Source organism: Mesorhizobium sp. 113-3-3 (genome assembly GCF_016756495.1).
Taxonomy (GTDB): domain Bacteria; phylum Pseudomonadota; class Alphaproteobacteria; order Rhizobiales; family Rhizobiaceae; genus Mesorhizobium.
Window position 1 is genome coordinate 2,590,972 of the sequence record NZ_AP023243.1, and the last position, 57,450, is coordinate 2,648,421.

Here is a 57,450-nt window from a genome sequence, read left to right on the forward strand (position 1 = left end):
CCGCTTGCATGCGCTCCTCGGCTTCGAGCGTCAGCCGCTGGAGCGCGTCCGCCAATTCCGATGTGCGTTCTGCCACCCGCTGCTCCAGCGATTCGTTGAGGCGTCGAAGGCTCTCTTCAAGTTGTTTCTGCCCCCTCAGATCGCGGCTGACGGTCGCCATGTTCATAGGGCGACCCGTGCGCAAGTCGTCGATGCGGAACCAATCGACGAGGAACGGAATGTCTTCTCCAGTTTTGAAGTGTCGCAGATTGAGCTCGCCGAGCCAGCGTCCGGTCCCCATTACCAGTGGGATCAACTCGCGATGCGCCCGGGTCCGCTCATCGGGAGCCAGGAAATCGACGATGTTAAGCCGCTCCACCTCCTCAATGCCGGAAAGCCCTAGTAGCTCGCAGCCAGCCTTGTTGAGATATTGCGGCGTGCCGTCTAATCGGGCGAAACCAACGAGCTCGGACGAGCGCTCTATCAGGCTCACCAGACGCCGGTGCTGGGCCTCCGCGTGCCAGCGTTGCATGGCGAGCGTTGCGTGGCTCGCCGCAATTCCAAGAACCAGTCGATGCGTCTCGCTTGGAAATTTCGGGTTGACGGAACCTGCGATAATTCCGGCGTCGCCGCCAAAGCCCATTGGTACGGCAGCGATCTGTAACGCTCCCTTCCCAAACGGGTTGTCGATCGCGAATGTCTGCTCGCGGCTATCGAGCCACGCAGCACGAATGATGCGTTCGATGCGACCAGGGGATCCAGCGGATACCGCCTGGCTCGTGCGCATCACGTCGACCGCAGCTTCGTCTGGCACCCTCGGTGCAGACACGTAAATGACGTCTGCATTGAGCATCGAAATCAATCCTGCCGCCACACTGTCGGCGATTTGCCACAAATTGTAGTCTTTCCAGATTGCTGGCAGCGTCGAAAGCGCGACAAGATCGCGGATGCAGTGCCTGAGCTCTTGCGGCTCAGAAAGCTCATCGACCCAAGGCATGTCGCCTGATCCAATACATAACGTACATCGGATCTTCAGCGCTTGTCCTCAACGCCGAAGCAGCGGATCTTCGCAGTTGCCGCGCGGCGACGACCGTTTGCGACCACGTAGCAGCCGCATCCCGAGCAAAACCTTACACTACCTATGCCAATTGCCTAGCGGATTGATTCAAACGTTTGGAACCCTCGATTTCGGGGCAGCGATAATGCCGTCCAAGATCGGATTTCCGATCCGATCAATCCGATCTGGCGCCCAGGAACCATATCAGGCACGGGCTAATGGCTTATCAGATGTCTTCAGTTGCCAGCGAGTGCTCCTTGCAGGGGGCACAGCCACGTCGCGCAAATGCATTCACTGCAGTCACGTGTTGCCGGCTGGCGTGACGAAAAAGTCGATTGCGTAAAATTCCGTAATCCGCCCGCCAGCAATCTCCCATTATAATTTCAGCTATCGCTCGGCCGCGACAATTTTGGCGTGTTACGGCGCGCTGGGGCACATCGATGGCAAAACTCACAGAACCGCTCGACGCCACAACTGGGCAACAAATTGACGCTATCCTGCTGGGGCTAAGAGATTCCCCGGATGTCGGCGCGGGCCTGCTGCAGGCTCTCGATATCGCGATCGACATGATCGGCGCGGACATGGGCACGCTGCAGCGCTTCGACGCAAGAACCGACTGCCTGACAATTGTTGCCAGCCGCGGGTTCTCAAGCGAAGCCCTGAGCTTTTTCGGCACCGTGCGTCGCGATACCAACACCACTTGTGCTGTCGCGCTGATGCGGCGCATGCGTGTGTTCGTCGAAGATGTGACGACGAGCTACCTCTTTGTGGGCACGCGCGAGCTCGATATGTTGCGTGCCGGCGGCATTGCGGCGGCACAGTCGACGCCGCTGATCAGCAGCCACGGCCGCCTCTGGGGAGTATTAACAACGCACTTTCGCAAACCGCAGACAAAGCGCGAGTTCGATCATGCTCCGCTGGACAGGCTCGCCGCCCAGATCGCGGACAGCCTGGAGCAACGAGAGGGCCTGGTGTCGAGCCGGCGCTTTCACGGCAGGCAATTCCCAAAGGACTCTCAACCGCGAGACTGACTATGGCTGCAACACCGGAACGCAATCGAGGGCCTTTTGCGCTGAATGACGAATGGACTCCTAAAAGAAATGAGCGGACAATCGCCTGAGATAACGAAAGCAGAGAAGATCGGATCTGGGGACTGACATGAAATCAACGACCCAGCCTATTCCTTTTGGCGGATCCATGTTGCGTGAGCACAGGCATGTCTGCGCATTCTTCAATTCGGCGGCGGAGGAGTACGACACGTTGCTGCCGTTCATCTGCGACGGCATCAACTGCGGCCAGCGCGCCTATCATGTCCTCCCTGATAGGCACAAGGAGGATCACTTCCAGAGGTTGCGCAACGCCGGCATCGACGTCGAGAAGGCGATGAAAAGCCGCCAACTCGAAGTCGCGTTACCGGAGGACACCTATCTCGAGACCGGACGCTTCAACAAGGACGCGATGCTCGTCCTCATCCAAGAGGGCTTGAAGGCCGGCTCCGAGCTCGGCTTCCCTTTGACGCGGATGATCGCGCATGCCGAAGCGGCCGTAGACGACTGGAAGAGCAGCAATGAATGGGTTGAATACGAGATGCGACTCAATAGCGTGCTGCCGAACTACGACGACCCGGTAATTTGCACCTTCGACGCCAATCTGCTCACGGCGCCGCATGCCATCGATATTCTTCGCACGCATCCGATGGTCATCATCGGGGGCGTTCTGGTCGAGAATAGCTTCTTTACGCGCCCGCAGGACTTCATCCGCGAGGTGCAGTCGCGAACCGAACCAAGGCGATCCTATATGGGATAGCCCTTCGAAGCTCCAAGCCCATTAAATGCCGGCGCGACATCAGAATCTGTCTGCAGGCTGAAGGTGTCGGGCGCGTTCCAGAGAAAGGTAGCGGCGGTCACGCGAACGGGCTCAGATGAATTTTTGCCGAGGTCGGCCTTTGGCGACGCTCTAACCTAACAGCAAATTGACGGGCATCAATTGATGCGGATCGCATCGCCCCCAATGTTTCTGCCTGCCCGGCCGTGAGCGGCACAGGGCAGCCCGTACGATCCCGGCGCTGGGTGGATCGCTGGACAAATCGATAGCGATCATTGTGGTCGCGACGGCGCTCTGCCGCAATGGGTTCTACCTGGCCGGTCTAAGCACATGCTGGAAATCAACAAGCCTCCATTTCAAGCAGCGGCAGAAGAGCGTCCGCACGGCTTCGTCCGCGTGCGTGGAGCACGCGAGCATAATTTGAAGAACATCGATCTCGTCATTCCCCGCGATGCCCTTGTGGTGTTTACCGGCGTCTCCGGCTCTGGAAAGTCGTCGCTGGCCTTCGGCACGCTCTACGCGGAGGCGCAGCGGCGCTATCTCGAATCTGTGTCGCCCTATGCGCGGCGCTTGTTTCATCAGATGGCGGTTCCCGAGGTCGACGAAATCGATGGTCTGCCGCCGGCCGTGGCCTTGCAGCAGCAGCGCGGCTCGCCTTCTACGCGCTCTTCCGTCGGCAGCGTGACGACGCTGTCCAACCTCCTTCGGATGCTGTACTCGCGCGCCGGCGACTATCCACGGCACCAAGCGCATCTCGATGCCGAGGCCTTCTCGCCCAACACGCCGGCGGGAGCCTGTCCCCAATGCCATGGGCTCGGTCGGGTCTACGAGGCGACCGAACGCTCGATGGTGCCGGATGATTCCAAAAGCATTCGCGAGCGCGCCATTGCCGCCTGGCCGCCTGCTTGGCATGGCGGCAACCTGCGCGACATGCTGACTAGTCTAGGCTACGACGTCGATCGCCCCTGGCGAGAGCTGCCGAAAGAAGCCCGCGACTGGATCCTGTACACCGACGAGCAGCCGGTGGTCCCGGTCTATATCGGGTATGACCGGGACGAGGCGCGACGCGCGATCAGGCGCAAGGAGGAGCCGAGTTACCGCGGCAATTTCTCCAGCGCCAGGCGATATGTGCTGAACACCTTTGCCACCACTGAAAGCGCGTCGATCAAGAAGCGGGTGGCACGCTACATGGTGAGCACCGAGTGCCCGCTCTGTGACGGCAAGCGGCTTCGCCGCGAAGCGCTGTCCGTCAAGTTCGCCGGTTTCGATATTGCCGATATATCGGGGATCCCGCTGGCAAGGCTCGCTGATCTCTTGCGCCCCTATGCGGAAGCCACCGCTGCCACCTTGACCAAGCTTAAGACGCGGCATCCGGAGAAGGCGTTGGTAGTGCAGCGGATCGCCGAGGACCTCAGCGGCCGGCTGACGGTTCTGCTCGACCTCGGGCTTGGCTATCTTTCACTGGAGCGAAGCACCCCGACGCTGTCACCGGGGGAACTTCAGCGCCTGCGACTTGCAACCCAAGTGCGTTCCAATCTGTTCGGCGTCGTCTATGTGCTAGATGAGCCCTCCGCCGGACTTCATCCTGCGGATACGGAGGCGCTGTTGACGGCGCTCGACCGATTGAAACTCTCAGGCAATTCGCTGTTTGTGGTCGAACACGATATCGATGTGATCCGCCATGCGGATTGGATCGTCGACGTCGGCCCAGGTGCCGGCGATCTAGGCGGCCATGTGCTCTACAGCGGTCCGCTGCAAGGGTTCGAGCAGGCAGAGCAATCGCAGACCCGCCGGTACCTGTTCGGCGACACGATCGTGTCAGATCGAACGCCGCGCCCGCCCAAGGGCTGGTTGCGGCTGCGCGGGGTCAGCCGGAATAACATCCATGGGCTTGATGTCGATTTTCCGCTGGGAGGATTTACCACCGTGACTGGCGTTTCCGGTTCGGGCAAGTCGAGCTTGGTGAGCCAGGTCCTGGTGGAATTGATTGCAAAGCAGCTCGGCCATCCCATCCCCTCGATCGATGATGAGGGCGACGAACTCGAGCGGACCGTAGTGACGACACGGGGCGGTCGGATCGCGGGCGGGGCGCAGGACGTCAAGCGCCTGGTGGTCGTCGACCAGAAAGCGATCGGACGCACACCACGGTCCAATCTCGCCACGTATACGGGGCTGTTCGACCACGTTCGCAAAATTTTCGCGGCCACCAAGTCGGCGCGCGCCCGCCACTATAACGCTGGACGCTTTTCCTTCAATGTTGCCAAGGGCCGCTGCGAGACCTGTGAGGGCGAAGGCTTTGTTTGCGTCGAACTGCTGTTCCTGCCCAGCGTCTATGCGCCATGTCCAAGTTGTCATGGCGCGCGCTTCAATCCGCAAACCCTGGAGATAGAATACCGCAACAAGAACATCGCCGCGGTCCTGGGAATGACGGTCGATGACGCCTTCGCCTTTTTTACCGAGGAGCCGAAGGTGCGCCGATCCCTCGAAGTGCTGCGGCAGGTTGGCCTCGGCTATCTGCGGCTTGGCCAGCCGGCGACGGAGCTTTCCGGCGGTGAGGCCCAGCGGATCAAGCTTGCCTCCGAGCTCCAGCGGCCGCAGCGCGGCGATACGCTCTACATCCTTGACGAGCCCACCACGGGACTACACCCGGCTGACGTCGAGAGGCTCATCGCGCAACTCGATGGGCTTGTCGAATCCGGCAATACCGTCATCGTGGTGGAGCACGACATGCGTGTCGCCGCCGGCAGCGACTGGGTCATGGACATTGGCCCTGGGGCAGGTGACGAAGGCGGTCGTGTGGTCGCGTTCGGCAGGCCAGCCGAGGTCGCGGGATCGTCCATAAGCCGCACGGCGCCATATCTGTCGCGGTTCAGGGCTCGGCTCGCGCCCAATCGCCTTGAAGCACTTCGGTAGAATCGCGGGGATCCGCTCAAGCGCTCGGCTGTCAACATGAGCAGCACACGGACGGCGTGCACGACACATACCAGAGGCTCGACGTTGGCGATCGCGCAATTGCCGAGTTGACGGTCGTCAATGACAAGGCTCAGCGGGCGCTTAATGGTGGGCTTCCACTATGCTCGCGACAAGGCGCTCTCACGGCAGACAAGTTCGCGAAATGCTTGTCGCACAGAGGTCGCGCGATCGAGGCCGTGAGAAGAACCCGTGAGGATATCTGATGCCGAAGATCGATCCGAGCAATGAGAGGATGTTTCCGAAATTCTCGGCGGCGGAAATCGATCGGCTTTGTCGCTTCGGCCACCACCAGCGTTACAGCAAGGGCCAGCCGCTATTCGTGACGGGAGAGATCGCGCCTGGTATGTTTGTGCTCAAGAGCGGTCGCGCCCAGGTCACGCGGCGCGACCTGCTGGGACATCTCACTCCGATCGTGGAAGTGACTGCAGGCGATTTCGTCGCCGAAGTGGAACAGCTTTCCGGTCGGCCGGCGCTGGTCGACGTTCACGCGGTCGACGATATCGAGGCCATTCTCATTCGGGCTGAGGACCTGCGCAGGGTCATGATCGCGGAGCCCGAGATTGGCGACCGCATCATGCGCGCGTTGATTCTGCGACGCATCTCCCTGATTGAAGCGGGCGCCGGCGGACCGGTGCTTATCGGGCCCGAGGACGCTCCCGATGTCGTGCGGCTGCAAGGCTTCCTCGCCCGGAACGCCTATCCATTTGAGGTGCTCGATCCTGCGAGTGATCGCGATGCCGCGGATCTCGTCAACAAATATGCGCCGGATGCGAGCGACCTTCCCCTGGCGGTGTGTCCCAAGGGCACCATTTTGAAGAATCCCAGTGAGTCAGACCTGGCACGCGCCCTTGGAATGGTGCGGAGGGACGGTCGAGATCGGACGTACGATGTCGCCATCGTGGGGGCCGGCCCCGCGGGTCTTGCCACCGCGGTCTATGCGGCGTCCGAGGGGCTTTCGATCGTGGTCTTCGACGCACACGCGTTCGGAGGACAGGCCGGCGCGAGCGCGCGGATCGAGAACTACCTCGGATTCCCAACCGGCATATCTGGCCGCGACCTCACCGGGCGTGCCTATGTGCAGGCGCAGAAATTCGGCGCAGAAATGGCGATTCCGTCCGGCATCGCGCGCCTGGACTGCGGTCAAAATCCGCTGATGCTGGAACTCGCTGACGGAGATCGCACCAAGGTTTCGTCCGTTGTCATTGCGTCCGGCGCACGCTACCGTCGGCTTGACGTCCCCAATCTTAGCGAGTTCGAAGGGCGAGGCGTGTGGTATTGGGCCTCGCCCATCGAGGCGCGGCTTTGCCAGCGCGAGGAAATCGTCCTTGTCGGAGGCGGCAACTCCGCGGGACAGGCTGCCGTGTTCTTGCGAGACTACGCCGCCAAGATCTGGCTGGTCGTGCGTGGGCCAAGCCTGTCCGAAAGCATGTCACAATATCTCATTGACCGGATCTATGCGACCAGCACCATCGAAGTGGTGACCAATACGGAGGTGGTTGCGCTGTCCGGCTCACCGCAAGGACAGCTTCAGCGCATCCGGTGGCGCAACCGGGTTTCAGGCGAGGAAACGGACAGGTCGACTCGGCATCTGTTTTTGTTCATCGGAGCCGAGCCGGAGTCTGGGTGGCTGCACGGCTGCGTTTCTCTCGACGCCAAAGGCTTCGTGCAGACGGGTGCGAGCGTGCCGCAGGCGACACGCTCCGCCATCGACGGGGCAGAACCGCTGTCACTGCAATCCAGCATCCCTGGCGTCTTTGCGGTCGGGGACGTGCGCTCCGGTTCCGTCAAACGCGTCGGCGCTGCGATCGGCGAAGGAGCCGAAGTGGTGGCCCAGCTACATACTTATCTCGCCAGCATAGCAAAGGGCGCCGCCGTTCACGCCCCGTCCGCCACCGAGCTTCCGCCTGTCTCTTCGCCTTCAACAAGGTGATGTTCGGCCTTGTCGCGGCCTTACGCATCAAGGCAAGGTAACGCCCGTTCGTTTCTTCGACTGGCAATACGATCTGGCAATGGGTCTCAACGAGACGGAAGCGAGTACCCGCAGTGGCATCGCAGACATCCCGGCATGAGCGCAACCAACGACTGATGTAAGCGCCAGAGCGGCAGCACCTATCCGACGCGAGCGTTAGGTATAGAATTGGACCGATGCTGATCTCGTTATTCATGCGGTTCTAGCTTTTGGCGCTCGGCTTCAGCGGCATGCCAATCTCGATCGATCGAACCTTCCGCTGCCTTATGGAAATACTGAGAACAGACGAGCCATCCTTTAAGAGGTCGGAGCAACACTATGCATGCCCCGATGGTCAGAGGCAGGCTTGTGAGAATGTGAATCCAGAAAGGTGGCTCAAACCGCAACTGCAACCAAAGAGCAAACGCAAGGGCTGGGAACGCAACAATCGACATTGAGAAGAATGCAGGCCCGTCAGCGGGATCGGCGAAAGAAAAATCGAGTCCACAGACATCACAACTTGGAGCAAGTTTCAGGTAGCCTGCGAACAAGTGTCCCTGCTGACATCGGGGGCACTGACCCTTGAAACCGGTTAGGATCGGATTCGTGGTTTCGTTATATTCAGTCATGACCGGACCCCATGGCGCAATCAAAATCCTCAGAAGATACTGTCGCGGCGGGCCTTGTGCCGTTCCTCGATTAGGGGGCGGCAGGTCTGCTCGACTGCCTTTACTGCAAGGTCAAGCCGCTTCCTCAGAGCGTCTCCCTCCGTTCCTCCCCAACCGATCGCGGCCTCCCAGTGATCGCGTTCCTGTTCTCGTCCGGCTGACTCATCGCCGTGGGTCCGGACCAAATTGCGGGCTGAATCGACAATTTCGTTGTGAATTGCCTTTATCTCATCGAACGGGCGTGCAGCCTCTTCCCCGAAGTAAGCCATGAAGCGGTAACGGCTCGCGCGGAGCTCGGAGAACACCTGGCTTTCCTTCGTCAAGCGGTCCACGGGGGCGATGATCTCGCTCTTTTCGGGCCCATCATCGTCCTGGCCGATTTCGGGCCGAACAGTTTCACCTTGATCGGCATCCGAGGCGGGAAACCGCGCCCATGTCAAAATATCCCTGGTCCGATAAAACCCAGCCAAAACCTCTTCTGCAAGTTCGGCCTTCCGCCTGCCGACCGTTTCGGCCCGCCATGCATTGAGCCCGCGCATCCCGGCCCAGCCAGCCAGAAGGGCCGCCATGCCGGTCATTAGATTGGCCCAAGCGGAAACCCATTCAGGTGACACGACCGACCTTCCGTGCGTACGCCCCGTTTCCCGCCTGTTGGAGTTTACTGATTGACAGGCGCACTACGGAGACGACGCTTCGATCTCATTTGCGCATTCGTCCACCAGGACGACATCGTCGCCTCGGTGGCAATTCCATCAAGAGTTCAGCCTTGGCCTTGGCAATACCGTGTAGACGCGAGTGATAAATGCCTGGAATTCCGCCATGTAGCTGCGAAGGAAATCGGCCGTCGTCTCGTCAGTAACTTCGCCTTCATCGGTGATGAGGCCAGGCTTGAACTGGATGTAGGCTTCCGGTGCATTCATCTGCGGTGAATTGCAGAAGCTAAGTACGCTGCGCAGGCTTTGCTGGGCCACTGCAGTGCCGATCGCGCCCGGCGACGTCCCGATTACTGCTGACGGTTTGCGCGCGAACGAGTTGGTCCCGTAGGGACGACTTGCCCAGTCGATGGCGTTTTTCAGACCGCCGGGGATCGACCGGTTGTACTCCGGTGTCACGAACAGCACCGCATCGACCACTGCGATGGCATGCTTGAAGGCTTTGGCAGGTGGGGGAAAATTGGCGTCGTAGTCGTAGCTGTAGAGCGGTAGGTCCCTGAAGGAAATTTCCTCCATTTCGAGTTCCGGCGGAGCGAGAGCCACCAGTGCCCGGGCTAGCTTGCGATTGATGGAGGCCGAAGCCAGGCTTCCTATAAAGTAGCCAACCTTATATGCGGTCATGGGACACCTCTTTCCTGGACGTTCATCCGATATGCCGATCTGGCGAAGACCGCGAAAGGCAAAGACACCGCCTGCGAAGTCCAACGGCCGCGGCGTCGCCTGCGTCGCCCCGGAGGCTGCGCGGTGGAAGCAAAAGGCGTCATTGGCGTGCTGCGAACGCGGTTCTCTCGCAACGTTGCTCTCTTCTTGGCTGGTCCCGGCGCCGCTGATGTCAACGCCGAACTCCTTGATGCGGCTTTCATGCTGAGACCGAGCGCGAGGATGCTATCGTGACGATGCTTTTGATGCTCATGCCTTGCTCCTTGGGGGGAAAATCCCAGGACGGGAGTTCTTCTTAGAGGACTCTGTTTACATCGTGCCGCCGGCACCGCGTTGACGGTGGTCAATTTCCGTTCTCAAAGTCCCGGGGCGTGTTGTCGGGACCGCCTTCGGGGCCTTTCCTGTTACAAATCCTTAATTTTGCTTTCGCACCCAGCACCAACTATGTTTCCGTTCAAAACCAAATCGTCCCAGAAGGAAACGCTGCCGATGAGCTCTCTTCCTCGTGTGACCGAATGGACCCGAGAGTTTGTATCAAGGCAATTTGATGATCTCGGGCCGGAGGCATGCCTGGCGGAAATCACCGAGTGCCTGACGCGCGAGAACCCGGAGCTCCTTGACATGGCGCGCAAGTGCGCTGCCGATGTCGACAACGGCCCGAAAGTCATGGTTGGCTTTGGCATGTTCTATCAGCTCATGGTTTCGGCGTCGTCCGACACAAACCAGAAGCAAATCTTGCATCCATTGCCCCGCGTGACGGCGAAAACGCGCGATTCGCTCGTGCGCGAAATCGACGAAGAGGGCTCCGAACGGTTCACAATGCGGACCGTCGAAGACCTGGAGCGCTCCAATCCAGAGCTTATGCAGATGGCGCATGGCTTCGCCTCTCAACATCCGGATTACTTGCGTGTGATGCAGGGCTTTGCCTTGCTTTACAGATCCCTCGTCGTTCAGTCGGGGGCTGACCGGAAGTATCTGCACTGAGAACCAAGATAAGTGTCATCGCCGCGCAGCGTGAATAGCTCCGCCTCTTGAGTCCTCGATCGGGTTCTTCCTGGGAGCCCGGCCAGGTGGGACGGCGTGCTATGGGCGGCGCAGGCTCCTAACAAGAGGTTCATCTGCTATCGGCTTCTGCAAGATCGCCGCTACCTTTCCGCGCGCTAGCGGTGCGTCGGCGTAGCCTGTTAATACTACAGTGTGAATGCCTGTATCGTGCAGCCGATCGATGAGGGCATAGGACTGCTCACCATTTCGTAGATTGATGTCCACCAACGCAGCATCGATGGCGTGCTCGGAAATCAAACGCAGACCCTCGGCAACAGTGGCCGCTGGTCCGATCGTTTCCGCCCCGTAAGCCTGAAGGAGCCTCTTCAAGCTTATGCCGACATCCCACGAATCTTCGACGATGAGGACACACAAGCCACTTAGGCCCAAGGTGCCTGCTTCAGGCAATCCATCAGCATCCAACGAAGTCATGGGCAACACGCGGCTCGCTATTTTTGAGAATGTCCTCGGTTAGCGATTGGTGCCATCGACCGAACACTCAATTCTGCAGCTTACGCCATCTGTTCCGAACGCCAGATCTACCTCGCCTCCGAGCTCGAAGGGGATCAGATTGCGGATGAGATCGGTGCCGTATCCGACCCGCTTTCCAACTACCACAGTTGGGCCATCCAACTCGCGCCATACGAATTCCAAGTTCGCCGCATCACCGTTCGACCCGCGGTTCCATGTGGCCGAGACCCGGCCATTCGGCACCGACAGAGCTCCATACTTCGCGGCATTGGTCGCGAGCTCGTGAAGCACCCTTGCCACGGCCTGAGTTTCGGCCGCGCCCAGGATGATATCCGGTCCACTGATGATAATATTCGTGCCGTTCACGTATGGCGCAAGCTGGTTGCGAACCAACACATCAAGGCCGACCCCCTTCCAACCGCCTTGGCTCAGCAGCGTATGCGCGGCTGCCATACATTGGATGCGCCCATCGAGCGATTGAAGGAAGGTGTCAGCGGTAAGGCTTCCTTGGTGCGATGACTTTGCGACAGCTGCAACTTGAGCGAGGATGTTCTTTACGCGGTGGTCGAGCTCGGCGAGCAAAAGCTGTTGGCGCATCTCGATACGCTTGCGCTCGGAAATGTCGCGGCAAATGCTTGACGCCCCAATGATCCTGCCGTTCGGATCAATTATCGGGGAAATCGTCGACGAAACATCGACCCGGCCCCCGTTCTTGTCTTGCCGAACCGTTTCAAAATTCTCGATGCCGTCGCCGTATGGGAGACGTTTGAGATTTGCCACTTCATCGGTTGGCTGATCTGCCGGAAATAGGATCGCGACCGGCTTGCCGATAACTTCCTCGGCCATGTAGCCGAACATTCGGCCCGCGCCCTTGTTCCAACTGATTATCATGCCATTCAAGTCTTCGCCGAAGATTGCGTCGTGACCGGACTCGACGATGGAGGCGACCCGCTGCACCGCGTTCAGATTGAGCCAAGTCTGATAGGCGGTCGCTGCGAAGGCACTCAAGCTGGTCATCACGCGCAAGTCTTCCGCATCGAAGCGGCGACTGGTGTCATGCGCGACGACCCAGATTGTGCCGACTGCTTCAGCCTTGATGTAGAAGGGAATCAGAAGTCCTTCCTCAAGAACAGGCCTGATGGGTTCCCAATAGGGGAAATCGACTTCGGGATGAGAGCATATCATGGCGACGCCCTGGTCAAGGACCGTGCCGCATGGACCAAAGTTGCGCGGTGTTCCACCGTTTAAGTGAGGAGCCCACTGCCCGGCGATGGCGCGCCAATGAAAATTACTCTTCCCGTCACCTTCTTCCAGGATGCTGAGCCCGGCGGAGTGCGCGCGACATAGGCCTAAAGCGGTATCGGCGAGCTTCCGCAAGATGCCTTCGGGCGAGCTCGCCAATTCATGCGCCAAAGTGATCAGAGCTTGGTTCTCTGCAGCGTAATTGGACGCGCGCGACGGACGCCGCCGCAATTCCTCCGCGGAGATCATGGAACGGACGTTAGGTTTGAGCTGCGGCCAACCGTCGTGGTGCGCTGCTTCGCCGACTGCCTCGCATGCTCGGCTTGCACTTAATCCACCTAACGCCGCGACCTGAGCGATAAGTCACATCTCGCGCGGCTTGCCTATCCTAACTTAGATCATTCAGGATGTCATCATTTACGGATGCTATCATGCGCGGTCGAATGTGGAGAGAATCGATCGAAGCCGGGCTCGGGATACGCGCCGTGCCGAATGTTATGAGACCGCGCCTCAGTCCCCGCATTCCCCGAAAGTGACCTGCCGAACTAACACGCCCTGCTGCGATAGCAGGGCGTGGAGGAGGGTGATTACGGCGGTTATTTTTGTTGGTATTTGAACTCCGGCATCTTCTGGAGTTCTTCCTTGCTTCCTTGGGCGAGCACGATATTCGAGCCATCGGAGCTGATATCCAAGGCGTTGTAGGGGATGGCGACGAGGTAGCCGCCGAGACCGAGGAAGCCGCCGACCTGGAGGACGGCAAACAGCACCTTCTCGCGATCGACGATGAGGTCGTCGATCTTGCCGATCTTCTCGCCTTTCTGGTTTTGGACCTTGGCGCCGACGAGTTCGGAGGCGCGGTAACCTTTCGCCACAGCCTTTACATCGACGTCCAACACAACGACGTTCTGTGAGAACGCCGGCCGTGTCGCTGAGGGTAGGAAGATGGCGCTGGTGAGGAGCGTGCTTGCGCCGACCGCAAGCACAAGGTGAAGGCTGAAATACTTGTCGGAGGCGCTTTTCTTGTTCATGACGGATCTCTCTGAGCTTGGGGAAGCGACGCTGGGGATCGAGGCGACGTGCCCTTCACCTCAGCTTCGCAGGCTCGGTGATCATCAATTGAAGGTGGTTTTTGCGCCTTGACGCCTATCAGTTTCGCGACTTCCTTGCTGGTCAAGGCACCAGGGGAGTCGCCGCAGAATCTTCACTTCGCCGGCTTGTCAGCGATGATAACCAATTTATGAATTTCGGGTGGCTCTGCGAACATGTCGCCTGCCTTGATCTTCTCCATCAATGCGGCCGCAACCTTTCCGTTGAGATGCGCGTCACGTCCGGCTTCGTCGTCGAATGTATCGAATATGGCGAAAGAGGCAGGTCCTCCCTGGATGGCATACCATGAGATGGTGCCTGGTTCGGCGTTGACCAGCGGAACCGCCGATCGCAGGAAGTTCGCAACCTCTTCCTCCTTGCCGGGCTTGGCTACAATCGGAACGTACAGCGCAAACTTTGTCATTGTGGTCTCCTGTTGGAATCTTCGCAGATGATTTGGGTTGCTCGGCCTCGCAAGCTCCGTGATCGTCGATTGCCGTTGGTCTCGGCGCGTTGACGCCCATCAGTTTCGCGCCATATGTTTCCGATCAACGCACCGGGGCAAGAGCATCCATCACAGTCTGGATCGATGCCGAGAGTTCTGGTGCGCTGTAGCCGCCATTGTAGCGCAACCCGTTGACAAAGAAGGTCGGGGTCCCGTTGACGCCGCTGCGGACGCCGCCGATAAAGTCGGCCTGTATTTTGTCGCGGTGGAGCGACCGTGCAATCGAATCTCGAAGCCCCATTTGCGGCAGTTTCAGGGACCCGGCCAAGGTGAACAGGAACCGGACGCTGAGCTGATGCTGGTTTGCAAAAATGGCGTCGTGCATTTCCCAGAACAGACCATGATCGGCGGCATATTCCGCGGCTTCCGCCGCGATCGGAGCGACAGGATGAATTTCCGCCAGGGGAAAGTGCCGGAAGACAATGCGCAGCGCCTGGCCGTACCGGCCCTCCAGGAAATGCATCACCGGATTGGCGGCAGCGCAATGAGGGCATTGATAGTCGCCATATTCCACAAGGGTAACGATGGCATTCTGCGCGCCGCGCGCGTGGTCACGCTGATTGACGGGCGCTCTTAGGGTCGACATTTTTCTTCTCCAGACTTGGCATTTGATCCAGGGCGTCCAAAATGCCGTCAGCCCCGGGATTGACTGCGATCGGCGAGAGATAACTCCAGGCGATGGCGCCCTTTTCGTCGACGATAAAAAGTGCGCGGGCGCTCTCACCGACCTCGTCGCGATAGACTCCATAGGCGCGTGAGATTTCTCCCTTGGGATGGAAATCCGCCAGCAAAGGAAAATGGATGTTTCGGTCTCTTGCGAAGGCTTGGTGGCACCATGCTCCGTCCACGGAGATCCCCACTAACTCGGCACCCCTTTTGCGGAATTCGGAAAGCACGTGGTTGTAAAGCGTCATCTGATCGCCGCAGACTGGGCTCCAGTCGGCCGGATAGAACGCCAGGATCACGCGCCTGCCCGCGAATTCTGACAGCGATAGGGTCTGGTCGGGCGTCACATGAAGATTGAAGTCTGGTGCCTTCGTTGCAGGTGCTAGGATTGATGGCATGGTTCGCTCCTTCGAAGATTGCTCTAAGCGGCATTGGCGGCAGCCAGATTGCTAGGGCGGGAGGTGCGTTGGGAACGCAATTTGTAGGCCAGCATCAGCAGCGTCACGCCCAGAACCAGAGCATGAGCTCCGACCCAGAAGGTGAGGACCAGCGCACCGACAAACGGCGAGATTGTGAGTACTAATCCGAGAAGTATGCTTGCGATGCCGGCGATTGCCAACCAGACGCGGCCATGATCGATCTTGAGCCGGAACACAGAAATCAGCATGAATACACCTGAGACAAGCGCCCAGGCCGCGACAAGAAAGACGAAGGCGAGCACTGTGATGCCCGGCCATAGGATGGCCACGGCGCAGGCTGCGATGCCAAGGATGCCGTTGAGGAGCAGCCAAACCCAATGCTCTCCCTTGCGTGCCCCGCGCACTGCCATGATGATCCCGAAGACGCCGTCGATCAAACTGAAGGCGGCAAAGACCACGACCAGCGATAGCATTGTGACAACAGGCATCGCGAAAGCAGCGATGCCAAAAAGAATCGCGACGACGCCACGTAGCGCGACAGCCCACCAATTGTTGGCGAGTATGTCGTTCATCGCCTCAGTCCTCGCATTGTCGTACGATGAGATGGTCATTGTGCTCTCCATTCGGACTTGAGATTGCTGGCCTTCGCTGGTGATGCGACTGTCGACCTTTGTGACCTCGGGTGCGCTTAGGCAGGGGAGCCTCCCGGTGATTGGCCCTGCCGCATACGCCGGCCAAGCGCTCTATCGCCGACTCCACTTCCCATTTCTCGCACTGCCGAAGACCAGTTCCTGCGTCAGGTTCCGCAGCCTTCGGAGCATTTCGCGGTGAACGCTAGAAGACCTTCGCTACCCCGGCGTTGATGACCATCAGTTTTGCGGACATGGCTGTCCGATAGGATCGCAACGATCCGCTAGCGCAGCAGGGGAAAAAGGTTTCATGCCCACGACCATCCTCCGGACAACGCGATTACAAACCGGCGAAGAGGTTCCGGTTCTCGGCCAGGGGACCTGGGGCATGGGAGAGAAGCCGAACCGTCGCGCCGACGAAGTCTCAGCGCTCAGGCTCGGCCTCGACCTCGGCATGTCGCTTATCGACACCGCCGAGATGTACGGCGATGGCGGCGCGGAGGAGATTGTCGGTGAGGTCGTCGCCGGACGGCGCGACGAAGTTTTTATCGTCAGCAAAGTTTTGCCAACCCATGCCTCGCGCCTCGGCGTGGCGACCGCGTGCGCCAACAGCCTGAAACGGTTGCGCACCGACCGGATCGACCTTTACCTCCTGCATTGGCGTCTCGGGACGCCACTTGCAGAGACGGTCGCGGGTTTCGAGTTGCTCAAAGCTGCGGGAAAAATCCGGCATTGGGGCGTCAGCAATTTTGATATTGCAGATATGGTCGAACTCGCTGGCGTTGCTGACGGAAAGAGCGCGCAGACGAACCAAGTGCTCTACAACCTGATGAGGCGCGGCATCGAGTACGATCTTCTGCCTTGGTGTCGTCAGCGCGGAATTCCGATCATGGCCTATTCGCCAGTGGAACAGGGCGTCCTGGCGGACGACGGGCGTCTCGCCAAGGTCGCCGAGCGGTACGGCGTGAGCCGGTCGCAGATCGCGCTTGCCTGGGTACTGCGCCAAGAGGGCGTCATTGCCGTTGCGAAAGCGAGCAAGCTGGATCATGTCCGGGAAAATCGCGCCGCGCATGATATCCGAATCATGCCCGAGGACTTGCATAACCTTGATCGCGCCTTCCCGCCGCCAACCGGGAAGCGCCCGCTCGAGATACTGTAGAGCATATGTGGGTTTAGCTTGGCCGCAAACCACGTGAGGATCAAGGTTTGGGCGAGCAGGACATCGTTCATTCTTATCGCGCCTGTCAGCGACGAGCACGGCTTGGCGTGTCGGAATCAAGCGTCAGGCCAGGGCTTGCCGAGGCGTTGGTCGGCGAATCAGCTTTCCGGGAAGCGCACCTTGCGGGCATTCCTTTGGTTGCATGTGTGCCCGGCCGGCCGAGACGCACCGAAACCCACGAGGGCGGATCACTCGCTGGGAAGGACTCCATGCCGGCCAACGCCACCAAGTCAACATCCCTGGCTTCTGGCTGACCTCGATCCTGCCTCGTCTTCCGGTCCAAGCTGCGTTCTCCTTCGTCGAGAGCCGGCCGGACCGTAGTACAGTCCGGCCGCCCGCGACGGCTTCTCCGGGTCACGGAGAAATGGTGATCCGGTTTTCAACCTTGGTAACGCCGGGCGCCCGCCATGCGGCGCGCTCGGCTTCCTGTCGTTCCGCCCAGGAACGCACCGTGCCGGTCAGGACCACCTCGCCGCCGCTCGCGGAAACGGTAACGCGACCCGCGTCGACTTGCGCCATCCGCTCCAGTGCATCCTCGATCTTGGCCTTGATCTCGGAAGGAGTGACGCGCGGTTTCAGGACCACCAGGTTCGAGATACCCGTGACGCCCTTGATCTTTCGTACGGCCGCCTCGGCTCGAGTGCGCTGGTATTCCCACTCGGCATTGCCTTCGAGTGTGAGCCAGCCGTTCTTCACAACGACCTTGATATTCTCGTGGGAATAGGGAAGCTCGTCCTTGATAGCCTCGACCGCGGCGCGGGCTATCTCCGGATCGGTCCGCCCGTTGCCGGAAGGCAGCCGAACCTCGATGTCATTGGCAACGCCGAGCACGCCCTTGACGCGCTTGGTTGCCTTTTCGGCTTGGTATTTCTGGCTGTAGCTGCGGACAAATCCACTCAGCGTGACAACGCCACTTTTTACTGCGACGCCGATATCGGAGGCGTCGAGGTCGGGATCCCATTTGAGTTCACTTTCCACATCATGCTTGATGTCGCTATCCAGTCTCATGTCGCAATCCTCCGTTCTGAGCTCATGGGCTGTCTGCGTGAAGCAAATCCGCTTGGCGCAGTTCGGCTAGAATATTTCAGGTGCAGGTGAGTGCGTTGACGGCTGTCAGTTTCATTGGTTTGTGGCATTGGGCGTCCAGGAAGAAAAAGCTCGCCGCTGTAGGAAGCGGCGGGCAGTGGCCGTTAAGGAGGGGATAGAGGGATCAACCCGCCCGGACAGGAATTCGCTTCATGTCAGCCTGCGTTGGCAGATCTTCGATGCCGACACAGCAATGTTCTATTGATGACGTATCCACATGCTGTGAGCGCATTGATGACCGTCAGTTTGAGGTCGACGGAATTCGGCTAATTCCTGTTGGCGTTCCGATGCAATCGGATGGCCTTCACCTCCGGGGCGCTCGCAAAAAAGGGGGGGCCGGCGGAAATCCCAATGAGTGGCGGCGATCCCTACGAACTCCTTGGCGTCAAACGCGATGCCTCGCAGAAGGAAATCCAGGCGGCCTATCGTCGTCGGGCAAAGAAGTCCCACCCTGATCTCAATCCCGGTAACAAGCAGGCGGAACAGGATTTCAAGGACCTATCCGCGGCCTACGAAATTCTGCGCGATGAGGAAAAACGCGACCGTTTCGATCGCGGCGAGATAGACGCGACGGGTGCGGAAAAGCCCCAGCGCCGCTATTATCGGGACTTTGCTGATGCCGGAACAGGCCAGGGAGCTTACGAAAACGGCGCGGGCTTCGCGGATCTCGGCGCCGACGATATCTTCTCGCAATTCTTCTCCCGGCGCGGGCGACAAGGTTCCCGCGCGCGTGGCGCCGACATCCAGTATTCGATGGAGATCGACTTCCTCGACGCGGTCAACGGCGGCACGCGCCAGGTGACGCTACCTGACGGCAAGACGCTGGACATCCGCATTCCACCTGGAGTGCGCGACGGACAGAGGCTCAGGATGCGAGGGAAGGGCAGCGCCGGCGAAGGCGGCGCGGAGACCGGCGACGCTCTTATCGAGATCCATGTGCGCGCTCATCCCTTCTACCGGCGCGAGGGTGACGACATCCGGTTCGACCTGCCTATCTCGCTTTCCGAGGCGGTGCTTGGCGGCAAGCTCAGGGTACCGACCCCCGCCGGTCCGGTGGTCGCGAAAGTGCCCGAGAATTCGTCGAGCGGGAGGACGCTGCGCCTGAAGGGAAAGGGGGTGGCCCGGCGAAACGGCGGCCGCGGTGACGTCTATGCCACCCTAAAGATCGTCCTTCCGGAAAAGCCGGACCTTGACCTGAAGGCATTTGTTGCCGGCTGGACGGTCGGCAAGTCATACAATCCACGGCAAGCGATGGGGGTATAAATGCTCGGCTATCGAAAGTTTGCCCGACATGCTCATATCGAAACAAAAAGGCTGCGGTTTTTCATCGACCGGGGCTGGATATCGCCGCAGGTGATCGACGGCCATCCGGTGTTCCGCGACGTCGACATGGCGCGCGCCAACCTGGTAGCCGATCTCACCAACGAACTGGGCATCAATGATGAAGGCGTCGACGTTGTGCTGGAGTTGCTCGACCAACTCTACGGCCTGCGCCTTGCCTTCGGCACCTTGATCGACGCGTTGGAGGTTCAGCCGCAGCGGATAAAGCGCCATGTCGTGAATGACGCGCAGAAGCTGAAGGCATTGACTTACCGGAGATCGCGCGGTGGTGGCGCTGCCCTATGATGATGAAGGGCGGGTGAAGACCCTTCTTGCCTGCAAGAAATCTCCGCTTAGGCGACTTCTCTTCCTGTCTTGATCGTTGGAGATCAGAAGAGCCAATTCATCGTGCGGCCAGACCACGTATTGTGCTATCCGGGAACTGCGACGCCGACCATCGCCGGCCGTAGAAGTCGCCCGTGGAGCATGTAACCCGGCTGCAGCACCTCGATGACAGTGCCTTCCGCGGCTGTTGCGTCGGGGCGCTGGAAAATCGCGTGATGGTGATGCGGGTCGAACGCCGAGCCGGACGGGTCGATCTTTTGCACGCCATGCCGGGCAAGCGTTTCCAGGAGATTGCGCTCGGTCGCTTCCACGCCGGCCAAAAGCGGCTTCACCACTGTGTGGTCCGAAGCTTCCACCGGGACGCTCTCGATTGCACGGCGCAAATTGTCGAGCGTGTCGAGCAGATCTTCGGCCAGCCGCGCGCTGGCAAATCTCACGGCTTCGTCACGCTCGCGCTGCATCTGCCGCCGGATATTCTGTTGCTCGGCTAGTGCACGCAGCAGCTTTTCCGTAGTGTCCGCGAGTTCCGCTTCCACGCGCCTCCGGGGCTGATCGCTCGTCGTGGCTTCAACGGCCGGGGCACCCGCATCGGGTTTGGCTCCCGTGGGCTCGGTCCCGGCCGCGTTCCGATCTCCCGCATCACCCATGGCGCTGTCCGTCCTGGTCATCGATCTCCTCGAACTCCGCGTCGACGACATCGTCGCCGGACGAAGCATGTGACGGTTCTTGCGCCGCTGACGAGGCCGCGCCGGCGGTCGCTTCATGCACCTTGGCGCCAAAGTTCACTGAAGCGATCTGCAGCGCCTTCGTCTTTGCTTCGATCTCGTCCAACGATTCCCCGGCCATTGCCGACTTGAGATCCCCGATAGCCTTTTCGACGGGAGTCTTGTCTACGGTCGCAGCCTTGTCCTTCGCCTCGTCGATCGCCCTCTGGCTGGTGCCAATCTGCGCATCCGCCTGGTTGCGTGCTTCAACCAAGGCGCGTCTTTTCTTGTCGGCCTCCGCATTTGCCTCGGCTTCCTTCACCATTCGATCGATATCCGACTGCGACAGTCCGCCGGACGCCTGGATCTTGATCTGTTGCTCCTTGCCGGTCGCCATATCCTTGGCGGTGACGTTGACGATGCCGTTCGCATCGATATCAAAGGTTACCTCGATCTGCGGTACGCCGCGTGGCGCCGATGGGATGCCGACGAGGTCAAATTGGCCGAGCAGCTTGTTGTCGGCAGCCATTTCGCGCTCGCCCTGGAAAACGCGGATGGTGACGGCGCTCTGGTTGTCCTCGGCCGTCGAGAACGTCTGGCTCTTTTTAGCGGGAATGGTCGTGTTGCGCTCGATCAACCGGGTGAACACGCCGCCGAGCGTCTCAATGCCGAGCGACAACGGCGTCACGTCAAGCAGCAGCACATCCTTGACGTCGCCCTGCAGCACGCCGGCCTGGATGGCAGCGCCGATCGCGACCACTTCGTCCGGGTTGACGCTCTTGTTCGGCTCCTTGCCGAAGATTTCGGCGACGGTCTCCTGCACCTTGGGCATGCGCGTCATGCCGCCAACGACAATCGCCTCGTCGATGTTATCCGGCTTGACCTTGGCGTCCTTCATTGCGTCCTTGCAGGGTTTCTCCGTCCGACGGATCAGATCGTCGACCAGATCCTCCAGCTTGGCGCGCCTCAACTTGATCTCAAGATGCTTCGGTCCGTTCTGGTCGGCCGTGATGAAGGGCAGGCTGACGGTCGTTTCGAGTGATGAGGAAAGCTCGATCTTGGCTTTTTCGGCGGCCTCACGAAGGCGCTGAACTGCAAGCCGGTCGTTGCGAAGATCGATGCCCTGCTCCTTCTTGAATTCCTCGGCCAGCCAGTCGACGATCCGCTTGTCGAAATCCTCTCCACCAAGAAACGTGTCACCGTTGGTCGCCTTGACCTCGAAGACGCCATCGCCGATATCGAGGAGCGAGATGTCGAAGGTGCCGCCGCCGAGATCGTAGACCGCGATCGTTCCAGCCTTTTTCTTTTCGAGACCGTAGGCGAGGGCAGCGGCTGTAGGCTCGTTTATGATGCGCAGCACGTCGAGCCCCGCAATCTTCCCGGCGTCCTTTGTCGCCTGCCGCTGGCTGTCGTTGAAATAGGCCGGCACGGTGATAACTGCCTGGCTGACCGTCTCGCCGAGATAGGCTTCTGCCGTCTCCTTCATCTTCACCAGCACATAGGAGCTGATCTGGCCCGGACTGTACTTCTTGCCAGCAACCTCAACCCAGGCGTCGCCATTGTCGCCCTTGACGATCTTGTAGGGGACGAGCTTCTTGTCCTTCTCCACGACCGGATCGTCGTAGCGGCGGCCGATCAGACGCTTGATGGCGAAGAGCGTATTTTCGGGATTGGTCACGGCCTGGCGCTTGGCAGGCTGACCGACCAGGATTTCCCCGCTCTTGGTGAACGCCACGACGGAGGGGGTTGTGCGCCCGCCTTCAGCGTTCTCGATGACCTTGGCCTGCGTGCCTTCCATTACCGCGACGCAGGAGTTGGTCGTTCCAAGATCGATACCGATCACTTTGCCTGCCATCTCAGCCTCCGTCTAGATTTGTCGTCCGGCACCAGCGTGACTGCCGCGCCTTCATCCAGATTCTTGCCAGTCGTGTCGGATGTCGGCCTTGACGATCGTCAGTTTCGGATGCGGTTTTGCTCGGTGTGCGCCAACGGTTCGCCGCCGAGCCACGGGTCGGGTTTGAATTTCGAGAGCGGCAGGTCGTCCAGCCGCTTGTCGATTTCAATTTCGTGCACGCGGATTCCCTCGCCACCGAACTTTGCCAGTATGTCCTGTGCTTCGGTCTCTCTTTCGGGGTTGCGCACGCGCACCCACAGGACGATGCCGCCTGACATAAGCTGCAGTTCCAAGTCTTCGGCCTGCTTCCTTCCAAGCAGGTGTATGGCCGTCGCGCCGAATCCCGCGCCGACGGTCCCGGCTGCGACTGCTGCAGCGGCGACGAGCGCCAGGCTGCCCCCCGAGGCGATCACGCTCATAGCGGCGCTTGCAGCGCCCAGATAGAACAGAATGCCGGCGACGCCGGCGGTCGCGGTCGTGATATCGTCGCGGGCGATATAGGCGCGCCGCGGCGTTCCTGGAACGTCGGCGATTTCGTCAGACGGCACATAAACTGAGCCCAGTCGCTTCCGAACGGTTTCGATATCGCCCATGACGTCGATATCACCGCGGTCGAACCCGGCTTGGAGCAATGCCTCGATTGCGTTTTCCAGTGTTTCCTGGCTCTGGAAGACCGCTGCCACCTCCCGGACCTTGTGTTGTGCGATGACATTGTCGTTTGGATCCATGGCGGCGTCTCCCAATCAATCGGCGGACTGCCGAGTAAAACTAGCGAACGAGATTCCGGCAGCAGCGCGCGGCGCGCTTTGACGGTCGTCATTTTGCTTATGGAAAATTGTCCCAAATCTATCGAGGGACTCCTGGGACTTCGGCGATAAGCGGAAAACCTTCGGATGGACGGTCGCCGGTCCACCGGGGTTGCTCTGTTCGCGGCTACGCGGAGCGGCCGATGCAAAGATTGGCAAATAGCGAGATGGGAAAGGCTTCGGCGCAGATCGCAGCGCTGAGCCCGCGCGAGCGCGACGTTCGAACAGCCGCTTGCCACCGCCATCCCAAAACGGATCGCCTAAGACCTCGTATCAGCGTGCGTATGGTCGAAGTCCACCGCTCACATGATGCGCCGGCTGCGCGTGCGTAGTCTGGCCGCAGGCAGTGACCCTTCTGGTGCTGGCCCGGTTCCGAGGCGAAGAATAGCGTTAACATACCGTTTTATCGGCAGCAGAACAACTGATCACCGATCGACGCGCCGGGTCAGTCTCACCCGCCTCGGGCCTTGCAAGGAAATGGCACCACGCTGCTGTAGCTCCGTAAAAACACGACACACCGTTTCGACGGAGATTCCAAGCAGATCCGCCATGTCGTAGCGCGAGATCGGAAGCGCAACCCCTTCGTTCTGGGCCTTGGAAATCCGTTCGCAGAAATAGATGAGAAAGGCGCGCACCTTTTCCTTGGCGGTCATCGTGCCGACGATCAGCATCTGCTCCTGGAGCCTCTCGATTGCTTCGAAGCTGCGCATCCGAAGCTCACGCGCTAGAGCGGGATTCGCATCGGCAAGCGCCTCGAGACGCTGGCGCGGATAGCACTCTATTGATGTTCCGTCGATTACGGACTGGACCCCGAACCGATGACGGTTGTGGGGGGTGAAGCCGAAGAAGTCGCCCGGCAGGTGGATCTCGACGATTTGCCTGCGCCCGTTGGCGTGTATGATATATTTTCGGGCCGCTCCAGACACGATGCGGTACCAGGTGTCGCTCCTATCTTCCTGACTGTAGATTTCCTGCTCGCGCCCAAATCTCCGTACGCGGGCGATGGAAGGAAGCGCCTCCGGCTCGCCAGCGTCGCTCTGCTGCTGGTCCCGCCAAGCGAGTGACTGTCCAGTGTATTCCGAATTGTGGTGCTCAAGCATTACGCGAGTCCCTTTTTGCTTGGCCCTGCGACCCTCAAAGAAGCATCACGATCGGCAATAATCTTTACAAAGGAAATTCGGGGACTTCCCGTATCGTAATATCCCTTAATCCGAGGCGAGCGCCCCGCTGTCCTCCGGCACGAACGCCGGTCAAGGACTCCTCGCGATTGGTCCCTCAGATAACAACATGCTCCTTCGCGGCACATTTCGCGAAAGGGCAGTTTCGTCGGCAAGGCGACGTCGCAGCGCATTTTGAAACATCAGCGACCGTCGCCGGCTTGCTGGGCTCGGCATCGATTAGTATCAGGCTATCGATGGCAGGGCCCCGGAAGCGCAGTACCCCAGTCGAAGCACGTCCAATGGCAAGGAAGTCCGGCATGCCATCAGCGTCGCGTGGTCACCCTCGACCGCAAGATGATCGGCTTTGGCCATCTGTGGCGCGGTGCAGCGTAGGCCGGCACCGAGCTGGTGCTGAAGTGGGGCAAGGACGGCATGGCGATCGACGTTGCGGCCCAAGCAATTGCACTACCGTTCCTTTCGCTGGAACGCGCCGCCGCTTCTTGGCAGCCACAAACTGGCAGGCCCCCTACCTGACGATCGGTCCCAACGCTGCCGGTCCGCTTACGGCCCCGACGCCTCCAAACCGCAATGCGCCTCAAGTCGGTCATAGTCAGGACGATCTGCCCAATCCCGAACCGGACATAGTGATCTGGGCTTCTGAAGATTGAAAGCCGGTGGAGGCCAGTTCGTTCTTACAGCATGGCGCTGATTGACCGTGATGCGCAGGGCACTCATCACAATCTTGTCCAGACGCCTCCTGCAATCGACGAACGAATAGCGGCGTCGATGAAAGCCAGGCCCTTGACGCCATCGTCGACGGTTGGGAACAGCGTTTCGGGCGCAAGCGACCTGCCCGGGCGCATGGCGACGATCGCCTCGGCGACTTCACGATACAAGGTGGCGAAAGCTTCAAGGTAACCTTCAGGATGGCCAGCCGGAACGCGCGAGGCACGTCTGTTTGATTCATCTGCGCCGGCGCCGTTGCGGGTAATGATTTGCCGGTTCTGGTCGAGCGATGACCAGACCAGCTGGTTCGCGTCGCGCTGCGTCCATTCCAACGATCCCTTCGAGCCATAGACGCGAAGACTGACCTCATTCTCGTTGCCGATGGCGACCTGGCTGCACCAGAGACTGCCACGCGCGCCGTTTTCATAGCGCAGCATTATCTGGGCGTTGTCGTCAAGCCGCCGTCCCGCCACGAAGGTGGTAAGCTCGGCACATAATGCGTCAGGCTCGAGCCCGGTAACGAAACCTGCAAGATTGAAAGCATGGGTGCCAACGTCGCCAATTGAGCCGCCCGCGCCCGAGCGTGCTGGATCCGAGCGCCACTCGGCCTGCTTGTTGCCGCCGTCCTCGAGTTTCGTCGCCAGCCAGTCCTGCGCGTATTCGACCTGGACGATGCGGATCTCGCCCAGGTCGCCGTTGCGGACCATGGCACGGGCCTGCCGGAGCATCGGATAACCGGTATAGGTATGGGTCAGCGCCACGACCAGCCCAGAAACCCGCGCGGCCTCCCGTAGCGACAGTGCCTCGGCCAGCGTCGTCGTCAGCGGCTTGTCACAAATGACATGGATGCCGGCGTCCAGAAAGGCGCGGATGGCCGGCGCGTGCATGTGGTTCGGGGTGACAATGGAAACCGCTTCGATGCCGTCGGGGCGGACGGTTTCGCTGCGCGCCATGTCAGTGAAATCGGCATAGCTGCGGGCCGGGTCGAGGCCGAGTAGTGCTGCGGACCGCGCCGCCCGTGCCGGTTCAGAGGACAACGCGCCCGCGACCAGGTCGTAGCGGTCGTCGAGGCGGGCGGCGATGCGGTGCACCGCGCCGATGAAGGCTCCTTCTCCGCCGCCTACCATCCCTAGACGGATGCGGCCACGCCTTCGAGCGAAACGGTTGCCGCTCATGGCGCTCTCCATTGCTGCGGTCGATCGGGGACGTGGCTGGCGCCGGACCTTGGAGGCCTTCCGCCGGCCATCAAGCTGCCGCGCCCCGTTCGGCGATGATCTTGTCGGCGACGCGCCAGGCATTGGCCATGATGGTCAGCGTGGGGTTGGCGCCTGTGCCTGTCGGGAAAGGCGATCCGTCCACTGCGTAGAGGTTCTCGACTTCGTGCGCCCGGCACCATCTGTTGAGCACCGACGTTGCCCCGTCATCGCCCATACGTGCCGTGCCGTGCTGGTGCGAGCAATTGCCGGTGACGCGGTCGGCATAGACCTTGCGGATGGTCAAAGCGCCACTGGCCTCCAGAATGTCGGCACCGCGATCGATCAGGTAGCGTCCTTGGTCGAGATCGTTCTGGTGCGGCTTCAGTGTCACGCGCGCGACCGGCAGCCCCCAGGCGTCGACCACCGTTTCGTCGAGGTCTATGCGATTGTCGTGCTGGGGCATGTCATGCAGCACCATGGCAATCGCCAGCGAATGGCTGAAGTGGTCGCGGTCGTTCTTCTTGGCCTCAGCGCCCCAGGATGGCGTGCCCGGCATGCGCCAGTTGATCGGCAGCGGGATGCCGACGCCCGCCACCGCAATGTGCCCGCCGGAGACGAAGCCGCGCGATGCGTCGTGCTCGTAATGTTGAAAGGTCGAAGCGCTGACATAGCCGCCGCCGGCCCAGGCATAGACCGGATCATCATAGGTCCCGACCGCAGCCGAGTATTCGTGAAAGGTAACGTTGCGCCCGACCATGTCGCTGCCATTGGCAACGCCGGTCGGGAAGCGTCCGGACTTCGACAGCAGCATCAGGCGTGCGGTTTCCATTGCGCCGCAGGCAAGGATGAAGAGATCGGCCTCCTGCTCTATCGTGTCGCCATCGGCGTCCTGGTAGATCGCTGCCTTGATGTTGCCTTGGCTGTCCAGAGTGAGTTCGCGAACCACGCAGTCCGGCCGCAGCTCGAAATTGCCGGTTGCAACGGCGTCCGGAATGAAGACGTTGAGCGCCGACGAGCGCGTTCCGGTCGGGTCTCCGTGCTGCTGTGCAAAAGCGCTAACCACCGTCGCCTTGCGACCGTTGAAAGGGCGCGACAAGGCGGCCTGCGGCGTCGGGAAGGCGTTCCAGCCAAGCGCGTTGCAGCCCTTGATGAACTTCTGTGCATAGCGCGACATCGGCATTGGCGGACACGGATAGCCGCCCGAGCGGTGCGACTCGAATTTGTTGGCGCCGGGCTGGCCGGACACGCCAAATGCCCATTCAACTTTGAGATAGTAAGGCTCGAGCTCGCGGTAGGTGATCGGCCAGTCGGCAAGGCTGGTGCCCGGCAGGTCGCCGGCCACGGTGCGCAGGCGGAAATCGTTCTCGGTGAAGCGCGGCAACCAACCCTGCCAGTGGACGGTGCCGCCGCCAACCATCTGCGGCACCGGGCAGAACATTTCGGAACGCGCGTCGTCTGAGGCGGTCTCGCGCCACGTGCGCGGATTGAGGATCGGGTCCGGCCAAAGATTGTAGCGATTGATGTTGGCGAGTTCGTCACCGCCAAAGCTTTCCTTCTTCCGCCACGGCCCCTTTTCGAGGGCCACGACCTTGATACCGGCTTCGCAAAGCACCTTTGCTGCGGCGGCGCCGGACGCGCCGGCGCCAATGATCACGACGTCGGTTCTCGCGGGTTTAGTCTTATAGGCCATCGTGGAACTCCCTGACCTTATCGGCTTCGCCTTCGGCGAAATACTGCAGCGTGGTGTAGCGGCCCGTGTGGACATCTTTCAGCGAGGCGGGGCCAGGAAAGCCGATTACCTCCCAGCCGATCCGGTTCCTGTTGCCGCCATAGATGGGGTCGGCATAAAAACCCTGGCGCGTGTGGGTGACCAGCAGCGGCAGGAAATCGAGGTCGACCTCTGTCGAGGTCTGCTGCAGCGCGGGTTGGGGCGAAACCGGGCCAGCGAGCGCGTCGTTGACGGCGAGCGTCGTCGGCGCACCCGTGCCGGCCTGCTCCAGTTCGTGGAGGATATCGTCCTGCTGCTGTGCCGCCAGCGCGACGAAGTCGGCCGAGAATCTCTCGTGGGCACGGGCATCGAGGTCGAGCAGTCCGGCGACATAGCGTTCGCGCATGATTTCGATGCGCTGCATCCACGCCTTGGCCGATGCGCCTTCGAGAACTTCGAAGCCTGAGCCGTCGGGCTTGGCGAAGATGTAGCCGATACCGGAGAGATAGCGGTCAACGAAGTCCACGCAGCCGGCTTCGCGTGCGCCCGGCGTGTCGTCGGTTGGAATTATGCGGGCCATAGCGGCCTCCACCGTGGCGCGCTGATGCGGATTGAAGAAGGTGTCAGACATAGCATGTCCCTTGCTGCAATTATCTTTTCGGGCCGACACGTCCGGCCAGCGCGCCACAAGCTTGCTGCCTGGCAAAGCCCGCCTGCGTTCTTCCGCACTCAGCCTAACGCTTGCGCGTTTGGCTGATGGCGACTGCGATGATGATGATGGCGCCGCGGGCGATCAGCTGCTGGCTGAATTCCAGTCCCATCAGCACGAGGCCGTTGTTGATCAGGCCGATCATCAGCGCGCCCATGATAGAGCCGACCACCGTGCCGGCACCGCCGAACAGGCTGGTGCCGCCAAGCACGGCCGCGGCGATCACCGAAAGCTCGTCGCCTTCGCCGAACTGGAAGCGGCCGGAATGGAGACGGCCCGCATAGAGCATGCCGGCAAAGGCGGCCGCCACGGACGACAGCATCAACACGCGGAACTTGATAGAGGCGGTGTTGACCCCGGAGTAGCGTGCCGATGTCTCGTTGCCGCCGGTGGCCAGCACGCGCCGCCCGAACGTGGTGCGTCGAAGCACGATGTGGCCGGCGATGCCGATGATTGCCACCCAAATCAACAGGCTTGGTATCGGGCCGAGGTTACCGGCGCCGAAGATCGCCGCGTAGGGCTTGCTCAGTATGGGGATCGCCGCCGTGCCGCTGATCCACATGGCGACGCCGCGTGCGATGCCCATCATGGCCAGCGTGGTGAGGAACGAGGGAATTCCGATGCCGGTGGTCAGCCAGCCATTGACGGCGCCGACGACGACGCCGGTGCCCAGGCCGTAAAGGATGCCGCCGGGGATGCCGAACTGGTCGATGCCCATTGCAGTGGCGACGGAAGCGAGGCCTGCGACTGCCCCGACCGACAGGTCGATCTCGCCGGTGCTGAGCACAAAGGTCATCGTCACCGAGACCACGGCGATGATCGCGGTCTGACGGATAATGTTCAACAGGTTGTTGGGGTCGAGAAAGCCCCTGTCGCCCAGCGTAGCGGCAAAGACGAGGAAGATAACCACGAAGCCGATATAGATGATGTATTCACGCCAGTTGGCCAGTGCCGAGAATTTGCTCGCTGATGCGGCCGTGTCGGTCATTGGATAATTCCTCCGCGGGCTTCCTGCATGAATTTGTTGAGTTTCTGTTCGGCGTGCTGAAGACTGTCGATCGAGTCCACCTTGGCGGCGTCGTCGAGATCGTGACGGGCGATGTCGCGCACGATGCGGCCTTCCGACATCACCAGGATTCGATCGCAAGCGGCGAGCAGTTCCTGCAACTCCGACGACAGCACCAGGATTGCCTTGCCGGATTTGGCGAGGTTGCGGATCAGCGTCACGATCTCCGATTTCGAACCGATGTCGATGCCGGCGGTTGGTTCGTCGAGGATCAGCACCTCCGGTTCGGTCGCCAGCCATTTGGCGATGACGACCTTCTGCGCATTGCCGCCCGACAGCGTCCTGATGGTCGCTTTGCGCGAGTCGGTTTTGATGCGCAGGCGCTGGATCGAGCTTTCCGCCAGTGCCGCCGACTTGGCGCGATCGACCCATGTCTTCGTCGAAAGGCGATCAAGGTTGGGTAGGTCGATGTTGCTTTCCACCGAATGGAAGGCGACGAACCCCTGACGGGCGCGGTCTTCCGGCACCAGCGCAATGCCGGCGTCGATGGCATCTCGCGGCTTGGCGATCGAAACCGCCTTGCCTTTGATCCGGATCTCGCCACTAGTCATCGGCTGGACCCCGGCCAGCACGCGCGCCAGCGACGAGCGGCCACTGCCCAGCAGGCCAGCGACGCCGACCACTTCACCGCGGCGAAGCGTCAGATCGATACCGATCGGCTTGCCGGAGCCCGAAAGGCCGCGTGTTTCGAGCAGCACTTCGCCGATAGTCGCCGTCTCACGCACCACGTCGGAGAAGCCGCGAGAGCGTCGGCCGATGATATGGGCGATCATCGATTCCAGCGTGAATTCCGACATCGGCGCGGTGATGATGTGCTTGCCGTCGCGCAAGATGGTAGCGCGGTCGGCTATGCGGAAGATCTCGTCCATGCGGTGCGAGACATAAACGATGGCGACGCCCTGGCCGCGAAGCTGGCGCACATATTCGAACAGCCGCTCGACTTCGTTCTGCGACAGCGCAGTGGTTGGCTCGTCCAACACCAACACCTTGCACGGTTGCGAGGTCGCCTTGACGATCTCGGTAAGCTGTCGGTGTCCAGCCGGAATGTCGGAGACCTTGGCGTTGGGGTCGATCTCGACGCCCATGCGCGCGAAAAGCTTTCGCGATTCGGCCGCCGCGGTTCTGTCGTCGATGAGCCCGGAGTTGGTCCTGATCTCACGGTTGAGGAAGACATTCTGCGCCACCGTCAGCGTCGGAATCAGGCTCATTTCCTGGAACGCCATAGCGACACCGGCATTGCGCGCTGCCTCGGCGGTGAAGGTGGCTAGCGGCACGCCGCCGATCTCGACCGTGCCGGAGCTTGGCGGTTGCACGCCGCGCAGAATCTTCAGGATTGTCGACTTGCCGGCGCCGTTCTCACCGAGCAGTGCGTGCACTTCGCCCGGGCTAACGTCGAGATGAACGTCGTCAAGCGCCCGGACACCGCCGAAACGCATGCTGACATTTCGCATTCGGACGGCTTCGGCTGCGTTGGCAGTGTTCATGACAACACCTAGGGCAAAACAAAGGTTGCGTCGGGTGGGACGAATGGTTCGGCCTGCCGGACAGAAACGTTGCGCTTCTGCTCGAACTCGGCCGAACCCATCTCCACCGGGAGGACCTGTCTGCGAAGCCTACTGCATGCTTTGCTTGATCTTGTCGGTGACCGGCTTGTGGTAGACCTGCTGCCAGGCATCGGCGAGATTGGCCTTGGTTACCGGCAGTGCCGGCAGCGCGACATAGGCCGGCGCCTGCTTGCCAAGCAAACCGTAGCCGGCCAGCATTGCCTCGGTCACGCCCTGGTCGTAGGGCCGCTGCGCTGACAGGCCCTTAACCGGACCGCCGCTCGCCATGTTGATGGCGACGTTTTCGCCGAGGTCGCAATTGACAATTACCAGGTCGTCCCGGCCATTGGTGAGAGCGGCGGAGATGACGCCTTCTGCGGGCACATCCCACACTGCCCAGATACCCTTGATGCTGGGATTGGCGACGAGCAGGGCGCCTGCCGCCTTCTCGGCATCGCCTGAGAAGTCGGGACCGCCGATGCCTTGCTCGGCGACGACGTGGATGTCCGGATAGTTCTCGGCCAGCGTCTTCTTGACGGCGTCGTAGCGCTGCTTGGTGACGAAGAAATCGGCTGCATGGAAGATCAGTCCGACATCGCCCTTGCCGCCAAGAGCCTGTGCCAGCAGGTGCGCGGTGGCGACGCCGTTGCCGTAGTTGTCAGCCGAGACGGAGCTGACGTAGTCCTTGCCGGCTACGAAGCCTTTCGGCACGTTGTCCATGAAGACGAGCTTGGCGCCTGCGTCGGCCGCCGCTTTGTAGGCCGCTGCGGTCGCGACCGGGTCGGTCGGAATCGACACGATGATATTGGGCTTCTGGGCCATTACGGTCTCGAGGTCGGACACCTGCTTGTCGGGCTTGAAGCCCGCGTCGGTAACGGCGACGACTTCGATACCCATGGTAGCGAACTGCGCCTTTAGGCCTTCGATTTGCGCCTGCGACCAGTCGTTGCCGGCATAGTGCATGACAATGGCGGCCTTTGCGTGCATGTCCTTGATCTTGGCGAGTTCCTCATCGGTGAGCTTCACGCTCGAGGCGGCTTCCGGCTTCTCGCCGTTAGGTCCGAGGCTCATCACATGCTGGCCGATCTCAGTCAGCGCCTGGGCAGGATCGATGGCATAGGCGGCGTTCGAGGCGAGGCCCAGGCCGAGCGTCAGACAGATTGCCGTCGACCGAAGCAAGGTTTTCATGCGCATGGTGTTTTCTCCCTGATATTGTTTGGTTTTCGTTATTGCAGTTACAGACGCCTCCCGGCGGCAACGCCGGTCGGCAAATTCAGACTTTCGCCAGTTCCGCTTGCACAAAGGCGTGGCTTTCCCGCGCTCCGGCGGCAGGATCGGCCCAGGCGTCGAGTTCGTTGCAGATCCAACCCGTGTAACTGATGTCCTTCAGGGCCCGGATCACGGCGCCATTGTCGCAATCGCCCCGGCCGACCGGCACGAAGGCGAACGGGTCGCGCTGCCATCCCTTGAGGTGGACGTAGGAAATGCGTGACGCGTGCTCGCGCACCATAGCTGCCACGTCGCCTCCGGCAGCGGCCAGATGCGCGGTATCCGGACAGAACCCGATCGCGGTCTTGCCGAAGATCGTCCGAACCTCGTCCGGGTTCTCGACGATGGTGGAAAGGTGGGGGTGGTAGTGAGCTTTCAGGCCGTGCTGCGCAGCGATTGCCATCACCTTGTCGAGCGCCGATGCCAAAGCATCGTAGTCGCTTTGGCGCGTCCCGTCGTGGCGCCGCGCGCCGCCGCCAACAACCAAATGCTCGGCGCCGAGCGCCCGCGCTGCGTCCGCCGCCTTGGTGACGCGCGCCAGTTCTTCGTCAAGGATGTCCGTGAAGATGAAGTTGCCGCCGGCATAGATCGAGACAAGCGACAGGCCGGTGTCGGCGAGGATATTGCGCATGGCGGCGTAATCGTCGCCTTCGTTTTCGACGACATTGCCGTCGAAGAACTCAATACCATCATAGCCCGCTGCTGCAATATCGCGCGCGGCCTCTGCCATGTCCCCGAACGTCCGGTAGGCCAAACGGTTGATGGAGGTCACACCAACGGCGTCGCCCCCAAGCGGACCCCAGCAATTGGCGTGATAGGCCAGCTTCCAAGCAGTCATGGCGTCTCCTCCCGACACGGCCCAAATGCTTTTGTATTTGCAAACGTATCTTTAGTTGATAAAATGCAAAAGTCAATTAAGTTTTCTGTGTCAGCGACAAAATAGGCATTGCGTCTTCCGAAAACGCTCGTCCATGGTGGACAAGAAGGAGCAATCGGCCGTGGCAAGGACTGGTTTGGGAGGCACCGCAGTTGCGGATGCAGATCGATCCGGGGAGACTGGTTCTCCAGCGGCGGCCGACCGCGTGAGGGCCCTTGAAGCCGAACGCCAGAGTCTTGTTTCGCTTCTTAACATTCTGCGCTCCAGTGAACCTTGCACGCGTCTCGACCTCGAACGAGAGGCCCGGCTCGGCCGCGCCGTGGTCACGGACCGGCTGTCGACGCTTGCTGCCTTCGGCCTTGTTGACGAAGGCGGTGTCGGGCGCTCAATAGGCGGGCGCGCGCCGCGTCTGGTGCGGTTCCGATCGGAGGCCGCGCGCATTCTGGTCGCCAACATCGACGGCGACACCATCGGCCTTGGTCTCGCCGATCTGGACGGGCGGCTCATCCTTGAGCACTACGAGGATTTCGACGCCGCTTCCCCAGCGCAGGCACTGTTCGATCGGCTCGAGGCGCTGTTCAACTGGTCGCTCGGCAAGGATGGTGCTCCGCTGTGGGCGATTGGTCTGGGAGTGCCGGGCGCGGTAGAGCAGAAGGACTCGAACAGCCTCGCGATCCCTAAGCTTGGCGCTATGCCTGCGTGGGACGAGGCGAAGCTTCTGGAGCGTTTGATACAGAGGTTTCAAGCGCCAGTCTGGGTGCGGGGCGCCGTGCAGATGGAGACAATGGGGGAACTAAGCGCCCTGTCAGCGGAATCCGGGCGCGACATGCTCTATGTCGACCTTGGCTCGGATATAACCGCCGGCATCGTCGTCGACGGCCGCCTGCATCGTGGCGCGCAAGGCATAGCCGGACAGATAGGGCATGTTTACGCCGGCGAGCCGCACAAACGCATTTGCGGTTGCGGCAATGTTGGCTGCCTGCAAACCGTCGCCGGCTGCGATGCCATTGCTCAGGCCGGCCTGCTAGCGGCAGAACAGGGGCAAAGTCGCCTTCTCGGTGAAACGCTCGCCGCTACCGGGACGGTGACGGCTGCCGACATTGGCACAGCGGCGCGCCTTGGCGACCCGTTCTCGGCCGATCTGTTGGCGCAATCCGGACGGCTGATCGGCACCGTCCTGGCGACGCTGGCCAATATCCTCAACCCGTCGATGATCGTTCTTGGCGGCGAACTGTCCCAGACGGGAGACATCTGCCTGGCTGCGATCCGCGAGGGAATATACGGGCACGCGCAGCCTCTCATCAGCCGCGATATCCGTATTGTCCATTCGCGCATGGGGCGGTCGGCTGGACTTGTCGGCGCCGCAGCTGTCGCCGTGACTGAACTGTTCGCCCCCGCGTTCCTCGGTGAATGGATCGTATCGGGCACGCCGCTAGCCCACGCCGGAGTCACCAACTTGCTGGCTGCTGTCGAGAAGACGGCGACAACAGGCAGTTGAGCGTGCAGCCCACCCGACTGGCTGTCGCGCGGTCGCCGCGATCAGCCGCGGCGCTTGCAAACCCCAACCCCTGCGGTAGGTTGATTCAATACAGCTGCCCGCAGAGGTGGCGGGCGGGAGGAGCAACGGGATGCTGAGAACTGATGTGGCAATGCCACCCGGATGTGTGTTGCCGGTTTCGTCCATCGCGCGTCCGCTGGTGGCAGGCCTGGGGCCACATGGCGAACGGCCGGCATCTCCCGAATTGCTGCGCCTGTCTGCCGACATGCTGGAGCGCGCCAGGGAAAGAGCCTTCCGCGTGGCGATCGTGCTGCATACGACCGCTTCGGACTGGGCCCAGCGTCAGATCGCGGGCATCAAGGCAGGCTTGGAGCAGGCGGGCGCCATCGTCGTCGACATCGTCGATTGCGGCTACGACGCAGCCGCCCAGATCGCAGCGATCGAACGGCTGGTGCAATCGAAGCCCGATGCCGTGATCAGCATCCCCGTCGGAAGCACGGCCGTGGCCGCAGCTTTCCGCAAACTGGCGGCTGCCGGGATCAAGCTCGTCCTACTCGACAACGCGCCCTCCGGCCTGCTTCAGGAGACCGACTATGTAAGCGTCATATCGTCGGACAATTTCGGCCTCGGCCAGATCGCCGCCAGTCTGATTTCGCCACACATCCGGCGTAACGGCACAGTCTGCGTGGTCGCCTACAATGAAGACTTCTTCGCGACGGCGCAGCGCGAGATCGCTTTCGGCAAGTGGATGCGGCACGAGCGCCCGGACATCACGCTGACGCAGCTGAAATTCGAGGTGCCGGCAAATGCCGGAAGCGCAGTTGGCCCGTACCTCGATGCCAATCCCGATCTTGACGGAATGTTCGTCGTCTGGGACGAGCCAGCAGTTGCATCGCTACCGGCTTTTTCTGGCCGCTCCCGGATCCCGGTCATGACCACGGTTGATCTCGGTAGCGCGATCGCTGAGGCCCTTCTCGGAGGAAAGATCGTCAAGGGAGTTGCCGCGCAACGCCCTTTCGAACAGGGCGAGATCGCGGCCATGGCCGCGATTGTCGGGCTCAGCGGCAATGCTGTGCCGCCGTGGATTGTGCTGCCGGGGGTAGCCGTGACCTCTGGTAATGTCGCGGAAGTCTACAAGCATGTTGGCGGCGCTCCCAATTTCTATTGAGCCGACGTTACGAGAGGTTAAACGAACGCCTCATGCAACCCTGTCGATGGCCTGAAAGATCATATCGATGCAGGCGCGGTTGAATGGTTTTCGACGTCTGGCACTTCGTCGGGAGCAAATCCGACCTTGGGTGTCGAGAACAATTTCCGTCGGCACTGGATCCATTCCGGCCACCTACGACGGGCCGCTTGAACTCCAGCCTAGTGTACCCGTCAAGGCAAGTTGCTATGATCGCAAGTTCCCCGGTGACGGCGAGTTCCCGAACGCACCCATTGTTTCCGTACTGGCGCCCAATAATGGCCTGAACCAGATCAGGCACGAGGTCTTCTCGGCCATACTAGCGGATGAGTGCGGAACAGGTCAGCCGCATCAGTGCGGGCTACTCTGAGCGCGGCTGGCCCTAATATGCCCGCGATGGCATTGCCATGACCACTATCCGCGCCGATGCGCGATTGGGGTAGCTGCGCTTCTGTTGGCGGTGCCTGGCATCCGCTGTGCCGCTGTCGTAATTGCAAGGGAAGCGTGCATCAGGGCGGCGAGGTCTCGGTAGCAGCGCATGGTTCCAAAAACCCTTGTGAAACTTTTGCGGTCATTGAGTCGGATGAGATCGGATATTTGAGAAGGGCGCGGTCTGGATGGCGGCTTTCTAAGCGACCTAGCCAAAAGCCGTCCGTCTGAAGTCGGCCCCAAAGCTGCCCGTCAGGAAAGCGCCTTATGTAGGACGTTAAGTCCCATTTCGGCGTTGTCCAAAAGCGGACCTTACGAGTGCCTAGCGCCAGATTAAGATCTCGACTCATGTCGGCCATAGCCTACCGTTGCATCGCACACGAGCAGCTCCGGGTTCGACCGGATAGCAAATCCTCAAGTTACATGTTGAGGGGTTCTGTCCCGCCTGGCTCATCTGAGAGAGCGAGCCGCAACGAATGGTCTAACTTCTCCTTGGAATAAGGTTTGGCGATAATCGTCGATCCTCTCGCGAAGTCTGCCGCACCATTTCCGTATCCGGTGGCGCACACAATCGGAATGCCTCGCAACCGTAGTGCGTCCGCAACGCGGTCGCTCCGCTCCCCACGAATGTTCAAATCCAAGACAGCCGCGTCGATTTCGTGGGTTTCGATCATCGCAATCGCGCCGTCGATGGTAGTGGCGGGCCCGATAACAGTGACCCCAAGCTCAATCAAAAAATCCTCGGCCAGCATGGCAATGAGGGATTCGTCTTCTACTATCAGAACGCGTCGGCCTGACAGTGCTGTCATTGGGGAAGCCCCCCCTCTGCCAAGGGGGCATCGATAACGCAGACGAGGCCCTGAGGTTGGAAATCCATCGCGACCTCAGCCTCGAGATCTGCGGCCAAGCCGCGCTCAAGGAGGCGAGAGCCAAAGCCTCGCCGGGCCGGAGTTGAAACTATGGGGCCACCGAGTTCGCTCCAAACCAGCTTGAGCCTCGGCTTGGGTTTTTCGGTACGAAACCACTCCACGGAAATCTTTCCGGCCTCGTTTGAAAGGGCGCCGTACTTCACTGCGTTGGTCAGCAATTCATGGAAGGCAAGCGCTAGGGAAAGAGCTTGGTTGGGCTGCAATCGAATTGCAGGTCCAGTTGTCGAAACCCGGTTGGAAAACGCGCCGCGAATTTGAAGGCTGTCGCAAACAAGTTGGTTCAATAATGCATGTTCCCAACTGGTCTGCGTCAGGATGTTGTGTGCCGCCGAAAGGGCCATGAGGCGGCCTTCGAACGCGGCATGAGCATCAGTGGCCTCCGTTCCTCTGAATGTCTGATGAGCAATGCCCTGAACTACCGCCAGAGTGTTCTTCACACGATGGTTGAGCTCGGCCATCAGCAGTTCTCTTTGTGCCTCCGACCGTCGTCGCTCGCTGATATCCACCACAGAGGCGAGCGCCATCATTCCTTCGCTCGTCTGAATTGGGCTGAGCCCAATCTCAACCGGCACCTCTTTTCCATCTTTCCGTCGGGCATAGAGATCCCTGCCAGCACCCATTGGGCGCGCCTGCGGGAAACTCCCATACCCGCGGCGAAAAACCGGGTGCGAGCTACGATAGCGATCGGGGACCAGCATCTCGATACCTTGCCCGACCATCTCCTCCCGCCCATAGCCGAATAGAGCTTCTGCATGAAGATTGACGAGGACAATGCGCCCGTCCTCGTCTGTCATCACCATGCCACTTGGAGCCGCCTCTACAGCCGATCGAAACCGCTCCTCACTGTGGCGCATCGCGATCTCTGCCCGGTCACGTTCCGTGACGTCGACATTTACCCCGATCAACCCGCGAAATATCCCACTTGGGGAGAAGTGAGGACGAGCAGTTGTGAGGAGAACCCGGTACTCCCCCTTGCAATTTCTGTAGCGACCCTGAACTGATACGGCTGATTGTGTAGCCAATGCTTGCATCATTCGGGCACCAATATCGGCGGCATCATCAGGATGAATGGTTGGGTGCCAATTGAACGTCGGGACATCCTCGGTCTCGACGCCCCAGAACTCCCGAAGCATGATGTTCAGATTTGTGCATTTGCCCAAGGCGTCACAGGTCCAGATCATGACCGGAGCGTGTTCCGACATAAGACGAAACTGTTGCTCTGATCCTCGCAACTCATATTCGGCAACTCTTCGGGCCTGTTCTGCTCGCGTCCGCTCGAGATAAAAACCAATTTGTCTGGCAATTGTCGTAGCGAGATCGATCTCGTGGCTCGCAAAAGCATGCCTTTGTTCATAGTAAGTCATGAATTTCCCCACCACTTCACCCTGGACCGTCAAGGGAATGAACGCCAAGCCTACGATGCCTTCGCTGGCAATCGTCTCTTTGACGGCCTCAGGTTCATGCGTTTCAGCAATGTGTGAAACAAAAATAGCCTCGGGGTTGCGTTCGCCGACAACCCAGGGCGAGTGCCCTTCCAGCGCCTTTCTGTAACTCTCGGATAAGCCGCGCCAGGCTGCGAAGCGCATCACGCCTGCTTCATCGAAGAGCAACATGGAAGCGCGACGGCAGCCTAGACCGTCACGAATGGCATCGAGGCCGGCTTCAAAAGCTTCGTGGCTCGACTTTGCCCGGTATAGTCGATCCGTCAGCACGTAAAGTGCGCTGAGTTCGTCCAACCTCTCTGTGAGCTTCTCGCTGCCCCCGCTTAACTGCAACGCCGACCCTCCCTTTGGCGAATAGTTATTAGCAACGATGCATAGAACGCCAACGGATCATTTTCGTTCCGATCGCTTAACTCGGCAGTTCGTCGTAGGCGACTACCGAGTAGATTCCCAATCGCGCCTGCAGGCCGCAACGTCGATCTAGCCACGGCTGCCATCATTCTCTGGCATGCCAACCGGAGCGGCGGGTCCAGCAATTTCACAGAACATCCTCGACCGTCCTCTGGTGCCATATCGACCGGGAGCAACTTCAAAATTTCCGTTCTCTTCGAGATTTGTGGCATAGTAGGCGCATGCAGATCTCGGGCATTGGAAGGATCATCTTCTGGTCTGGCGGAAGTATTTGGATCGGGCAGGCAGTTGGCCCGATTGAGCGTCACGCCCACCATGCCATTCAGGTCAGCATGGGCCTGTTTGATCGCGTGCAGTTCCGAACGAGCGATGCGGCAGATTGGGTATCCTATGGCGCGGCTTACATTCCGTCCGACTTGCCCCACTTGTTCCAGGCACCTGGGAAGACAGTTGCCAATCTCTTTTGCGAGCCGCCGCGACGATCAAGCGGACACATCTGGAACTTGGAGGGAAGGCGCCGGTCATCGTTTACAACGATGCAGATCTCGAGGCCGTGGTGCAAAGCATACGTACTTTTGGCTTTTATAACGCGGGACAGGACTGCACGGCCCCGCGTCGCATCTATGTGCAGGACGGGGCGTATGAAAACTTCGTCACAGATTTAACTGCGGCGGTTTCTACCATCCGTTACAATCAGGCCGACGACACCAGCAACGGAGCGCCAACGGGACCGAGTCGCAAGTTTCGTTGAGCGTGCGGGCGAGCAAAAGCACATCGAGATCACCACCGGTGGTGCCCGCGGTGGGAAAGAGGGTTTTTTCTACCAGCCTACCGTCATTGCCGGTGCGACCCAGGAAGACGAGATTGTACGGCGCGAGGTCTTTGGGCCAGTCGTTTCAGGTACCCGTTTCACGGACGACGAACAGGCCGTGGATTGGGCCAACGACAGTCACTACGGACTGGCGTCCTCGGTTTGGACGAGGGACATCTCCAAAGCGATGAGTGCCGAGTCACGGCTTCAGTATGGCTGTACCTGGATCAACGCTCACTTCATGCTCGCGACAGAAATGCCCCACGGCGGTGTTAAGCAATCCGGATACGGCAAGGACATGTCGATTTATGCGCTGGAGGACTACACCTCAGTGCGTCATGAGATGATTAATGCCGCGCCGGGAACCGAGCGGGCGTCCTGAAGCAAGACAGGATCTGTTTTTCATCCGTTATGCTGCACGCCTGTGGCTAGGAATAGCAACTGGTCTATGCATTTGGGATTACGAGCGCTGGTTGTCGCGAACGTCGGCTATCGGGCAGCGAAAGGGGCTACTGAGAGGTGGCTTCTGGTCAGACCACGACGATGCCACACCAAACCTGAATGTCAGCTGTTGCATTTTCCCAGCCCGAAGCTGCCGGTCTACTCTCGGCCCAATTTCGGTCATTCACTACTAGGGAGTTCCTGGCGACCTGCGGCTACATCGGCGATATCTCGAGCCTGAATTACTCGCGGTCATCATCCTTAGGTTCGCCAGACCATACGAGAGAATACGAAGGAAACGGCCTGGCGAACCATCCGCTAACGTATTGATTTTCTGTAAAAAACGCTGACCCTCCGGGCCCACCATAACCATTGATTTTGTTGGTAAAAACGTGGGTTTGCCCACAGGTCGCGCGAACTGCCTGAATGCGACCAAAGGCGCCTCCCTTATTCGTTCCGGGGGTCCTTTCTCACGGTACGATCCGCAACTTCGCCCGCCGCCTCATCTGATCGCGCTTTTCCTCACGCTCGTTGATCGCTCTCGCGATATCGACAGCGATCTGCGCGGTCTATCGGACGCTGCCACCCTTCGACCGCTCAAGCGGCTCCAGCTCATCGCCAACTTGTCCACGGTCGAATGAACATCTTCCTTCCGAGCGCTCGAACACCACTTCGCCGCCTCGAATGGTCAGAATGCAATGTGTGTCGTTGAGAATGTCCTCGGCTTTTGCCGTAAGCATGTTGCGCGAAAAAACAGCGATGTCGTCAACCTGGCCCGGTATGAGCCTGCCCTTGACCTTCTCAAGCTTCTGCGAAAACGCGCCATATTCAGTATAGACCTGAAGCTCCTCTTCAATGCTGACGCGCTCGCGCGCATCCATCACCGTTCCTTTGCCGGTTTTGCGTGTCAGCATGGAATAGATGTTCGGATAGGGATTGGGATGACAATCCGGTGAATCGCTGCCGGTGGCCGGTTTGAACCCGAGATCCTTCCAGGTCTTAAGCGGATAGCTTGAAAGTGCCCGTTCGCCGCCAAGAACGGATATGTAGGCGTCGCCGAAGTCATGGATGAACACCTGCTGTGGGCATGGATAGAGCCCGGCCCTTTTCATCCGCTCATGCTGTTCGGGTGTGGAAAAGCCGCAGTGTTCGATGCGGTGTCTCCGATCCTGATCGGGATGCACCGCCAGCGCCTTCTCATAGGCCGTGATGAGCTGCCCGATCGCGGCGTCGCCAATCGCATAATCGCTCGCCGGCAGCCCCCATGCCAAATTGGTTTTCCGTCCAGTTGAGGGCCTCGGCGTCAAACTGCAGACGTCGATAGCAACGGCGGGAGAGCCGACCCGTCCGTCCGTCGTCCGGTTCCTGGCGACCGCAGTTTCCTGTTTGAACGGTGAGGCCGGTCGGAAAGAGGCGTCCCTGCCGATCGCATTGCTGTAGCGAGCACAAAGAGGACTGCACTCATGATCGCCGCGGCGATGGCGCAGGAGCAGGGCTCGCGAAGAAGCCACGCAATTTTGCGCCCCGCCAGGCTTCAGCTGCTTGTTACGATCTGGCTCATCAGCCACGCGACAAAATGCTGGCTCGTCGCCGAGGGCGTCTTCGCTTCCGGCAGCACGACGTAGTAACTGTTCTCCGTTTCCATGGGCAGGTCGAGAACGACCTGCAACTCGCCGGATTGCAGTTCCTGCTCGATCAGGTAGCGAGGAAGTAGTGCATAGCCCATCCCCGCGACCGCGGCTTCGATGATCATTGAAAACTGGTCGAAGCGGTGCCCCCTGTAAACGGACTCGCCGGACAGTCCGGACCATTCCAGCCATTGCGACCAAAGCCGCGGACGCGTCGCCAGATGAAGCAGCGGTTGGTGGAGCAGATCGGCCGGCGTCAACCTGGCCCCGGACTCCAGGAGCGCGCCACCGGCCACCGGCAGGATCGATTCACTGCAGAGATAGGTGCAGGTCGCTCGCGCCCAGACCGGCTGCCCGTAGTGGATCGCCATTTCGAAGCTCTCGTCCTCGAAGTCGAATGGCGCCGATCGCGAGCCGACATCGAGGATCACGCCGGGGTGCTGGCGCAAGAAATCAGGCAACCGAGGACTGAGCCAGCGACTGCCGAATGTTGGCAGGGTGGCTATGCTCAGGCTCGATTTTGCATCGGCTGACGACATCGCCCGCAGCATTGTCTCTTCGGATTGCTGCAGAAGTCTTCTTGCTTCCGGCAGAAAGCGCCTGCCATCTTCTGAAAGCACCACGCGCTGGCGGATGCGCTCGAATAGCAGCGTGCCGAGATGGTTCTCCAACTCCTTGACCTGACGGCTGACCGCACTCTGGGTCAGGTTGAGCTCCCGGCCGGCGCGCGTGAAGCTTGCATGTCTTGCCGCGCATTCGAACGCCTGTATCGCGATAAGGTCGGGTATCAGCTTTCTGCTCAAGATCATGCGTACCTCGCATCAACTTAGTCGAAATCATCGTGATCTTAGTCCTGAGAAATCCGGTATCACTATTTTCAGGAATGATCTCCACTTTTTTGGAAAGCGAGACCGCACCGTGCAAAACGCTGTTTTCGTTTCATCCGACGACCTTCGTTCCACCTTCTCGGCGGCCATGTCGGCCATGTATCGGGACGAGGTTCCAGCCTACGGCACGCTGATGGAGCTGGTCGCCGAGGTGAATGCCGAAGTGCTGGGTGCCATGCCGGCGCTGCGCCGGCGGCTGGAGGAGACGGATTCGCTTGAGCGCATTTCGCAGGAGCGGCATGGCGCGATCCGGTTGGGGACACCGGCTGAACTTTCCATGATGCGGCGCGTCTTCGCGGTGATGGGCATGCATCCAGTCGGCTACTACGACCTCAGCGTTGCCGGCGTGCCTGTCCATGCGACGGCTTTTCGCCCGGTGGGCGCCTATCCGCTCAGCCGCAATCCGTTCCGCGTCTTCACCTCCTTGCTCAGGATCGACTTGATTGGCGACAGCGTTTTGCGGGCTGAAGCGGAAGCTATCTTGGCCGCCCGCAAGATTTTTACCGATGGCGCCGTGGAACTGATCGAAAAGGCCGAAAGGCAAGGCGGCTTGCTTCGGCAGGATGCCGGGCGGTTTATAGCCGAAGTACTTGAGACGTTCCGCTGGCACGATCAGGCCTGTGTCAGCATCGGCATGTATGAGAGGCTGCATCGACAGCATCGGCTGGTTGCCGATGTGGTTTCCTTCAAAGGCCCCCACATCAACCATCTGACACCACGCACGCTCGACATTGACGCGGTGCAGGCCGGCATGCCGGGGCGCGGCATCGAGCCCAAGGCGGTCGTCGAAGGTCCTCCCACGCGCCAATGCCCTATCCTGCTTCGGCAGACATCGTTCAAGGCGCTGGACGAACCGGTCTCGTTCAAATCCGATACCGGCGCCTGGACCGCTGGCTCGCACACGGCCCGCTTCGGCGAGATCGAACAGCGCGGCATTGCGCTGACGCCGAAGGGCAGGGCGCTCTACGACCGCCTTTTGGAGACGACGCGCGAGGTTGTCAGGCCAGCAGCCGACGGATCGAATGCCGCTGCCTATGTCGAGGCGTTGACGCAGACGTTCCAGCGGTTTCCCGACACATGGGATGGCATTCGCGCCGCTGGCCTTGGCTACTTCAGCTATTCATTGACAGAGCGAGGGCGCGAAGCCGGCGGGGTCGGTGAAAAGGACGTCGCTCAGCTGGTGGCGGAAGGTTTTGTCGATTTCGACCCGATCGTCTACGAGGATTTTCTTCCCGTCAGCGCAGCTGGCATCTTCCAGTCCAACCTGGGCGACGAGGCGACCGATGACTTCGTCGCCAGCCCCAATCAACGTCGCTTCGAAGCTGCTCTCGGCGCCGCCGTGCTCGACGAATTCGAGCATTACGCCGCTATCGAGCAAGCGTCGATCGAGCATTGCCGGCATTTGTTGCGCAACCTCCAGGCAGCGGAGTAGGCGGTCGGCATGATCGGCGGGCGGCACAAGGGGGCGTTGGTCGAAATCCTCGGCGACAAAGGTGTTGTCGAGGATTCGGCCGGCATGGCCGGCTATGAGAGCGGTGCCCGGTATGACCAGGGCCGTGCAGCGCTCGTGTTGCGTCCGCAAACCACGGCCGAGGTGTCGGCTTGCGTTGGCTACTGCGTTCGAGAGGGCATTCCCTTCGTTCCGCAGTCAGGCAATACCGGCCTGGTCTCCGGCTCGACGCCGGACGCCGGCGGCGCGCAAATCGTGCTCAGTCTCGATCGGATGACGCGACTTTTCGAATTGGACGCCGACAACCGCTCGCTGCATGTCGATGCCGGCATGAGGCTGTCGGACATCAATGGGCGACTTGCCCGCAGTGGGCTGTTCTTTCCGATCGACCTTGGCGCCGATCCGTGCATCGGCGGCATGCTGGCCACCAACACCGGCGGCTCGCGCTTCCTCCGCTACGGCGATGTGCGCAAGAACACGCTTGGCTTGAAGGTGGTCCTGGCGGATGAGGCAGGCACGATCGTCGATCTGATGTCGGGGCTGCGCAAGAACAACACCGGCGTCGACTGGAAACAGCTTTTCGTCGGAACCTCCGGCGCTTTCGGCATTGTCACCGAATGCGCGCTCAACCTGGAGCGCCTGCCACGGCAGGTCTCGACCGCCTACCTGGTGCCGCGAGCCGGCGCCGCCGTCATGCCGCTGCTGCGCATGATGGAGGAACGGCTCGGTTCCTATCTGTCGGCATTCGAAGGCATGTCGAGGAATGCGATCGGCGCCGCGCTCGACCATGTGCCGTCGCTGCGCAATCCGTTCCAGAACGGCGCTGTCCCCGACTATGTTATCCTCGCCGAAATCTCACGAAGCTGGGCGCCGCGCGCGGACGAGCAGCCGCTGGATGGCGTCCTCGAAACGGTGCTGGCCGACATCTGGGAAGAGGACGGCGCACCGCTGGCCGACGCCTTTGTCGGCCCAGCTCACGAAATGTGGGCGCTGCGCCACGCTCTGTCGGAGGGCGTCACGCACGCGGGCCGGCTGGTGGCTTTCGACCTGTCGTTTCGCAGGGCCGACGTGATGGCGTTCCGCGACTGGATGAGGGTTGAATTGCCTCGGCAATTTTCCGGCGTTGATATTTTCGACTTCGGCCATATCGGCGATGGCGGTGTGCATTTCAATCTGGTGGCGGGCAAGACCAGCCCGGCCGATGCCGTTTTCGAGCAGCGGCTGCGCGACTGGGTCTATTCGGCGGCTGTCGACCGGTTCGGCGGCAGCTTCAGCGCCGAACACGGCATTGGCCGCAAGAACCAGGCCTATTACGATCGCTACACCCAGCAAAAGAACAAGGACCTTGCCGCTGGCCTGAAGCGACTGACGTCGCCAGGCAATCTCGGCTCGGTGTCTTTTGGATAATCAGGAAACAGGAGCTCCTCATATGAATATTGCAGTTAAGTCGTTGGATGTGGCCAAGGAAACGACCGAGCTTCTGGCGAAACTGGGTGTGGCCAAGGACACGCTTGTCGGCGGCGACCTGATCGTGCGCAGCCCGGTGACCGGTGAGCAGATCGCGGCGCTGAAGACCATTTCGCCCGCCGATGCGGCCAAGACCATCGATGCCGCGCACAAGGCGTTCCAGTCCTGGCGGCTGGTGCCCGGCCCGAAGCGCGGCGAACTGGTGCGGCTGCTCGGCGAGGAATTGCGTGCGCACAAGGCCGAGCTTGGCCGGCTGGTTTCGATCGAGGTCGGCAAGATCCCGTCCGAGGGGCTCGGCGAAGTGCAGGAGATGATCGACATCTGCGATTTCGCTGTCGGTCTGTCCCGGCAATTGTACGGCTTGACCATCGCCACCGAGCGTCCTGGCCATCGCATGATGGAAACCTGGCATCCGCTGGGCGTGGTCGGCGTCATTTCCGCCTTCAACTTCCCGGTCGCGGTGTGGTCGTGGAATGCGGCTCTCGCTCTGGTCTGCGGTGACGCGGTGGTGTGGAAGCCGTCGGAAAAGACGCCGCTGACGGCGCTTGCCTGCGAGGCGATCTTCAAGCGCGCGGTCAAGCGTTTCGGCACTGATGCGCCGCAGGGACTGGCGCCGGTGCTGATCGGCGACCGCGCCGTCGGCGAGATCCTGGTCGACCATCCCAAGGTGCCGCTGGTTTCGGCCACCGGCTCGACCCGCATGGGCCGCGACGTCGGCCCGCGCCTGGCCAAGCGCTTTGCGCGTGCCGTGCTGGAGCTCGGCGGCAACAATGCCGGCATCGTCTGCCCGACCGCCGATCTCGACATGGCGCTGCGCGCCATCGCTTTCGGCGCCATGGGCACGGCCGGCCAGCGCTGCACGACGCTGCGGCGCCTGTTCGTGCATGAGAGCGTCTACGATGCCCTCGTGCCGCGCCTGAAGAAGGCCTATCAGAGCGTCTCGGTCGGCAATCCGCTGGAGACCTCTTCGCTGGTCGGGCCGCTGATCGACAAGGCGGCCTTCGACGCCATGCAGAAGGCGTTGAAGGAAGCCGCCGCCCATGGCGGCAAGGTGACCGGCGGTACGCGCGTCGAGAACGGCCACCCGGATGCCTATTATGTGCATCCGGCTCTGGTCGAGATGCAAAGCCAAGTCTCGCCGGTGACGGAAGAGACCTTCGCGCCGATCCTCTATGTGATGAAATATTCGGATTTCGACGCCGTGCTCGACGAGCACAATGCCGTCGGCGCCGGCCTGTCGTCGTCGATCTTCACCCGCGACCTGCAGGAATCCGAGCGTTTCCTTGGGGTCGACGGTTCGGATTGCGGCATCGCCAACGTCAATATCGGCACGTCGGGCGCGGAGATCGGCGGTGCCTTCGGCGGCGAAAAGGAAACCGGCGGTGGGCGCGAGAGCGGCTCCGATGCGTGGAAGGCCTATATGCGGCGCGCCACCAACACGGTGAACTATTCCAAGGCGCTGCCGCTCGCCCAGGGCGTCTCCTTCGACATCGACTGAGGAACAGACCCATGACCATCAGCACAAGGATCGATGAGACAGGCTTCGTCCCGGCATCGCGCATATCGGCCATCGGGGTTTCGCAGATCCTGATGATTGGCGCCCGTGCCCAGGCGAAGAAACACGCCGGCGCGCCGGTCATCATTCTAGGGGCAGGCGAACCGGATTTCGACACGCCCGACAATGTGAAGCACGCCGCTTGTCGCGCCATCGAGCGAGGTGACACAAAGTACACAGCACTTGATGGCACACCCGAACTCAAAGGGGCGATCCAGCAAAAATTCCAGCGCGAGAATGGCATCGACTATGCCGTCGACGAAATCACGGTGGCGACTGGCGCCAAGCAGATACTGTTCAATGCCATGATGGCGACGCTGGATGTGGCTGACGAGGTAATCATTCCGACGCCGGCATGGACGTCCTATCTGGACATCGTCGCTATCGCCGGAGGTAAATCGATCTGCATTCCCTGCAGCGCTGAAGCCGGCTTCAGGCTGACGGCCGGCCAGTTGGAGGCAGCGATCACACCAAGAACGAAATGGCTGATCCTGAACTCACCGTCCAACCCGTCCGGTGCCGCCTATAGCGAAGCCGACTATCGGCCGCTGATCGAAGTCCTCCTGAGGCATCCGCATGTCCGCTTGCTGGTCGACGACATGTACGAGCACATCGTCTACGACGATTTCCGTTTCGTCACGCCGGTCGCGCTGGAGCCATGCCTGAAGGGGCGGACGCTCACGGTCAACGGCGTTTCGAAGGCCTACGCCATGACCGGATGGCGCATCGGTTACGCTGGCGGATCGCGCGAGTTGATCAAGGCGATGGCGGTAGTGCAGAGCCAGTCCACGTCTTGCCCGTCGTCAGTCAGCCAGGCGGCGGCCGTCGAAGCGCTGTCTGGCCCGCAGGATTTTCTCAAGCCTCGAGCGGAAAGCTTTCAAAAGCGGCGCGACCTTGTCGTCTCGGGACTGAATGCTATTGACGGTATCGACTGCCGCCTGCCCGAAGGCGCCTTCTACGCCTTTGCCAGTTGCGCCGGCCTGATCGGCAAGCGGACACTTGCGGGCAAGCGGATCGATACCGACACCGATTTCTGCGACTATTTGCTCGAAGACGCTCATGTCGCGGTGGTGCCGGGTGCGGCGTTCGGCCTGTCGCCGTTCTTTCGTGTTTCCTACGCGACTGCCGAGTCCGAGTTGAACGAGGCCATTCAGCGCATGTTCAGCGCTTGTGCAAGACTTGTCTAGCTGGGCGCAGCCATAGAACCTTGTCGCCTGTCTAGTCGATGCTGAACGCACCGGCGCTAGGGCCCTCGGTCCAGCAAACACGGCTGGGTCGGCGTGGCCGGTTCCAATCCCTGTTTCGGGCACGTTTGGCCTGCGCCTCCAGACCGAGAATGAGGGTCTCGATCAGGAAGTTGTATCCGTCCTCGAGAGGGGCGGCATTGCCGCTCTTCCAGCGCATCAAGAACGACCGGTTGTACATTTGTGGCAGGTGTCGCGTGACCAGCGGAAACTGCGCTGGGTCAAGTGCGTCAAGACCCGCGTTGAAGGTTTCGACCCATTCCGAGCCATCGGTGGCGCCGTCCGCCGCCAATTCCATGGTGATGTAGCCTTCGAGGACCCCGACGACAGAATTGAATGCCTCGCGCCGTTTGAGCGTATATGCGGGCCGAGCAGGGGCGCAGCCCTGGGGTGCTCGTGGACGCGCGCGCGAAACCGACGGAAGAGAAGCCGGATCGTGTCGCGCCAGTCGTCCGGCAGGTCCGAGGGCGTGGGCCGGCTGGCGTCCATGCATGCCGGACATGCTCCCGCAAGCGCCGCGTAAAGCGAGCTGTCAAGGACCAAAGGTGGGGCTTCGATCGCGGGCGCTGATCAGCGCCGGCTAACGGCCCCAGACGACGGCGTTCTCGTGCCGCTTGATGATGTGCTTTAAGTTCTCGAAAGCGGTCGTGACGTGGCCCGCGAAGCGCTCCGCCGCCGGAGAGCGCGGCCCGCCAACCCGGCGCAGGATGCCGAGCGAGCGGCTGGGCTGGGGGATTTCATAGGGGAGCACCGTCACCCGGTTCTCCTTGCGCTGCGCGAAGACCACGGAAAACGGCAGGACGGCCAGTGCATCTGTTTCGGCGAGGAAGTTGATCACGCTCATCAGCGAGCCACCGGAATAGCGCACGTTCAGGTCCGACATGCCGATGCTCATCAGGATCATCTGCAGGTCCGACATCAACGGAGAGCCGGGCAGGGGCGCCACCCAGGGAAAACTGGTCAGGTCGTGCGCCCTGAGGCGGCGATTGCGCAGCAGCGGATGGTCCGGCCGGCAAGCCACGACATTGCGTCCGGGCAGGATCTCGGTGAATTCGAAGCCGGGTCCGAGGTCGAGCACGCCGATCGGCACGATCCCGAGATCTATCTGGTTGCTCTCCAGCGCCGCGACCATCTCGGGCAGGTTCATATAGCTCTGCTGGACGGTGACCTCGGGTTCGAGCTTCTGGAATTCCCCGATCATCCGGCTGATCATGGCATCCATGAAGAAAGGCACGCCGCCGACACGGACGACACCCTTGGTGCCTTTCATGAAGCCCTGCACCGCATCCGACGCCTTGCGCGAGGCCGTGATGATCGTGCGCCCTTGCGCCGCCAGCTGGAAGCCGAGCGGCGTCGGCTGCAGCGGCCGGCGGCCCTTGAGGAAGAGCGGCTCGCCGACCCGCGCCTCCAGCATGGCCAGCGAGCGGCTGACCGCAGGCTGGGTCAGGCCCAGCATGGCGGCTCCTTCCGACACGCCGCCGGCATCCAGCACCGCGGCGAGCTGCATCAAGTGGCGCTCGTTCAGCTTCATAGCAAAACGCTATACAAGGGCCATTACATCTCATCAAGCATCGTGTCGGGCCGTGTTATCCCGTTTGGCAAGGGGAAGGGAGGCCCCGGCGAAATGGACGGCCAGCACGACCCCCAGAGGGATGAATTCCCCAAGGCGATCTCGACGCAGGCCGAAGAGTTCGCGCGGCGTCTGGCGGCAATGGGCCAGTCCCGCCTGGCGGCGGCGGCACAGGCCGCGGTCGATGGTTTGCACGCGCTGATCGTGGAGTTGCGGCCCTCCGGCGAGGAGTTCCGGCTGGCGATCGATTTTCTGACCGAGATCGGCCACTACGCCGATGCGCGGCGCCAGGAATGGGTGCTGTTCGCCGATGTGCTGGGCGTGTCCTCGCTGATCGAGGATCAGAACAGCCCGCGCCCCGCCGGAGCAACCCCCAACACGCTCACCGGACCTTTCTACCGGGCTGATGTGCCGGAAATGCCGCTCGGCGGGAACATCTCGCGCGACCATAAGGGCGAACCGCTGGAGGTTACCGGGCGGATCGTGGCGCTCGACGGCGCGGGGATCGGCGATGCCATGGTCGAGATCTGGCAGGCCAATGCCGAGGGCCTCTACGAGAACCAGGAGCCGGACAGGCAACCGGAATTCAACCTGCGCGGGCGCTTCCGTGCCGATCCGCAAGGGCGGTTCCGCTTCATGTCGGTGAAGCCGAAGGGCTACACGCTGCCGGCGGACGGCCCGGTCGGTCAATTGATGTCCGCGCTCGGTCTTGGCCTCGAGCGGCCGGCCCACATCCATTTTCGCGTTTCGGCGCACGGCTTCGAAACGTTGACGACACACATCTTCGACCGGTCGGACCCCGCGATCGGCCGGGATGCCATTTTCGGGGTCAAACCCGAACTCATGGCCGAGTTCCGCGCGCTGCCGCCTCATGGAGGAAAGCGGAAGCACGCGCTCGACCTCAATCTCGTGCTCTGCCCGCAGCGGCGGGGCGAAACCGAAACCTCTGGGAGGAGATGAGCGATGGCGCGTATCAGCGGCTACCACCATCTGACGCTGTCGACTGACGGCGCTCAGGAAGATTTTGATTTCTATACCAAGGCGCTCGGCCTGCATTCGGTGAAGCGAACCGTCCTGTTCGACGGCGTCATCCCGGTCTATCACCTCTATTACGGCTCGCCCGATGGCGACGCCTCGACGATCATCACCACTTTCCCGTTCCGCAAGCCGGGCGTCTATGGCCGCCGCGGCACCAACCAGTCGCGCACCATCATGCAATCCATCCCCAAGGGGGCCGCGGATTTCTGGGTGGACCGGCTGAATGCGCGCGGCATCAAGGCCACCAAGGTCACACGCTTTGGCGCCGACCGCGTGGCTTTGGCGCATCCCTGCGGCATCTCGCATGAGCTGGTGGAAAGCGACAGCGATCCGCGCGCACCCATTACCAACGCAGCGCAAGGCATCGGCAAGGACCACGGCATCAAGGGCATCTACGGCGCCGTCGTGGCGGTGATGGATCGCACCGCGATGGACGACTTCCTGACCATCGCATTGCCGCTGGAGAAGGAGGCGGACAATCACGAGGGGCTCGTGTTCCGTGTGCCGGACGCGACCGGCGTCAATCAGCGGGTCGAGGTGCTCGTCGATCGCGACAGCGCACAGGGCACCTGGACGCTGGCGGGCGGGACGATCCACCACCTCGCCCTCAACACCGGCGACGAAGAGAACCAGCTGAAGCTGCGCGCCCATATCGAAGGCCTCGGCTTCACCGATATCTCGGAGCAGAAGGACCGCAACTACTTCAAGTCCTGCTATGTCCGCTCGCCCGGCGGCGCGCTGTTCGAACTTGCCTGGACCACGCCTGAAGGCTGGGCCAAGGACGAACCTCCGGGCCAGATCGGCAAGACGCTGGTCTTCCCGCCGTGGTTCAAGGATCGCGAGAGTGAATTGCAGGCTGGTCTGGAACAGGCGGATTTCGCGTGAGCTCAGGCAGCGGTCCACTCCGGCTCGGGCCAAAGGGCGCGCAAGCGAAGGCGATTTGCGTCTTCGTCCACGGCCGCGGCCAATCGCCGGAGGAGATGCAGTCGCACGTGCTGTCGCGGCTTTCCGCGCCGGCCGTGGCATTCATCCTGCCGCGCGCGCCGCTCGGCGTGTGGTGGGAAGCGCGCGCCGTCGACCCGCTGACGCCCGTCGCCCGCGCGCACCTTTCCGACGCGCTCGACCATTTGGCGGCCGCCGTGGTGGCGGCGCGGGCGGAATTGCCCGGACTGCCGCTGCTTCTGGCGGGCTTCTCGCAAGGGGCATGTCTGTCGATCGAATATCTCTGCGCCGGGCTGCCGCCGCCCGACGCGCTCGCGGCCTTCACGGGCTGCCGCGTCGGTGTTCCGGCGGACGGGCGCTCCGAAGCCGTGCCGGCCGGCGTGCCGGTCTATCTTTCCGGCAGCGATTCCGATCCCTGGATTCCGGTCTCGGCCTTCGCCGATACGGCGCAGTCGCTGGGCCGCGGTGGCGCGAGCCTGCGGGCCGATCTGTTCCCCGGCCGCAGCCATGAGGTTTCGGACGCCGAGATTGCAATGCTGGGCACCATCATCGCCGACCTTGAAGCCGGCCGGGGTGCGCGCATGGGGGCGGCGCGATGATGGACAGTTTCACCTTTCCCGGGCTGACGACGCGGGTGATCTTCGGTGCCGGCACGATGGCCCGCACCGAGGAGGAGGTGCGGCGGCTCGGCCATGACAAGGCGCTGGTCCTGTCGACGCCACATCAGAAGGCCGATGCGGACAAGCTGGCCGACAGCCTTGGCGGCCTCGCCGCCGGGGTCTTTGCCGGCGCGGTCATGCATACACCCGTCGAGGTTACCGAAAAGGCCGTCGAGGCCTTCCGCGCCAGCGGCGCCACGGCGGTCGTCAGCCTCGGCGGCGGCTCGACCACTGGGCTGGGCAAAGCCATCGCCGTGCGCACCGGCGCCGATCAGGTGGTGATCCCGACCACCTATGCCGGCTCGGAAATGACCGACATCCTGGGCGAGACGGCGGCCGGCGAGAAGACCACCCGCCGCTCGCCGGACATCCGTCCCGAGACGGTGATCTACGACGTCGACCTGACACTGAGCCTGCCGGTCGGTCTCACCGTCACCTCGGCGATGAATGCGATCGCCCACGCCATGGAGGCCTTCTACGCCCCCGACCGCAACCCGGTGATCGTGCTGATGTGCAGGGATGCCATGGCTGCGTTCCGGGACGGTATTCCGCGGCTGATCGACGATCCGCAGGACCGCGCGGCGCGGACGCAGGCGCTCTATGCGGCCTGGTGCTGCTCGACAGCGCTCGGCTATGTCTCGATGGCGCTGCATCACAAACTGGCGCATGTGTTCGGCGGCTCGTTCGACACGCCGCATGCCGAGACCCACGCCATCCTGCTGCCCTACACGACCGCCTTCAACGAAGTGGCGGTGCCCGATCTGCTGCGGCCGATGGCCGAAGCCTTCGGCGGCGGCTCGGCGGGCGGCGGGCTCTGGGATTTCGCGCGCTCCGTCGGCTCTCCGCTGAGCCTGAAGGAGATCGGCATCAAGGAGGCCGATCTCGACCGCGCGGCGGCGATCGCGGTGAAGAACGCCTATGCGAATCCGCGGCCGATCGATTTGGGATCGATAAGGGAACTCCTCCAGACGGCGTTTGAGGGACGCCGTCCAGGGAGCTGAAAAGAGGCAAGAGGGAGGAAGAGCAGATGATTACAAGACGGAGCTTACTGAAAGCGTCGGCGGCGACAGGTCTTGCGCTTGCCGGTTCCCGGCTGGCGACGCCGGCGCTCGCGCAAGGCGTCAAGATTCGCCTGGGCTATGTTTCGCCGCAGACGGGGCCGCTCGCCGGCTTCGCCGAAAGCGATGACTACAACATCAAGGCCTTCCTCGCGTCCGAGGCGGGCAAGAATTTCGAGGTCATCGTCAAGGACAGCCAGTCCAACCCCAATCGCGCGGCGGAGGTGGCGAAGAGCCTGATCGTCGACGACGAGATCAACCTGATGCTGGTCGGCTCGACGCCGGAAAACACCAACCCCGTCGCCACCACCTGCGAAGCGGAGGGCGTGCCGGTCATCTCGACCATGGCGCCGTGGCAACCCTGGTTCATCGGCCAACAGGGCAATCCGGCCGACCCGTCGTCATGGAAGCCTTTCAAGTTCGCCTATCATTATTTCTGGGGCCTTGAAGACATCATTGCCGTGTACACCGGCATGTGGAAGCAGCTTTCCACCAACGGCAAGGTGGGCGGACTGTTCCCCAACGATGCCGACGGCAATGCCTGGGGCGATCCGAAGAACGGGCTGAAGCCCGGTCTCGATGCCGCCGGCTTCAGCCTCAGCGATCCCGGCCGCTACCAGAACCTCTCGGACGATTTCACCGCGCAGGTCAACGCCTTCAAGGCGGCCGATGCCGAGATCGTCACCGGCGTCGTCATCCCGCCCGACTTCACCACCTTCTGGAACCAGGCCCGCCAGCAGGGCTTCAGGCCCAAGGCGGCGACGGTGGCCAAGGCTATCCTCTTCCCGCAATCGGTCGAGACGCTCGGCGATGCCGGCCACAACCTTTCGTCCGAGGTCTGGTGGTCGGCCTCGCATCCGTTCAAGTCGTCGGTGACGGGCCAGAGCTCGGCGGACCTGGCGGCGGATTTCACCGCCAAGACCGGGCGTCCGTGGACCCAGCCGATCGGCTTCGTCCATTCGCTGTTCGAGGTGGCGGCCAATGTCATGGGCCGCGTCTCGGATCCCGGGAATGCCGAGGCGATCGCTGCGGCGATAGCGGCCACCGACATGACGACCGTGGTCGGCAAGGTGTCCTGGAGCGGTGCGGGGCTGCCGCCTTTCGCGGCGAAGAACGTCTGCAAGACGCCGCTCGTCGGGGGCCAGTGGCGCAAAAAGGCCGGCGGCGGCTTCGATCTGGTGATCGTCGAAAACGCCACCGCGTCCGAGATACCCACCGCCGGCAAGATGGAAGCCCTGGCCTGACGCCGCCGGGGGCGGCGCATGCCGCCGCCCTCGTTCGGCGCGACCCGAGGATGACAGTGATGATACTCAGGCTGGAAAACGTCTCGAAGTCCTTCGGGGCCCTGAAGGTTACCGACGGCGTCAGCATCGCGGTGCCGCGCGGCGAGGCGTTGGGCATCATCGGTCCGAACGGGGCGGGGAAGTCGACGCTCTTCAACCTGATCACCGGCAATCTGCTCGCCAATGAGGGCCGCATCGAATTCCTCGGCCGCGACGTGACCCGCGCCCCGGCCATGGATCGGGTGCGCATGGGGGTCGGCCGCAGCTTCCAGATCCCGCAGCCCTTCGAGGGGCTGAGCGTGTTCGAGAACCTCTTGACCGCCGCCGCTTTCGGCCGGGGCGGCCGCGAAGCCGAGATGGTCGACGATTGCGCTGGGATCCTCGAAGAGACCGAGCTTCTCAGGAAAGCCAATGTGCTGGCCGGATCGCTGAGCCTTCTCGACCGCAAGCGCCTGGAGCTCGCCCGTGCCCTGGCGACAGGACCCGAGCTGCTGCTTCTGGACGAGATCGCGGGCGGGCTGACCGAGGGCGAATGCAAGGCGCTTGTCGCGACGATCAAGGCCATTCACGCCAGGGGCACCACGATCATCTGGATCGAGCATGTGCTGCACGCGCTGAGATCGGTGGTCGAACGGCTTCTCGTGCTGGATTTCGGGCGCGTGATCGCAATCGGTGAGCCGGATCAGATCATGGCCTCGAAAGAGGTTCGCGAAATCTATCTGGGGCTCGAGGTCTGATGCTGCTGGAGACGCGCGCCCTCACTGCGAATTACGGCCAGTTCCGGGCGCTGTTCGGCGTGGATATCACCGTCGCCGCGGGCGAATGCGTGGCGATCATCGGCGCCAACGGCGCCGGAAAATCCACGCTGATGCGCTCGATCACGGGCGTGATCCGCAACGAGCCCGGCATGGTGCTGCACAAGGGCGAGCCCATCGGCGCGCTGTCCTCTGCCGAAATCATGAAGCGCGGCATCGCCATGGTGCCGGAAGGGCGCCGGCTCTTTGCCTCGCTAAGCGTCGAGGAAAACCTGCTGATCGGCGGGCAGGCGCGCAAGGCGCCGGGGCCGTGGAGCCTGAAGGCGGTCTACGAGCTCTTCCCGATCCTGCGCGAGCGGCGCAAGAACCCCGGCACGGCGCTCTCGGGCGGCCAGCAGCAGATGGTCGCGATCGGCCGGGCGCTGATGTCCAATCCCGAATTGCTGCTCTGCGACGAGATCAGCCTCGGCCTCGCGCCCGTCGTCATCCGCGACATCTACGCAGCCCTTCCCAAGGTCCGCCAAGGCGGCGCCGCGATCGTGCTGGTGGAGCAGGACATCGGCAAGGCGCTATCCGTGGCCGACCGTGTCTACTGCATGATGGAGGGCCGGGTGACGTTGGTCGCCAAGGCGGCCGAGGTCTCGCGCGAAGAAATCCATTCCGCCTATTTCGGAGTGGCGGCATGACGAGGCAGCCCCGCATGCCCGCGCAATTTTTCCGCCGCCCGATGACGGGGGCGCGGCGATGATCTGGCTGGACACCCTCGTGCAGGGCGTGCTGCTGGGCGGGCTCTATGCGCTGTTCGCAGCGGGGCTGAGCCTCGTCTTCGGCATCATGCGGCTGGTGAACCTTGCCCATGGCGACCTTATCGTCTTTGCCGCCTATCTCGTGCTGATGGGCGTCACGCTGCTCGGCCTGTCGCCCTGGGTCGCAGCGCTGATCGCCATGCCGGCGATGTTCGCGCTTGGCTGGCTGCTGCAGGCCGCCGTGCTGAACCGGGTGCTTGGCAAGGATATCCTGCCGCCGCTTCTCGTCACGTTCGGCCTGTCGGTTGCCCTGCAGAATGGGCTGCTCGAGGCTTTTTCCGCCGACAGCCGGCGCATTCCGGCCGGCGCGTTGGAGGGGGCGTCGCTCGATCTCGGGCTGGTCACGGTGGGGGTGATGCCGCTGATGACCTTCGCGTCCGCGATCCTCGCCATCATGGCCCTGAACGGGCTCTTCTATCACACCGCCCTCGGCCGTGCCTTCCGCGCC

General features: G+C 61.5%; 50 protein-coding genes and 2 pseudogenes (2 of these 52 cut by a window edge). 23 read left to right on the forward strand and 29 right to left on the reverse strand.

Going from position 1 to position 57,450, the window contains the following annotated elements; translation table 11 throughout:
* A protein-coding gene (locus JG746_RS12605) for a sensor histidine kinase (protein ID WP_202358424.1) crosses the window boundary here: on the reverse strand, positions 1-976 show its 5' portion. Its footprint begins 728 nt before the window's first position; only the first 976 of its 1,704 coding nucleotides appear in the window; its start codon is at positions 974-976; its stop codon lies off the left edge, out of view.
* A gap of 500 nt (positions 977-1,476) precedes the next feature.
* Between JG746_RS12605 and JG746_RS12610 the strand changes: the two genes are divergently transcribed.
* From JG746_RS12610 to JG746_RS12625, 4 genes are all read left to right on the forward strand, one after another.
* The gene (locus JG746_RS12610) at positions 1,477-2,067 is read left to right on the forward strand and encodes a GAF domain-containing protein (protein ID WP_202358425.1); all 591 of its coding nucleotides are present in this window, start codon (positions 1,477-1,479) and stop codon (positions 2,065-2,067) included.
* Positions 2,068-2,194: 127 nt separating this feature from the next.
* Positions 2,195-2,842 carry an MEDS domain-containing protein gene (locus JG746_RS12615; protein WP_038655054.1) on the forward strand — a complete coding sequence of 216 codons (648 nt, stop codon included), beginning with the start codon at positions 2,195-2,197 and terminating at the stop codon, positions 2,840-2,842.
* Positions 2,843-3,190: 348 nt separating this feature from the next.
* Complete coding sequence (locus JG746_RS12620; RefSeq protein WP_202358426.1) at positions 3,191-5,773, forward strand: excinuclease ABC subunit UvrA; 2,583 nt, start codon at positions 3,191-3,193, stop codon at positions 5,771-5,773.
* Between the two features lie 262 nt (positions 5,774-6,035).
* The gene (locus JG746_RS12625; RefSeq protein WP_202358427.1) at positions 6,036-7,763 is read left to right on the forward strand and encodes an FAD-dependent oxidoreductase; all 1,728 of its coding nucleotides are present in this window, start codon (positions 6,036-6,038) and stop codon (positions 7,761-7,763) included.
* 227 nt (positions 7,764-7,990) lie between these two features.
* On the opposite strand, the gene JG746_RS12630 is transcribed toward JG746_RS12625, so the two are convergent.
* From JG746_RS12630 to JG746_RS12640, 3 genes are all read right to left on the reverse strand, one after another.
* Positions 7,991-8,410: a DUF983 domain-containing protein gene (locus JG746_RS12630; protein WP_202358428.1), complete on the reverse strand. Its 420-nt coding sequence runs from the start codon at positions 8,408-8,410 to the stop codon at positions 7,991-7,993.
* 29 nt (positions 8,411-8,439) lie between these two features.
* On the reverse strand, positions 8,440-9,027 hold the full coding sequence (locus tag JG746_RS12635; RefSeq protein WP_202358429.1) for a hypothetical protein: 588 nt from the start codon (positions 9,025-9,027) through the stop codon (positions 8,440-8,442).
* 174 nt (positions 9,028-9,201) lie between these two features.
* Positions 9,202-9,783: an NADPH-dependent FMN reductase gene (locus JG746_RS12640; RefSeq protein WP_202358430.1), complete on the reverse strand. Its 582-nt coding sequence runs from the start codon at positions 9,781-9,783 to the stop codon at positions 9,202-9,204.
* 528 nt (positions 9,784-10,311) lie between these two features.
* On the opposite strand from JG746_RS12640, the gene JG746_RS12645 reads away from it, so the two are divergent.
* On the forward strand, positions 10,312-10,806 hold the full coding sequence (locus JG746_RS12645) for a hypothetical protein (RefSeq protein ID WP_202358431.1): 495 nt from the start codon (positions 10,312-10,314) through the stop codon (positions 10,804-10,806).
* A gap of 99 nt (positions 10,807-10,905) precedes the next feature.
* Here JG746_RS12645 and JG746_RS12650 read toward each other — a convergent pair whose 3' ends face one another.
* From JG746_RS12650 to JG746_RS12680, 7 genes are all read right to left on the reverse strand, one after another.
* Complete coding sequence (locus tag JG746_RS12650; protein WP_202358432.1) at positions 10,906-11,298, reverse strand: response regulator; 393 nt, start codon at positions 11,296-11,298, stop codon at positions 10,906-10,908.
* A gap of 39 nt (positions 11,299-11,337) precedes the next feature.
* Entirely contained in the window at positions 11,338-12,828 is a 1,491-nt protein-coding gene (locus tag JG746_RS12655; RefSeq protein WP_202358433.1) for a PAS domain S-box protein, read from the reverse strand.
* Positions 12,829-13,175: 347 nt separating this feature from the next.
* Positions 13,176-13,607, reverse strand: coding sequence for a PRC-barrel domain containing protein (locus JG746_RS12660; protein WP_202358434.1), 432 nt, complete (start codon positions 13,605-13,607; stop codon positions 13,176-13,178).
* 173 nt (positions 13,608-13,780) lie between these two features.
* Positions 13,781-14,089 (reverse strand): putative quinol monooxygenase, encoded by a 309-nt coding sequence (locus tag JG746_RS12665; protein ID WP_202358435.1) that lies wholly within the window; start codon positions 14,087-14,089, stop codon positions 13,781-13,783.
* 124 nt (positions 14,090-14,213) lie between these two features.
* Positions 14,214-14,756 carry a DsbA family protein gene (locus JG746_RS12670; RefSeq protein WP_202358436.1) on the reverse strand — a complete coding sequence of 181 codons (543 nt, stop codon included), beginning with the start codon at positions 14,754-14,756 and terminating at the stop codon, positions 14,214-14,216.
* Positions 14,722-15,234, reverse strand: a complete 513-nt coding sequence (locus JG746_RS12675; RefSeq protein ID WP_202358437.1) for a redoxin domain-containing protein — start codon at positions 15,232-15,234, stop codon at positions 14,722-14,724. Before JG746_RS12675 ends, JG746_RS12670 begins: the two co-directional genes overlap by 35 nt.
* Before the next feature lie 23 nt (positions 15,235-15,257).
* Positions 15,258-15,866 carry an HdeD family acid-resistance protein gene (locus JG746_RS12680; protein WP_202358438.1) on the reverse strand — a complete coding sequence of 203 codons (609 nt, stop codon included), beginning with the start codon at positions 15,864-15,866 and terminating at the stop codon, positions 15,258-15,260.
* Positions 15,867-16,194: 328 nt separating this feature from the next.
* Between JG746_RS12680 and JG746_RS12685 the strand changes: the two genes are divergently transcribed.
* The gene (locus JG746_RS12685; RefSeq protein ID WP_202358439.1) at positions 16,195-17,043 is read left to right on the forward strand and encodes an aldo/keto reductase; all 849 of its coding nucleotides are present in this window, start codon (positions 16,195-16,197) and stop codon (positions 17,041-17,043) included.
* Positions 17,044-17,457: 414 nt separating this feature from the next.
* On the opposite strand, the gene JG746_RS12690 is transcribed toward JG746_RS12685, so the two are convergent.
* Positions 17,458-18,111 carry a BON domain-containing protein gene (locus JG746_RS12690; protein WP_202358440.1) on the reverse strand — a complete coding sequence of 218 codons (654 nt, stop codon included), beginning with the start codon at positions 18,109-18,111 and terminating at the stop codon, positions 17,458-17,460.
* Between the two features lie 429 nt (positions 18,112-18,540).
* Between JG746_RS12690 and JG746_RS12695 the strand changes: the two genes are divergently transcribed.
* A complete protein-coding gene (locus JG746_RS12695) occupies positions 18,541-19,452 on the forward strand; it encodes a DnaJ C-terminal domain-containing protein (RefSeq protein ID WP_202359335.1) in 912 nt (303 codons plus the stop codon).
* On the forward strand, positions 19,453-19,815 hold the full coding sequence (locus JG746_RS12700; RefSeq protein ID WP_202358441.1) for a chaperone modulator CbpM: 363 nt from the start codon (positions 19,453-19,455) through the stop codon (positions 19,813-19,815). It abuts the gene before it with no gap.
* A gap of 125 nt (positions 19,816-19,940) precedes the next feature.
* Here JG746_RS12700 and JG746_RS12705 read toward each other — a convergent pair whose 3' ends face one another.
* The 11 genes from JG746_RS12705 to JG746_RS12755 all read right to left on the reverse strand — a co-directional run bounded on the left by JG746_RS12705 (position 19,941) and on the right by JG746_RS12755 (position 33,474).
* Positions 19,941-20,522 carry a nucleotide exchange factor GrpE gene (locus JG746_RS12705; RefSeq protein WP_240565186.1) on the reverse strand — a complete coding sequence of 194 codons (582 nt, stop codon included), beginning with the start codon at positions 20,520-20,522 and terminating at the stop codon, positions 19,941-19,943.
* Positions 20,494-22,413 carry a molecular chaperone DnaK gene (gene dnaK / locus JG746_RS12710; protein ID WP_202358442.1) on the reverse strand — a complete coding sequence of 640 codons (1,920 nt, stop codon included), beginning with the start codon at positions 22,411-22,413 and terminating at the stop codon, positions 20,494-20,496. The genes JG746_RS12705 and dnaK overlap by 29 nt, the downstream gene beginning before the upstream one ends.
* Positions 22,414-22,511: 98 nt before the next feature.
* On the reverse strand, positions 22,512-23,180 hold the full coding sequence (locus JG746_RS12715) for a hypothetical protein (protein WP_202358443.1): 669 nt from the start codon (positions 23,178-23,180) through the stop codon (positions 22,512-22,514).
* 503 nt (positions 23,181-23,683) lie between these two features.
* Positions 23,684-24,358 (reverse strand): helix-turn-helix domain-containing protein, encoded by a 675-nt coding sequence (locus JG746_RS12720; protein WP_202358444.1) that lies wholly within the window; start codon positions 24,356-24,358, stop codon positions 23,684-23,686.
* Positions 24,359-25,152: 794 nt separating this feature from the next.
* Positions 25,153-26,319, reverse strand: a complete 1,167-nt coding sequence (locus tag JG746_RS12725; RefSeq protein ID WP_244730764.1) for a Gfo/Idh/MocA family protein — start codon at positions 26,317-26,319, stop codon at positions 25,153-25,155.
* Positions 26,320-26,389: 70 nt separating this feature from the next.
* Complete coding sequence (locus JG746_RS12730) at positions 26,390-28,030, reverse strand: GMC family oxidoreductase (RefSeq protein WP_202358446.1); 1,641 nt, start codon at positions 28,028-28,030, stop codon at positions 26,390-26,392.
* Positions 28,020-28,679 (reverse strand): gluconate 2-dehydrogenase subunit 3 family protein, encoded by a 660-nt coding sequence (locus tag JG746_RS12735; RefSeq protein ID WP_202358447.1) that lies wholly within the window; start codon positions 28,677-28,679, stop codon positions 28,020-28,022. Before JG746_RS12735 ends, JG746_RS12730 begins: the two co-directional genes overlap by 11 nt.
* Positions 28,680-28,782: 103 nt before the next feature.
* Positions 28,783-29,745, reverse strand: a complete 963-nt coding sequence (locus JG746_RS12740) for an ABC transporter permease (protein WP_199201978.1) — start codon at positions 29,743-29,745, stop codon at positions 28,783-28,785.
* Complete coding sequence (locus JG746_RS12745; protein ID WP_244730765.1) at positions 29,742-31,274, reverse strand: sugar ABC transporter ATP-binding protein; 1,533 nt, start codon at positions 31,272-31,274, stop codon at positions 29,742-29,744. The genes JG746_RS12740 and JG746_RS12745 overlap by 4 nt, the downstream gene beginning before the upstream one ends.
* A 162-nt stretch (positions 31,275-31,436) precedes the next feature.
* Positions 31,437-32,561, reverse strand: a complete 1,125-nt coding sequence (locus tag JG746_RS12750; RefSeq protein WP_096450523.1) for a substrate-binding domain-containing protein — start codon at positions 32,559-32,561, stop codon at positions 31,437-31,439.
* 79 nt (positions 32,562-32,640) lie between these two features.
* The gene (locus tag JG746_RS12755; RefSeq protein ID WP_202358449.1) at positions 32,641-33,474 is read right to left on the reverse strand and encodes a sugar phosphate isomerase/epimerase family protein; all 834 of its coding nucleotides are present in this window, start codon (positions 33,472-33,474) and stop codon (positions 32,641-32,643) included.
* A gap of 133 nt (positions 33,475-33,607) precedes the next feature.
* On the opposite strand from JG746_RS12755, the gene JG746_RS12760 reads away from it, so the two are divergent.
* Both JG746_RS12760 and JG746_RS12765 read left to right on the forward strand, forming a co-directional pair.
* A complete protein-coding gene (locus JG746_RS12760; protein WP_202358450.1) occupies positions 33,608-35,011 on the forward strand; it encodes an ROK family transcriptional regulator in 1,404 nt (467 codons plus the stop codon).
* Between the two features lie 298 nt (positions 35,012-35,309).
* A complete protein-coding gene (locus JG746_RS12765; RefSeq protein ID WP_202358451.1) occupies positions 35,310-36,179 on the forward strand; it encodes a substrate-binding domain-containing protein in 870 nt (289 codons plus the stop codon).
* 866 nt (positions 36,180-37,045) lie between these two features.
* Here JG746_RS12765 and JG746_RS12770 read toward each other — a convergent pair.
* Together JG746_RS12770 and JG746_RS12775 are read right to left on the reverse strand one after the other, a co-directional pair.
* Positions 37,046-37,435 (reverse strand): response regulator, encoded by a 390-nt coding sequence (locus JG746_RS12770; RefSeq protein ID WP_202358452.1) that lies wholly within the window; start codon positions 37,433-37,435, stop codon positions 37,046-37,048.
* Complete coding sequence (locus JG746_RS12775; protein WP_202358453.1) at positions 37,432-39,291, reverse strand: PAS domain S-box protein; 1,860 nt, start codon at positions 39,289-39,291, stop codon at positions 37,432-37,434. Before JG746_RS12775 ends, JG746_RS12770 begins: the two co-directional genes overlap by 4 nt.
* 577 nt (positions 39,292-39,868) lie before the next feature.
* Between JG746_RS12775 and JG746_RS12780 the strand changes: the two are divergent.
* Positions 39,869-40,601, forward strand: a pseudogene (locus tag JG746_RS12780) (aldehyde dehydrogenase family protein); the annotation flags it as partial.
* A 628-nt stretch (positions 40,602-41,229) separates the two neighbouring features.
* Here JG746_RS12780 and JG746_RS12785 read toward each other — a convergent pair.
* Both JG746_RS12785 and JG746_RS12790 read right to left on the reverse strand, forming a co-directional pair.
* A pseudogene (locus tag JG746_RS12785) lies at positions 41,230-41,928 on the reverse strand (amidohydrolase family protein); the annotation flags it as partial.
* A 266-nt stretch (positions 41,929-42,194) separates the two neighbouring features.
* Complete coding sequence (locus tag JG746_RS12790; RefSeq protein ID WP_202358454.1) at positions 42,195-43,097, reverse strand: LysR family transcriptional regulator; 903 nt, start codon at positions 43,095-43,097, stop codon at positions 42,195-42,197.
* 109 nt (positions 43,098-43,206) lie between these two features.
* On the opposite strand from JG746_RS12790, the gene hglS reads away from it, so the two are divergent.
* The 4 genes from hglS to JG746_RS12810 are packed head-to-tail and all read left to right on the forward strand — an operon-like array spanning position 43,207 to position 48,834.
* Positions 43,207-44,607, forward strand: coding sequence for a 2-oxoadipate dioxygenase/decarboxylase HglS (hglS, locus tag JG746_RS12795; protein ID WP_202358455.1), 1,401 nt, complete (start codon positions 43,207-43,209; stop codon positions 44,605-44,607).
* A gap of 9 nt (positions 44,608-44,616) precedes the next feature.
* Positions 44,617-46,032 (forward strand): FAD-binding oxidoreductase, encoded by a 1,416-nt coding sequence (locus JG746_RS12800; RefSeq protein WP_202358456.1) that lies wholly within the window; start codon positions 44,617-44,619, stop codon positions 46,030-46,032.
* 22 nt (positions 46,033-46,054) lie between these two features.
* Positions 46,055-47,590, forward strand: coding sequence for an L-piperidine-6-carboxylate dehydrogenase (gene amaB / locus JG746_RS12805; protein ID WP_202358457.1), 1,536 nt, complete (start codon positions 46,055-46,057; stop codon positions 47,588-47,590).
* An 11-nt stretch (positions 47,591-47,601) separates the two neighbouring features.
* Positions 47,602-48,834 (forward strand): pyridoxal phosphate-dependent aminotransferase, encoded by a 1,233-nt coding sequence (locus JG746_RS12810; RefSeq protein WP_202358458.1) that lies wholly within the window; start codon positions 47,602-47,604, stop codon positions 48,832-48,834.
* A 31-nt stretch (positions 48,835-48,865) separates the two neighbouring features.
* On the opposite strand, the gene JG746_RS12815 is transcribed toward JG746_RS12810, so the two are convergent.
* Together JG746_RS12815 and JG746_RS12820 are read right to left on the reverse strand one after the other, a co-directional pair.
* On the reverse strand, positions 48,866-49,189 hold the full coding sequence (locus tag JG746_RS12815; RefSeq protein ID WP_202358459.1) for a hypothetical protein: 324 nt from the start codon (positions 49,187-49,189) through the stop codon (positions 48,866-48,868).
* A 282-nt stretch (positions 49,190-49,471) separates the two neighbouring features.
* Entirely contained in the window at positions 49,472-50,422 is a 951-nt protein-coding gene (locus JG746_RS12820; protein WP_202358460.1) for a LysR family transcriptional regulator, read from the reverse strand.
* A gap of 93 nt (positions 50,423-50,515) precedes the next feature.
* Here JG746_RS12820 and JG746_RS12825 point away from each other — a divergent pair, with 93 nt between their 5' ends.
* The 8 genes in view from JG746_RS12825 to JG746_RS12860 are tightly spaced (at most 59 nt apart) and all read left to right on the forward strand, a layout consistent with a single transcriptional unit that may run on beyond the window.
* The gene (locus JG746_RS12825) at positions 50,516-51,421 is read left to right on the forward strand and encodes a dioxygenase family protein (RefSeq protein ID WP_202358461.1); all 906 of its coding nucleotides are present in this window, start codon (positions 50,516-50,518) and stop codon (positions 51,419-51,421) included.
* A gap of 3 nt (positions 51,422-51,424) precedes the next feature.
* Entirely contained in the window at positions 51,425-52,384 is a 960-nt protein-coding gene (locus tag JG746_RS12830; protein ID WP_202358462.1) for a VOC family protein, read from the forward strand.
* Positions 52,381-53,040 (forward strand): alpha/beta hydrolase, encoded by a 660-nt coding sequence (locus JG746_RS12835; RefSeq protein ID WP_202358463.1) that lies wholly within the window; start codon positions 52,381-52,383, stop codon positions 53,038-53,040. The genes JG746_RS12830 and JG746_RS12835 overlap by 4 nt, the downstream gene beginning before the upstream one ends.
* Positions 53,037-54,101, forward strand: a complete 1,065-nt coding sequence (locus tag JG746_RS12840) for a maleylacetate reductase (protein WP_202358464.1) — start codon at positions 53,037-53,039, stop codon at positions 54,099-54,101. The genes JG746_RS12835 and JG746_RS12840 overlap by 4 nt, the downstream gene beginning before the upstream one ends.
* Before the next feature lie 26 nt (positions 54,102-54,127).
* Positions 54,128-55,402, forward strand: a complete 1,275-nt coding sequence (locus JG746_RS12845; RefSeq protein WP_202358465.1) for an ABC transporter substrate-binding protein — start codon at positions 54,128-54,130, stop codon at positions 55,400-55,402.
* A gap of 59 nt (positions 55,403-55,461) precedes the next feature.
* Positions 55,462-56,178 (forward strand): ABC transporter ATP-binding protein, encoded by a 717-nt coding sequence (locus JG746_RS12850; RefSeq protein WP_202358466.1) that lies wholly within the window; start codon positions 55,462-55,464, stop codon positions 56,176-56,178.
* Positions 56,175-56,882 carry an ABC transporter ATP-binding protein gene (locus JG746_RS12855; RefSeq protein ID WP_202359337.1) on the forward strand — a complete coding sequence of 236 codons (708 nt, stop codon included), beginning with the start codon at positions 56,175-56,177 and terminating at the stop codon, positions 56,880-56,882. The genes JG746_RS12850 and JG746_RS12855 overlap by 4 nt, the downstream gene beginning before the upstream one ends.
* Before the next feature lie 58 nt (positions 56,883-56,940).
* A protein-coding gene (locus tag JG746_RS12860; RefSeq protein ID WP_202358467.1) for a branched-chain amino acid ABC transporter permease crosses the window boundary here: on the forward strand, positions 56,941-57,450 show its 5' portion. The gene runs 354 nt beyond the window's last position; only the first 510 of its 864 coding nucleotides appear in the window; its start codon is at positions 56,941-56,943; its stop codon lies beyond the right edge, outside the window.

Coding starts and splice junctions, on each gene's coding strand:
- JG746_RS12680 (WP_202358438.1), bottom strand. CDS start 15,866: ATGACCATCTCATCGTACGACAATGCGAGGACTGAGGCGATGAACGAC.
- JG746_RS12615 (WP_038655054.1), top strand. CDS start 2,195: ATGAAATCAACGACCCAGCCTATTCCTTTTGGCGGATCCATGTTGCGT.
- JG746_RS12745 (WP_244730765.1), bottom strand. CDS start 31,274: ATGCGAAATGTCAGCATGCGTTTCGGCGGTGTCCGGGCGCTTGACGAC.
- JG746_RS12655 (WP_202358433.1), bottom strand. CDS start 12,828: ATGATCTCCGCGGAGGAATTGCGGCGGCGTCCGTCGCGCGCGTCCAAT.
- JG746_RS12850 (WP_202358466.1), top strand. CDS start 55,462: ATGATACTCAGGCTGGAAAACGTCTCGAAGTCCTTCGGGGCCCTGAAG.
- JG746_RS12720 (WP_202358444.1), bottom strand. CDS start 24,358: ATGCTTGAGCACCACAATTCGGAATACACTGGACAGTCACTCGCTTGG.
- JG746_RS12695 (WP_202359335.1), top strand. CDS start 18,541: ATGAGTGGCGGCGATCCCTACGAACTCCTTGGCGTCAAACGCGATGCC.
- JG746_RS12685 (WP_202358439.1), top strand. CDS start 16,195: ATGCCCACGACCATCCTCCGGACAACGCGATTACAAACCGGCGAAGAG.
- JG746_RS12650 (WP_202358432.1), bottom strand. CDS start 11,298: ATGACTTCGTTGGATGCTGATGGATTGCCTGAAGCAGGCACCTTGGGC.
- JG746_RS12760 (WP_202358450.1), top strand. CDS start 33,608: ATGGTGGACAAGAAGGAGCAATCGGCCGTGGCAAGGACTGGTTTGGGA.
- JG746_RS12800 (WP_202358456.1), top strand. CDS start 44,617: ATGATCGGCGGGCGGCACAAGGGGGCGTTGGTCGAAATCCTCGGCGAC.
- JG746_RS12690 (WP_202358440.1), bottom strand. CDS start 18,111: ATGAGACTGGATAGCGACATCAAGCATGATGTGGAAAGTGAACTCAAA.
- JG746_RS12825 (WP_202358461.1), top strand. CDS start 50,516: ATGGACGGCCAGCACGACCCCCAGAGGGATGAATTCCCCAAGGCGATC.
- JG746_RS12840 (WP_202358464.1), top strand. CDS start 53,037: ATGATGGACAGTTTCACCTTTCCCGGGCTGACGACGCGGGTGATCTTC.
- JG746_RS12675 (WP_202358437.1), bottom strand. CDS start 15,234: ATGCCATCAATCCTAGCACCTGCAACGAAGGCACCAGACTTCAATCTT.
- JG746_RS12815 (WP_202358459.1), bottom strand. CDS start 49,189: ATGGAATTGGCGGCGGACGGCGCCACCGATGGCTCGGAATGGGTCGAA.
- JG746_RS12630 (WP_202358428.1), bottom strand. CDS start 8,410: ATGACTGAATATAACGAAACCACGAATCCGATCCTAACCGGTTTCAAG.
- JG746_RS12660 (WP_202358434.1), bottom strand. CDS start 13,607: ATGAACAAGAAAAGCGCCTCCGACAAGTATTTCAGCCTTCACCTTGTG.
- JG746_RS12755 (WP_202358449.1), bottom strand. CDS start 33,474: ATGACTGCTTGGAAGCTGGCCTATCACGCCAATTGCTGGGGTCCGCTT.
- JG746_RS12770 (WP_202358452.1), bottom strand. CDS start 37,435: ATGACAGCACTGTCAGGCCGACGCGTTCTGATAGTAGAAGACGAATCC.
- JG746_RS12640 (WP_202358430.1), bottom strand. CDS start 9,783: ATGACCGCATATAAGGTTGGCTACTTTATAGGAAGCCTGGCTTCGGCC.
- JG746_RS12620 (WP_202358426.1), top strand. CDS start 3,191: ATGCTGGAAATCAACAAGCCTCCATTTCAAGCAGCGGCAGAAGAGCGT.
- JG746_RS12670 (WP_202358436.1), bottom strand. CDS start 14,756: ATGTCGACCCTAAGAGCGCCCGTCAATCAGCGTGACCACGCGCGCGGC.
- JG746_RS12645 (WP_202358431.1), top strand. CDS start 10,312: ATGAGCTCTCTTCCTCGTGTGACCGAATGGACCCGAGAGTTTGTATCA.
- JG746_RS12725 (WP_244730764.1), bottom strand. CDS start 26,319: ATGAGCGGCAACCGTTTCGCTCGAAGGCGTGGCCGCATCCGTCTAGGG.
- JG746_RS12735 (WP_202358447.1), bottom strand. CDS start 28,679: ATGTCTGACACCTTCTTCAATCCGCATCAGCGCGCCACGGTGGAGGCC.
- JG746_RS12830 (WP_202358462.1), top strand. CDS start 51,425: ATGGCGCGTATCAGCGGCTACCACCATCTGACGCTGTCGACTGACGGC.
- amaB (WP_202358457.1), top strand. CDS start 46,055: ATGAATATTGCAGTTAAGTCGTTGGATGTGGCCAAGGAAACGACCGAG.
- JG746_RS12810 (WP_202358458.1), top strand. CDS start 47,602: ATGACCATCAGCACAAGGATCGATGAGACAGGCTTCGTCCCGGCATCG.
- JG746_RS12635 (WP_202358429.1), bottom strand. CDS start 9,027: ATGACCGGCATGGCGGCCCTTCTGGCTGGCTGGGCCGGGATGCGCGGG.
- JG746_RS12750 (WP_096450523.1), bottom strand. CDS start 32,561: ATGCGCATGAAAACCTTGCTTCGGTCGACGGCAATCTGTCTGACGCTC.
- JG746_RS12700 (WP_202358441.1), top strand. CDS start 19,453: ATGCTCGGCTATCGAAAGTTTGCCCGACATGCTCATATCGAAACAAAA.
- JG746_RS12820 (WP_202358460.1), bottom strand. CDS start 50,422: ATGAAGCTGAACGAGCGCCACTTGATGCAGCTCGCCGCGGTGCTGGAT.
- JG746_RS12740 (WP_199201978.1), bottom strand. CDS start 29,745: ATGACCGACACGGCCGCATCAGCGAGCAAATTCTCGGCACTGGCCAAC.
- JG746_RS12790 (WP_202358454.1), bottom strand. CDS start 43,097: ATGATCTTGAGCAGAAAGCTGATACCCGACCTTATCGCGATACAGGCG.
- JG746_RS12845 (WP_202358465.1), top strand. CDS start 54,128: ATGATTACAAGACGGAGCTTACTGAAAGCGTCGGCGGCGACAGGTCTT.
- JG746_RS12665 (WP_202358435.1), bottom strand. CDS start 14,089: ATGACAAAGTTTGCGCTGTACGTTCCGATTGTAGCCAAGCCCGGCAAG.
- JG746_RS12715 (WP_202358443.1), bottom strand. CDS start 23,180: ATGGATCCAAACGACAATGTCATCGCACAACACAAGGTCCGGGAGGTG.
- JG746_RS12730 (WP_202358446.1), bottom strand. CDS start 28,030: ATGGCCTATAAGACTAAACCCGCGAGAACCGACGTCGTGATCATTGGC.
- JG746_RS12625 (WP_202358427.1), top strand. CDS start 6,036: ATGCCGAAGATCGATCCGAGCAATGAGAGGATGTTTCCGAAATTCTCG.
- dnaK (WP_202358442.1), bottom strand. CDS start 22,413: ATGGCAGGCAAAGTGATCGGTATCGATCTTGGAACGACCAACTCCTGC.
- JG746_RS12610 (WP_202358425.1), top strand. CDS start 1,477: ATGGCAAAACTCACAGAACCGCTCGACGCCACAACTGGGCAACAAATT.
- JG746_RS12705 (WP_240565186.1), bottom strand. CDS start 20,522: ATGACCAGGACGGACAGCGCCATGGGTGATGCGGGAGATCGGAACGCG.